The organism is Stenotrophomonas sp. SMYL41 (assembly GCF_036319965.1).
In the GTDB taxonomy this organism is placed as follows: domain Bacteria; phylum Pseudomonadota; class Gammaproteobacteria; order Xanthomonadales; family Xanthomonadaceae; genus Stenotrophomonas; species Stenotrophomonas maltophilia_R.
This window is the reverse complement of the sequence record NZ_JAWIRX010000004.1, coordinates 107939-164649: the sequence shown is the minus strand read 5'-3', so window position 1 is coordinate 164649 and position 56711 is coordinate 107939. Positions and strand designations below refer to the sequence as shown.

51 protein-coding genes (2 of these 51 running past the window's edge) are annotated in these 56711 nt (G+C 66.9%); 18 read left to right on the top strand and 33 right to left on the bottom strand.

The genetic code is table 11. The annotated features are described in order from the left end of the window. Window positions 1-305, bottom strand: partial view of an efflux RND transporter periplasmic adaptor subunit gene (locus V3B30_RS06630; protein WP_262084488.1) — the 5' portion only. It extends 937 nt beyond the left edge of the window; 305 of the gene's 1242 nt are visible here — the first part of the coding sequence; the start codon lies at window positions 303-305; the stop codon falls past the left edge of the window. Window positions 306-509: 204 nt separating this feature from the next. Between V3B30_RS06630 and V3B30_RS06625 the strand changes: the two genes are divergently transcribed. The 3 genes from V3B30_RS06625 (at window position 510) to V3B30_RS06615 (ending at window position 5857) form a co-directional block, all read left to right on the top strand. Then, window positions 510-1238 carry a response regulator gene (locus tag V3B30_RS06625; protein WP_057498358.1) on the top strand — a complete coding sequence of 243 codons (729 nt, stop codon included), beginning with the start codon at window positions 510-512 and terminating at the stop codon, window positions 1236-1238. Window positions 1239-1244: 6 nt separating this feature from the next. Next, complete coding sequence (locus tag V3B30_RS06620; RefSeq protein WP_049446197.1) at window positions 1245-2654, top strand: ATP-binding protein; 1410 nt, start codon at window positions 1245-1247, stop codon at window positions 2652-2654. 176 nt (window positions 2655-2830) lie between these two features. After that, the gene (locus V3B30_RS06615) at window positions 2831-5857 is read left to right on the top strand and encodes a ligand-binding sensor domain-containing diguanylate cyclase (protein ID WP_262084674.1); all 3027 of its coding nucleotides are present in this window, start codon (window positions 2831-2833) and stop codon (window positions 5855-5857) included. 319 nt (window positions 5858-6176) lie between these two features. Here the strand turns inward: V3B30_RS06615 and rnt are convergent, their stop codons facing one another. The 15 genes from rnt to V3B30_RS06540 form a co-directional block, all read right to left on the bottom strand. Next, window positions 6177-6761 carry a ribonuclease T gene (gene rnt / locus V3B30_RS06610; RefSeq protein ID WP_005408782.1) on the bottom strand — a complete coding sequence of 195 codons (585 nt, stop codon included), beginning with the start codon at window positions 6759-6761 and terminating at the stop codon, window positions 6177-6179. A gap of 235 nt (window positions 6762-6996) precedes the next feature. Continuing rightward, on the bottom strand, window positions 6997-7518 hold the full coding sequence (locus V3B30_RS06605; protein WP_262084487.1) for a DoxX family protein: 522 nt from the start codon (window positions 7516-7518) through the stop codon (window positions 6997-6999). A 24-nt stretch (window positions 7519-7542) separates the two neighbouring features. Then, window positions 7543-8298 (bottom strand): putative DNA-binding domain-containing protein, encoded by a 756-nt coding sequence (locus tag V3B30_RS06600; protein WP_262084486.1) that lies wholly within the window; start codon window positions 8296-8298, stop codon window positions 7543-7545. Continuing rightward, window positions 8291-9166 carry a DUF692 domain-containing protein gene (locus V3B30_RS06595; protein WP_100471786.1) on the bottom strand — a complete coding sequence of 292 codons (876 nt, stop codon included), beginning with the start codon at window positions 9164-9166 and terminating at the stop codon, window positions 8291-8293. The genes V3B30_RS06600 and V3B30_RS06595 overlap by 8 nt, the downstream gene beginning before the upstream one ends. Then, entirely contained in the window at window positions 9153-9518 is a 366-nt protein-coding gene (locus tag V3B30_RS06590; protein WP_262084485.1) for a hypothetical protein, read from the bottom strand. Before V3B30_RS06590 ends, V3B30_RS06595 begins: the two co-directional genes overlap by 14 nt. Before the next feature lie 238 nt (window positions 9519-9756). After that, the gene (phoU, locus tag V3B30_RS06585) at window positions 9757-10464 is read right to left on the bottom strand and encodes a phosphate signaling complex protein PhoU (protein ID WP_262084484.1); all 708 of its coding nucleotides are present in this window, start codon (window positions 10462-10464) and stop codon (window positions 9757-9759) included. A 65-nt stretch (window positions 10465-10529) separates the two neighbouring features. Continuing rightward, window positions 10530-11360 (bottom strand): phosphate ABC transporter ATP-binding protein PstB, encoded by an 831-nt coding sequence (gene pstB, locus V3B30_RS06580; protein WP_005408788.1) that lies wholly within the window; start codon window positions 11358-11360, stop codon window positions 10530-10532. 19 nt (window positions 11361-11379) lie between these two features. Further along, window positions 11380-12243, bottom strand: coding sequence for a phosphate ABC transporter permease PstA (gene pstA, locus V3B30_RS06575; RefSeq protein ID WP_006428262.1), 864 nt, complete (start codon window positions 12241-12243; stop codon window positions 11380-11382). Beyond that, entirely contained in the window at window positions 12243-13211 is a 969-nt protein-coding gene (gene pstC, locus V3B30_RS06570; protein WP_100471788.1) for a phosphate ABC transporter permease subunit PstC, read from the bottom strand. The genes pstA and pstC overlap by 1 nt, the downstream gene beginning before the upstream one ends. 82 nt (window positions 13212-13293) lie before the next feature. After that, window positions 13294-14382 (bottom strand): phosphate ABC transporter substrate-binding protein PstS, encoded by a 1089-nt coding sequence (pstS, locus tag V3B30_RS06565; protein WP_262084483.1) that lies wholly within the window; start codon window positions 14380-14382, stop codon window positions 13294-13296. Window positions 14383-14767: 385 nt separating this feature from the next. Beyond that, entirely contained in the window at window positions 14768-15784 is a 1017-nt protein-coding gene (pstS, locus tag V3B30_RS06560) for a phosphate ABC transporter substrate-binding protein PstS (protein WP_100471790.1), read from the bottom strand. Window positions 15785-16016: 232 nt separating this feature from the next. Beyond that, window positions 16017-17228 (bottom strand): OprO/OprP family phosphate-selective porin, encoded by a 1212-nt coding sequence (locus V3B30_RS06555; protein WP_100471791.1) that lies wholly within the window; start codon window positions 17226-17228, stop codon window positions 16017-16019. A 215-nt stretch (window positions 17229-17443) separates the two neighbouring features. Continuing rightward, window positions 17444-18130 (bottom strand): endonuclease III, encoded by a 687-nt coding sequence (nth, locus tag V3B30_RS06550; protein ID WP_100471792.1) that lies wholly within the window; start codon window positions 18128-18130, stop codon window positions 17444-17446. Beyond that, a complete protein-coding gene (locus V3B30_RS06545; RefSeq protein ID WP_100471793.1) occupies window positions 18130-18483 on the bottom strand; it encodes a hypothetical protein in 354 nt (117 codons plus the stop codon). The genes nth and V3B30_RS06545 overlap by 1 nt, the downstream gene beginning before the upstream one ends. A gap of 4 nt (window positions 18484-18487) precedes the next feature. Then, window positions 18488-19270 carry an enoyl-CoA hydratase-related protein gene (locus V3B30_RS06540; protein ID WP_262084482.1) on the bottom strand — a complete coding sequence of 261 codons (783 nt, stop codon included), beginning with the start codon at window positions 19268-19270 and terminating at the stop codon, window positions 18488-18490. A gap of 167 nt (window positions 19271-19437) precedes the next feature. On the opposite strand from V3B30_RS06540, the gene V3B30_RS06535 reads away from it, so the two are divergent. The 3 genes from V3B30_RS06535 to V3B30_RS06525 all read left to right on the top strand — a co-directional run bounded on the left by V3B30_RS06535 (window position 19438) and on the right by V3B30_RS06525 (window position 21967). After that, a complete protein-coding gene (locus V3B30_RS06535) occupies window positions 19438-20139 on the top strand; it encodes an FKBP-type peptidyl-prolyl cis-trans isomerase N-terminal domain-containing protein (RefSeq protein WP_005408797.1) in 702 nt (233 codons plus the stop codon). A 125-nt stretch (window positions 20140-20264) separates the two neighbouring features. Continuing rightward, complete coding sequence (locus tag V3B30_RS06530) at window positions 20265-21068, top strand: CoA pyrophosphatase (protein WP_100471795.1); 804 nt, start codon at window positions 20265-20267, stop codon at window positions 21066-21068. Further along, window positions 21065-21967, top strand: a complete 903-nt coding sequence (locus tag V3B30_RS06525; protein WP_100471796.1) for a sulfurtransferase — start codon at window positions 21065-21067, stop codon at window positions 21965-21967. Before V3B30_RS06530 ends, V3B30_RS06525 begins: the two co-directional genes overlap by 4 nt. Before the next feature lie 349 nt (window positions 21968-22316). Here the strand turns inward: V3B30_RS06525 and V3B30_RS06520 are convergent, their stop codons facing one another. After that, entirely contained in the window at window positions 22317-22883 is a 567-nt protein-coding gene (locus V3B30_RS06520; RefSeq protein WP_262084481.1) for an N-acetylmuramoyl-L-alanine amidase, read from the bottom strand. Window positions 22884-22955: 72 nt separating this feature from the next. Here V3B30_RS06520 and V3B30_RS06515 point away from each other — a divergent pair, with 72 nt between their 5' ends. After that, window positions 22956-23483 (top strand): alpha/beta hydrolase, encoded by a 528-nt coding sequence (locus V3B30_RS06515; protein WP_049431244.1) that lies wholly within the window; start codon window positions 22956-22958, stop codon window positions 23481-23483. A gap of 145 nt (window positions 23484-23628) precedes the next feature. After that, on the top strand, window positions 23629-25767 hold the full coding sequence (gene rlmKL / locus V3B30_RS06510) for a bifunctional 23S rRNA (guanine(2069)-N(7))-methyltransferase RlmK/23S rRNA (guanine(2445)-N(2))-methyltransferase RlmL (RefSeq protein ID WP_262084480.1): 2139 nt from the start codon (window positions 23629-23631) through the stop codon (window positions 25765-25767). Between the two features lie 120 nt (window positions 25768-25887). Here rlmKL and V3B30_RS06505 read toward each other — a convergent pair whose 3' ends face one another. The 7 genes from V3B30_RS06505 to V3B30_RS06475 form a co-directional block, all read right to left on the bottom strand. Next, window positions 25888-26217, bottom strand: coding sequence for a DUF3325 domain-containing protein (locus V3B30_RS06505; RefSeq protein ID WP_100471800.1), 330 nt, complete (start codon window positions 26215-26217; stop codon window positions 25888-25890). Next, complete coding sequence (locus V3B30_RS06500; RefSeq protein ID WP_262084479.1) at window positions 26214-27851, bottom strand: PepSY-associated TM helix domain-containing protein; 1638 nt, start codon at window positions 27849-27851, stop codon at window positions 26214-26216. Before V3B30_RS06500 ends, V3B30_RS06505 begins: the two co-directional genes overlap by 4 nt. After that, window positions 27848-28162: a DUF3649 domain-containing protein gene (locus tag V3B30_RS06495; protein ID WP_262084478.1), complete on the bottom strand. Its 315-nt coding sequence runs from the start codon at window positions 28160-28162 to the stop codon at window positions 27848-27850. Before V3B30_RS06495 ends, V3B30_RS06500 begins: the two co-directional genes overlap by 4 nt. A gap of 107 nt (window positions 28163-28269) precedes the next feature. Continuing rightward, entirely contained in the window at window positions 28270-30495 is a 2226-nt protein-coding gene (locus tag V3B30_RS06490) for a TonB-dependent siderophore receptor (RefSeq protein ID WP_262084477.1), read from the bottom strand. Window positions 30496-30784: 289 nt separating this feature from the next. Then, the gene (locus V3B30_RS06485; RefSeq protein WP_262084476.1) at window positions 30785-32071 is read right to left on the bottom strand and encodes a DUF445 family protein; all 1287 of its coding nucleotides are present in this window, start codon (window positions 32069-32071) and stop codon (window positions 30785-30787) included. 117 nt (window positions 32072-32188) lie between these two features. Further along, window positions 32189-33067 carry a plasmid replication/partition related protein gene (locus V3B30_RS06480; protein ID WP_262084475.1) on the bottom strand — a complete coding sequence of 293 codons (879 nt, stop codon included), beginning with the start codon at window positions 33065-33067 and terminating at the stop codon, window positions 32189-32191. A gap of 63 nt (window positions 33068-33130) precedes the next feature. Further along, complete coding sequence (locus V3B30_RS06475; RefSeq protein ID WP_262084474.1) at window positions 33131-34483, bottom strand: aspartate aminotransferase family protein; 1353 nt, start codon at window positions 34481-34483, stop codon at window positions 33131-33133. 104 nt (window positions 34484-34587) lie between these two features. On the opposite strand from V3B30_RS06475, the gene V3B30_RS06470 reads away from it, so the two are divergent. Both V3B30_RS06470 and V3B30_RS06465 read left to right on the top strand, forming a co-directional pair. Beyond that, complete coding sequence (locus V3B30_RS06470) at window positions 34588-36084, top strand: aldehyde dehydrogenase (protein ID WP_262084473.1); 1497 nt, start codon at window positions 34588-34590, stop codon at window positions 36082-36084. A gap of 134 nt (window positions 36085-36218) precedes the next feature. Next, window positions 36219-37520 carry an MFS transporter gene (locus V3B30_RS06465; protein WP_100471808.1) on the top strand — a complete coding sequence of 434 codons (1302 nt, stop codon included), beginning with the start codon at window positions 36219-36221 and terminating at the stop codon, window positions 37518-37520. Here the strand turns inward: V3B30_RS06465 and V3B30_RS06460 are convergent. The 4 genes from V3B30_RS06460 to V3B30_RS06445 form a co-directional block, all read right to left on the bottom strand. Next, window positions 37501-37962 carry a bacteriohemerythrin gene (locus V3B30_RS06460; protein ID WP_100471809.1) on the bottom strand — a complete coding sequence of 154 codons (462 nt, stop codon included), beginning with the start codon at window positions 37960-37962 and terminating at the stop codon, window positions 37501-37503. The genes V3B30_RS06465 and V3B30_RS06460 overlap by 20 nt on opposite strands. Window positions 37963-38047: 85 nt before the next feature. Continuing rightward, on the bottom strand, window positions 38048-39391 hold the full coding sequence (locus V3B30_RS06455; RefSeq protein ID WP_100471810.1) for a diguanylate cyclase: 1344 nt from the start codon (window positions 39389-39391) through the stop codon (window positions 38048-38050). Window positions 39392-39485: 94 nt separating this feature from the next. Further along, complete coding sequence (locus V3B30_RS06450) at window positions 39486-41048, bottom strand: MASE1 domain-containing protein (protein ID WP_262084472.1); 1563 nt, start codon at window positions 41046-41048, stop codon at window positions 39486-39488. Window positions 41049-41175: 127 nt separating this feature from the next. Continuing rightward, window positions 41176-41349, bottom strand: a complete 174-nt coding sequence (locus tag V3B30_RS06445; protein ID WP_157804594.1) for a hypothetical protein — start codon at window positions 41347-41349, stop codon at window positions 41176-41178. A 157-nt stretch (window positions 41350-41506) separates the two neighbouring features. Here V3B30_RS06445 and V3B30_RS06440 point away from each other — a divergent pair, with 157 nt between their 5' ends. Next, window positions 41507-41995: a hypothetical protein gene (locus V3B30_RS06440; RefSeq protein ID WP_087922044.1), complete on the top strand. Its 489-nt coding sequence runs from the start codon at window positions 41507-41509 to the stop codon at window positions 41993-41995. Between the two features lie 159 nt (window positions 41996-42154). On the opposite strand, the gene V3B30_RS06435 is transcribed toward V3B30_RS06440, so the two are convergent. Further along, a complete protein-coding gene (locus V3B30_RS06435) occupies window positions 42155-43747 on the bottom strand; it encodes an MASE1 domain-containing protein (protein ID WP_262084471.1) in 1593 nt (530 codons plus the stop codon). Window positions 43748-43972: 225 nt separating this feature from the next. Next, complete coding sequence (locus V3B30_RS06430) at window positions 43973-45250, bottom strand: FAD-binding oxidoreductase (RefSeq protein ID WP_315973644.1); 1278 nt, start codon at window positions 45248-45250, stop codon at window positions 43973-43975. A 161-nt stretch (window positions 45251-45411) separates the two neighbouring features. On the opposite strand from V3B30_RS06430, the gene V3B30_RS06425 reads away from it, so the two are divergent. The 3 genes from V3B30_RS06425 to V3B30_RS06415 all read left to right on the top strand — a co-directional run bounded on the left by V3B30_RS06425 (window position 45412) and on the right by V3B30_RS06415 (window position 48768). After that, a complete protein-coding gene (locus V3B30_RS06425) occupies window positions 45412-46173 on the top strand; it encodes a gamma-glutamyl-gamma-aminobutyrate hydrolase family protein (RefSeq protein WP_262084470.1) in 762 nt (253 codons plus the stop codon). Continuing rightward, a complete protein-coding gene (locus V3B30_RS06420; protein ID WP_014036577.1) occupies window positions 46170-47567 on the top strand; it encodes a glutamine synthetase family protein in 1398 nt (465 codons plus the stop codon). The genes V3B30_RS06425 and V3B30_RS06420 overlap by 4 nt, the downstream gene beginning before the upstream one ends. A 91-nt stretch (window positions 47568-47658) precedes the next feature. After that, entirely contained in the window at window positions 47659-48768 is a 1110-nt protein-coding gene (locus tag V3B30_RS06415) for a polyamine ABC transporter substrate-binding protein (protein WP_014646565.1), read from the top strand. Window positions 48769-48807: 39 nt separating this feature from the next. Here V3B30_RS06415 and V3B30_RS06410 read toward each other — a convergent pair whose 3' ends face one another. Then, window positions 48808-50208: an NAD(P)-binding domain-containing protein gene (locus V3B30_RS06410; protein WP_262084469.1), complete on the bottom strand. Its 1401-nt coding sequence runs from the start codon at window positions 50206-50208 to the stop codon at window positions 48808-48810. Between the two features lie 272 nt (window positions 50209-50480). On the opposite strand from V3B30_RS06410, the gene potA reads away from it, so the two are divergent. The 4 genes from potA (at window position 50481) to V3B30_RS06390 (ending at window position 54833) form a co-directional block, all read left to right on the top strand. Further along, a complete protein-coding gene (gene potA, locus V3B30_RS06405) occupies window positions 50481-51617 on the top strand; it encodes a polyamine ABC transporter ATP-binding protein (RefSeq protein WP_057500238.1) in 1137 nt (378 codons plus the stop codon). Beyond that, entirely contained in the window at window positions 51614-52546 is a 933-nt protein-coding gene (locus V3B30_RS06400; protein WP_100471817.1) for an ABC transporter permease subunit, read from the top strand. The genes potA and V3B30_RS06400 overlap by 4 nt, the downstream gene beginning before the upstream one ends. Continuing rightward, window positions 52543-53385: an ABC transporter permease subunit gene (locus V3B30_RS06395; RefSeq protein WP_100471818.1), complete on the top strand. Its 843-nt coding sequence runs from the start codon at window positions 52543-52545 to the stop codon at window positions 53383-53385. Before V3B30_RS06400 ends, V3B30_RS06395 begins: the two co-directional genes overlap by 4 nt. 83 nt (window positions 53386-53468) lie before the next feature. Next, window positions 53469-54833 carry an NAD-dependent succinate-semialdehyde dehydrogenase gene (locus tag V3B30_RS06390; protein ID WP_262084468.1) on the top strand — a complete coding sequence of 455 codons (1365 nt, stop codon included), beginning with the start codon at window positions 53469-53471 and terminating at the stop codon, window positions 54831-54833. An 81-nt stretch (window positions 54834-54914) separates the two neighbouring features. Here V3B30_RS06390 and V3B30_RS06385 read toward each other — a convergent pair whose 3' ends face one another. Both V3B30_RS06385 and V3B30_RS06380 read right to left on the bottom strand, forming a co-directional pair. After that, window positions 54915-55937 carry a magnesium and cobalt transport protein CorA gene (locus tag V3B30_RS06385; protein ID WP_087922051.1) on the bottom strand — a complete coding sequence of 341 codons (1023 nt, stop codon included), beginning with the start codon at window positions 55935-55937 and terminating at the stop codon, window positions 54915-54917. 6 nt (window positions 55938-55943) lie between these two features. Then, on the bottom strand, window positions 55944-56711 hold the 3' portion of the coding sequence (locus V3B30_RS06380) for a DUF4105 domain-containing protein (RefSeq protein WP_262084467.1). The gene runs 474 nt beyond the window's last position; 768 of the gene's 1242 nt are visible here — the last part of the coding sequence; the start codon falls outside the window, past its right edge; its stop codon occupies window positions 55944-55946.

Sequence of the window (56711 nt, the reverse complement as noted above, 5' to 3'; positions counted from 1 at the left end):
TGCTGGGTGGTGGCGTCGATCTCGGCGATCAGATCGCCTTCCTTCACGGTGTCGCCCAGCTGCACCTTCAGCGATTTGATCTGGCCCGAGGCCTGCGCACCGACGCTGACCAGCTTGTAGGCGTCGATCACGCCGGTGGCCTCCACCGTCTGCTCGATGTCGCCGCGGCTGACCGGGGTGGTCGCCACCGCGGGGGCGGCGGGCTTGCGCAGCAGCCACCAGGCGGCAACGGCGACGGCAAGGGCAAGCAGGCCGATCAGTATCAGGCGACCCCGGCGGGTCGCGGGCAGCAGGCGGAACGTCACGTCGTGGCTTCACTCTGGGGGCCGCACGGGCGGCGTTGGTGGGCATTGTGAAGACCGGGCGATGGACGGCTCAATCCTCGGGGCATGTCTGTATGTAACACTGTCGGTGAATACGCGTAACCACAGGTATCCCGCCCGTGGGTGGATACACTGGTACGCATTGCCCCGGATGCGGTTCAGCTGCCGACACGGGATGATCGCGACATGGAGACTGAAAACCCGATGCATCGACTGCTGATCGTCGACGACGACAACGACATCCGCACCCTGCTGGCCGAACAGCTCGGCCGTGCCGGCTACCAGGTGAGCACGGCCGCCGATGGCACCGCCATGCGCCAGCTGCTGGACCGTGAGCACGTGGACCTGATCGTGCTCGACCTCAACCTGCCGCGCGAGGATGGCCTGACCCTGTGCCGCGACCTGCGCGCGCGCTCGAACACGCCGGTGATCATGCTGACCGCACGTGCCGAGCCGATCGACCGCGTGCTGGGCCTGGAAATGGGTGCCGACGACTACCTGGCCAAGCCGTTCGAACCGCGCGAGCTGCTGGCGCGCATCCGCAACGTGCTGCGCCGGACCGAGGCGCTGCCGGCCAACCTGGAGCCGCTGGCGGTGCGCCGTGCGCGCTTCTCGCGCTGGGTGTTCGACCTGGAGCATCGCCACCTGGTCGATCCGGACGACCGCGTGGTGGTGCTGTCCGGCGCCGAATTCCGCCTGCTGCGGGTGTTCATCGCCCACGCCAACAAGGTGCTGTCGCGCGAGCAGCTGGTCGCGCTCAGCAGCGGCCGCAACTACGAGGCGCAGGACCGCGCCATCGATCTGCAGGTCAGCCGCCTGCGCAACAAGCTGGGCGACGACGGTGGTCCGGACGGACTGATCAAGACCGTGCGCAACGAAGGCTACGTGCTGGCCTCCTCGGTGAACCTGGAATAAGCCGCGATGAAGCGCCTGCGCCATTTCCTGTCCTCGATGGTCGGGCGGTTGTTCGTGATCCTGCTGCTGGGCATGGCGGTGGCTGCGATCGGCGCGACCATGCTGGCCACCTCCAAGCGCCAGCAGGAGTTCGAGCGGCAGAACCTGAACCGCATTGCCGACCGCCTGCAGGGCTACGTCAACCTGCTGGATGGCAATCCGGAGCTGCGCGAGCGCCTGCTGGCGATCGGTGGGCCGAGCGTCCGCGCACTGCAACCCGGCGCCCGCCTCGGGCGGGCCGATACGGCGTTGATGGAAGTGCTGGAAGACCGCCCCGGGCCGGTGTCGCGCGCGCATGTGCATTTCGCTTCGTTCCGTTCCTGCATTCCCAAGCTGCAGGACCTGTTGCCGCCTCCGCCACCGGGCCACCGGCGGCCGCCGCGCGAACGCGACCCGGCGTTCATCCCGCCCAAATGCCGCGCGGTGGACGTGACCCTCAACGACGGCACGCTGCTGAAGCTGGCGCTGGACTCGCCAGCGGTGGCGCACAACGGCATCCTCGCCGTGGACCCGTGGTTCCTGACCCTGCTGGTGCTGGCCATCGCGGTGCTGGCCTACATCGTTGCACGCATGGCCAGCGCGCCGCTGCAGGAGCTGGCCGCCGCCGCCGAAGACCTCGGCGATGATCTGCAGCGCGACCCGTTGCCGTTGCGCGGCCCGCGCGAAGTGCAGCGCGCCGCCGAAGCGTTCAATGCCATGCAGCACCGCCTGCAGCGGCACTTGGCCGAACGCACGCAGATGCTGGCGGCGATCACCCATGACCTGCAGACGCCACTGACCCGGCTGCGCCTGCGCCTGGAGAATGTCAGCGACGAGGCCCTGCGCGAGCGCCTGATCGGCGACCTGGCGGCGATGCAGGCGCTGGTGCGCGAGGGCCTGGAACTGGCCCGCAGTGCCGAAAGTGCCGAGCAGCGCGCCGCACTCGACCTCGATTCGCTGCTGGAGAGCATTGTCGAGGACACCGCCGAAGGCGGCGCCGATGTGGTCTTCGAAGGCGGCAGTGGTTCGGTGCTGATGCTGCGGCCGCTGGCCATGCATCGGCTGTTCTCGAACCTGGTGGACAACGCGGTGATGTATGCGCAGCGGGCGCGGGTACGGGTCGAGCGCAGCGGCGGTGCGATCACCGTGGTGGTGGCCGATGACGGGCCGGGCCTGGCCGAGGAGCAGCTGGAGGCGGTGTTCGATCCCTTCGTGCGGGTGGAAACCTCGCGTTCGCGCGAGACCGGCGGGGCGGGCCTTGGCCTGACCATTGCCCGCGCTCTGGCCGAGAAGGACGGAGCCCGGCTGTGGCTGCGCAACCGGGCCGAAGGTGGGCTGGAGGCGGTGGTGCAGTGGCCGGCCAGTGCCCAGGTGGTGGCGCCCGGCCGCGCCGGCTGAGCCGGAGGGCTGCGCACGGTGACGCCGGGGCCGGGGTTTGGCCTATCATCTGCGCATCTCCCCAGTCTCCCCCCGATGAGCCAGCCCGTTCCCGCCGGCATGCCGTTCCGCGCTGCCTGGCAGTTCCCGCATGCTGCCGCGCCTTGCAGCCGCACCTGGCCGCCGCCGTTGCGGTGATGGGCGGGCAGGGGGACGAGGGGCGCTGGGTGGAGCGCCGCACATCAGGATTCAGGCGGGCGCTGCGGCAGGGCCTGCTGTGGCTGCTGCTGGCCCTTGCGCTGCCGCTGGCGGCACAGGATGGTGCGCCGCCGCTGCGCGATTACGCCATCGATGTATGGACCTCGCGCAACGGGCTGCCGCACAACTCGCTGCGCGACATCGCGCAGACGCCGGAGGGCCATCTGTGGTTCGCCACCTGGGAAGGGCTGGTGCGCTACAACGGCCTGGATTTCACCGTGTTCGACCGCAGCACGCGCCCGGGCCTGCGCGACAACGGCATCGGCGCACTGTTCGTCGACCGCCAAGGCGGGCTGTGGATCAGCGATTCGCGCGGCAATGTCAGCCATCGCGGCAGCGACGGCCAGTGGCGGGTATGGGAGCACCAGGCCGGTACACCGCAGGTGCTGATCCAGTCCATGCAGATGGACAGCCAGGGCCGGCTGTGGCTGCTGTTCGAAGGCAAGGGCGTTGGCTATCTGACGCCGGACACCGGCATCGTCTACCAGGCACCGGCGGCGGACCTGCCGATGGCGATGAGCTTCACCAAGCTGGTGGTCGATGCACAGGACCGGGTCTGGGTCGGCACGCTCGATGGGCTGGTGCTGCGCGACAACGATGGGGTACTCAAGCGCGCGCCCGCCGCATGGGGGCTGGGCGCCGGCAGTGGCCTGTCGTGGCCGTACCGGGCGCCGGATGGCGCACTGTGGATCGTCGCCGGCGAGCGCCTGTACCGGGTGGAGGACGACCAGCTGGTGCTGGTGCACCGCCTGCCGGGCCAGCTGCACATGACCTCGATGCTGCAGGACCGGCATGGTGACCTGTGGCTGGGCACCGAGAACCAGGGCCTGCTGCGCATCTCCGCGCATGGCCTGGAGCGCCTGCCGGCGGGCCTGAACCTGCCGGGTGGGCGCGTGGTCAGCCTGCGCGAGGATGCCGAGGGCAGCATCTGGGTGGGTGCCAACGGTGGCCTGTACCGCCTGCGCGAAACACTGTTCAGCAGCTACACCGAGCGCGATGGCCTCAGTGGCGACTATGTGCGCACCGTGTTCGAGGACCGCGAACGCCAGCTGTGGGTCGGCAGTGCCAGCGGCCTCGACCTGCAGACTGCTGATGGCCGCTTCCGCGCGATGCCGCTGCACAACCGCGGCGGCAAGGCACCTTCGGTGCTCAGCCTGGCGCAGGGCCCGGACGGTGACCTGTGGGTCGGAACGTTCGGTGATGGCGTCTACCGTCTTGGCCCCGATGGCCGGCTGCGGCACAACTATGCCGCCGCCGATGGCATGCCGGGCGGCAACATCCGCGCGATCAGCGTGGACCCGCAGGGTGTGGTCTGGGCCGGCACCCAGAAGGGCGTGGTCCGCATCGACGGCGACCGCGTGCAGGTATCAAGCGTTGCGGGCATGCCCAGCGGCCTGATCACCGCGCTTGAGCACGATCACCAGGGCAACCTGTGGATCGGCACCATCGAGGGCATCCGCGTACTGCGCGGCGACCATGTGCAGTCGATCGACCTGGCCCCGCTGGGGGGAGGCCGCAGCGTGTTCGGTTTCCACCAGCTGGGCGATGCGATGTGGATCAGCAGCGATCGCGGCCTGTACCGCTGGCGCAACGGTGCGCTGGCGCGGGTCGGCCTGGAGCAGGGCATGCCGGTGGATGCGGTGTTCCAGCTGGTGCCGGACCGCCTCGGCAACGTGTGGATCAGCAGCAACCGTGGTGTGCTGCGCACGGACATGGCGACCCTCAATGCAGTGGCCGATGGCCGCACGCCACGGGTAGAGGTGGAGCGCTACAACGAGATCGACGGCATGGCCAATGCACAGGCCAACGGCAGCTCAAGCCCATCGGCGATCCTGCGCCAGGACGGCACGTTCTGGGTGGTCACCGCCGGTGGCCTGAGCACGGTCGACCCGCAGCGGCTGCAGCGCTTCCGCGAGCGGCCATCACCGCCGGCCGCGATCGAGAGCGTGCAGGTGGATGGTGCGCCGGTGCATTGGGAGGGGCCGGATCGCAACTCCATTCCCGGTGGCCGCCGGCTGGCGGTGAGCTATGTCGGCCTGAGCTACCTGATGTCCGACCGGATCCGCTACCGCACGCGGCTGGATGGCCTCGATGCTGGCTGGGTGGAGCGTGGGCCGCAGCGCAGCGTCGAGTTCGTCGGCCTGCCTCCGGGCGACTACACCCTGCACGTGGCCGCTGCCCATCCGGGTGGCAGCTGGGGCCAGCAGGAAGCCGTATGGAGCTTCACCGTGGAGCCGTTCTGGTGGCAGCGACGCAGCGTGCAGGTGCTGGGTGGACTGTTGCTGCTGGCCGGGCTGGTGGTGCTGTACCGCCTGCTGCTGCAGCAGCTGAAGGCCAGCAACCTGCGCCTGGCGCGGCGGGTGGACGAAGCGACCTTCGACCTGCAGGCCAAGACCGTGCACCTGCAGGCGCTGAACCAGGAAAAGACCGAACTGGCCGAGCGCCTGGCTCGCCAGGCCGAGGCGTTCGAGCGCCAGGCCCGCGAAGACGCCCTGACCGGCCTGGCCAACCGCCGCGCCTTTGATGAAACCCTGGCCCGCGACTTCGCGCGTTCGCAGCGCAGTGGTCACCCGTTGTGCCTGGTGGTGCTGGATATCGACCACTTCAAGGACGTCAACGACCGCCACAGCCACAGCACCGGTGATGCGGTGCTGGTGCAGGTGGCGACGTTGATCGCGGCGGCCTGCCGCGACTCCGACCTGCCGGCGCGCACCGGCGGCGAAGAGTTCGCGCTGCTGCTCAATGACACCCGACTGGAGGAAGCCGCGCAGCTGTGCGCACGCCTGCGCGGGCTGTTCCACGACCATCCCGACTGGGCCGGTGTGGAAGGCCTGCGCGTGACCTTCAGCGCGGGCCTGGTGGAGCTCGATGCCGACGACCGCACCCCGGCGCTGCTGTACCAGCGTGCCGACCGTGCGCTGTACCGCGCCAAGAGCGATGGCCGGGATCGCACGAGCATCGGTTGATCGCATCCACGCATGGCGTGGATCTACGGGTGTTGCCGCACCAACGGTCGGCATCCACAAGAGAAGTGACCCACCAAAGCGGTGATCGGCAGCCCGCAACGAGCGCAGCGACCCGCTGTTGCTTCCGCTTTTCTGATCTTTCCGTGCCGGCCAGCAACCTGTCGAAGGCCGGGCAGGGTGGGGTCGCGGGGGTATCCGCGCCATGGATGGCGCGGCTAAGCCCCCAGGGACGGGTTCACGGCGTCCCCCGCGACCCCACCTTGCCCGGCCCAACCGATGATTCGCTTCCCGCCACGAGGGGCTCCGCCGTTGGCTGCCTTTACCGCGGCCAGGCGTTGGCGATCGTGCAGAACAGGCGCGCGGTCTGCTCGGTGTCATACACCGCGCTGTGCGCTTCATTCGCATCCCAACCCAACCCGGCGGCGGTGGCCGCACGCGCCAGCACGGTCTGTCCGTACGCGATACCGGCCAGGGTGACCGTGTCGAACACGCTGAACGGATGGAACGGGTTGCGCTTGTGGCCGGTCCGCGCCACTGCGGCGTTGACGAAGCCCAGGTCGAAATGGGCGTTGTGGCCGACCAGGATCGCGCGCTGGCAGCCGTATTTCTTCATCGCCGCACGCACCGGAGTGAAGATGTGGTCCAGCGCCGCCTTTTCTTCCTTGGCCAACCGGAACGGGTGGTCGAGGATGATGCCGGTCACTTCCAGCGACTTCGGGTCGATTTCCAGGCCTTCGGCCGGGACCACGTGGGCACTGGCGGTCTGGCCGGGGTAAAGCAGGCCGTTCTCGTCCATCTCGATCGGCACCGCAGCGATTTCCAGCAGCGCATTGCGCTGGCTGTCGAAGCCGCCGGTTTCCACATCCACCACCACCGGCAGGAAGCCGCGGAAGCGTTGTGACATCGCGCGCTGCGCCTGGGGGACTGCGGAATCGGGAGCGGCGGCAGGTGCGGGGGTGGGGTCAGTCATGCGTGAATTCTAGCAGAGCGCCCCCGAGCGCCTGGCTGGCCTGTGATGCACCGGTTCGCTGCGTAGGAGCGTGTCGACCAAGGTCGACACCCACCGGTGCACCGTGCGCTCAGGATGCCGGTAGGTGGCAACCATGGTTGGCACGGCGCGTGCCGGCCAAGGTCGGCATCTACCGGACTGCGCGCGGTGCCGTGGTGGTGGATGGCTGCCATCGGGCCAACCATGCGTCCACGCTCAGCTTGCCGGCACCGGTGAAGATCAGCGGCAGCAGCATGGCCATGAACAGCACCGGCAGCTTGAAGTTGCCGAAGCCCTGGTCGCTGATCGCATAGCCCATCGCCAGCTCGGCCAGCGAGTTCCACTCCATCGGCCAATGCACCGCATAGGTGGCCACCACGGTCAGTACCAGCAGGCTGGCGGCGGCGAAACGGGTACCGAAGCCAAACAGCAGGCAGGCCGCCCCGACCAGTTCGAACCAGGTCGCCAGTTGCCAGTTCAGGGCGGCCGGCAACTGGTCGAACGGGAATGGAAAGGCGTCCTGCAGGTCAGCGAACCAGTTCTGGCCGCGCAGCTTCTCGCGGCCGGATTCGAAGAATTCCAAGGCCAGCAGCAGGCGCAGGCCGAGCGGGGCCAGCCAGGGGGCGAGACGGTCCAGCTGGCCGCGCGCGGTGGCCAGGGTCGGAAGGTTCATCAGGGGATCTCCGCGAAAGAGGTGTCAGGGAGGGGCTGTGAGCGGCCCGATCACGCCGGCCTGCAGGAATTGCCGCAGCAGCGCGGCACCGGGTCCGGCCAGCGCATCGACGGCCAGGCCATACGTGGTGGCGAGTCGTTGCAGGTAGGCATGACCTTCCAGCCCAGGCTGTTCGCCGATGCTGGACAGCAGGTACACCGCCAACGGGCTGAGCGTAGCGAAGCGCACTTCGCCATCGGCTTCGCGGCGGACCAGCAGGCCGGTCGGTTCGGTGGGCGGCTGCGTCGGCGCATCCTCGGCACCCAGCCGATGCACCGGCCACTGATACAGCAGCGGCCACGCCAACGGCGAGCGCTGCAGTCGTACGCGCAGCGGATCGACATCACCCGGCGCAGGCAGCCGCTCGGCCTGCAACTGATACAGCGCGGTTTCCACCCACTCGTAGTGGGCCAGTTCGGCCAGCGCCGGGTGCGGCAGCTGCGGCTGTACCTGCAGCCATTGCACGAACTCGGCGGCCAGCTCGGTGAACAGGGGAGTCTGGCAGTGATGGGTGGCGAAGTAGTGGCGCACGAGCGCGCTCCATGCCGGTTCGCCGAGAAGGCGAACGCAGACCGGAAAACCGTTGCTCAGGAGCCCCAGCAGGTTGTTGAACAGCAGGTGCTGGTACACCGCCAGCCGGCGTGGATCCAGGCCGGCTGGTGCCGGCACCGCTTGCGGATCGCGCAGGTGCGCGGTGAATGCGTGCTGCTGCGCGCGCAGGGTATCGGCGGCATCAGCCATGCGCAGCTCCGGCATGCGTGGCCTGCAGGCGGCGGATGGTCTGCAGCTCGCCCTGCAGTTCTGCATAGGGCGGAAAATTGAAGTCACGTTCGAGCAGGGTCGGGCGTGGGCCGATGCGTGCATAGGTTCGCGCCAGCAGCTCCCAGACCGGATCGATCACCGCGCTGCCATGGGTATCGATCTTCAGGTCCGGAGCTTCGTCCAGGTGCCCAGCCACGTGCAGGCAGACGATGCGCTGTGCAGGCAGGCCGGCGATGAAGCTGTCGGCATCGTAGCCGTGGTTGCAGGCGTTGACGTAGACGTTGTTGACGTCCAGCAGCAGGTCGCAGTCGGCCTCGGCGAGCACCGCATTGGTGAACGCCAGCTCGTCCATCGCCGGATCCGGCGCCAGGTAATAGGACACGTTTTCCACCGCGATACGGCGGCCGAGCAGGTCCTGCACGCGGGCGATGCGTGCCGCGGTGTGGCGCACCGCTTCGTCGGTGAACGGAATCGGCAGCAGGTCGTACAGGTGGCCGTCGTCGCTGCAGTAGCTCAGGTGTTCACTGTACAGCGGCACGCGGTGCTTCTCGAGGAACTGGCCGACCTGCTCAAGCAGCTGGGTATCCAGTGGTGCGCTGCCGCCCAGCGACAGCGACAGGCCGTGGCAGTTCAACGGATGACGCTGCGCCAGTTCGGCCAGCGCGTCACCGGCGGGACCACCGACGTGGATCCAGTTCTCCGGTGCACATTCGAGGAAATCGAAGTCGCCTGCCGGAGCGTCACGCAGATCCTGCAGCAGCGCCCTGCGCAGGCCCAACCCGGCGGCCGCCGCGCGAAGCGGCGGCCGCGGGTGGACGGCGCTGGCGCGGACGTCAGTGCTTGCCACCGCACTTGCCTTCGCCGCACTTGCCTTCGGCCGACTTCTTGTCGCCGGCCTTGGCACCGGCGGCAGCGCCCGTCGCAGCCTTGCCCTTGTCGGCGCCACACTTGCCTTCGCCACACTTGCCCTCGGCAGCCTTGCCCTTGTCACCACCGCACTTGCCCTCGGCGCTCTTGCCGTCGGCACCACACTTGCCTTCGGCGTGCTTGGCATCGGCAGCTTTTGCCGCCTGGCCGGCGACCAGATAGCCCTGGGCGAGGTCGCTCATGCTGAAGGCCGAGGCACTGGCGGTCATGCCCAGGCCGGCGGCCAGGGCGGTAGCGGTCAGCAGGGACAGCGTCTTGTTGGAACTGCTCATCGGTATTGCTCCTGGGTGGTGGGCAGGTGCCCGGGGTGAATCGATGGTGCAGCGATCCTACTCAACGAATCCTCGCCAAGTACTCAAATTTTCGTGAGATTTGTTACAGAAGCATCCGGCAGGTTCGCACCGGGCAAGCCCGGCGCCCACAATCCGGGTGGCATACCCCAAAAAAAGAAGGCCGCTGTCACCAGGACAGCGGCCACCTTGGAGTCGTCTCCGGTGTTGCAGTGCAGCGTCAGACCTGGCCGGTGCTGGAGGTCTCGTCGCGCTTTTCACGCGGCGGCAGCGGCTGCTCTCCGTGCACCAGGAACCACACGTTCTCGGCGATGTTGGTGGCATGGTCGCCCACGCGCTCCAGGTTCTTGGCCATGAACAGCAGGTGCGTGCACGGAGTGATGTTGCGCGGGTCTTCCATCATGTAGGTCAGCAGCTCGCGGAACAGCGCGGTGTACTGCGCGTCCAGGCGGGCGTCGTCCTCACGCAGTTCCAGTGCGGCGTCGGCGTCGTTGTCGCGGTAGGCGGCAATGGCACGGCGGACCTGCTGCGCGGCCAGGCGGCCCAGTGCACGCAGGCCCTGGATCTGCGGCAGTGGCGGCACCTTGCCCAGCGCGATCGAGCGCTTGGCGACGTTGGCGGCATAGTCACCGATACGCTCGATGTCGGCCGGAATGCGCAGGCCGGCCAGGATTTCGCGCAGGTCGCGCGCCATCGGGCCACGCAGCGCCAGCCGCATCACGTCGTGGCTGATCTGCTGTTCCAGCGCATCGATCGCTTCGTCGTTGGCGATGATGCGATGGGCAGCGTTCTCGTCGCGCTTCTCGATCACGTCCATCGCCGCTTCGAGCTGGGCGACGGCCATTTCGCCCATGCGCACGATTTCGGCCACCAGGCGCTGCTGCTCTTCGTCGTAGCTCTTGACGATGTGGTCGTTGGGAAGATTCATGGTCTGCAATCCGGGTAGAGCCAGGCCATGCCTGGCTGGGACATGTGGCGAAGGGACGGCGTCGATCAGCCGAAGCGGCCGGTGATGTAGTCCTCGGTCTGCCGCTGCGACGGCTGCGAGAAGATCACTTCGGTGCGGTCGTGCTCGATCAGGTCGCCCAGGTACATGAAGGCGGTGTAGTCGGACACGCGGGCGGCCTGCTGCATGTTGTGGGTGACGATCACGATGGTGTACTCGTGCTTGAGCTCTTCCACCAGCTGCTCGATGCGGCTGGTCGAGATCGGGTCCAGCGCCGAGGTCGGTTCGTCCAGCAGCAGCACCGACGGGCGCAGGGCCACGGCACGGGCGATGCACAGGCGCTGCTGCTGGCCGCCGGACAGGCCCAGTGCGCTCTGCCCCAGCTTGTCCTTCACTTCGTCCCACAGCGCGCCCTGGCGCAGCGCCTGCTCGACGCGGTCGGCCATGTCGGCCTTGCTCAGCTTCTCGTGGTGGCGGATGCCGTAGGCCACGTTCTCGAAGATGGTCATCGGGAACGGCACCGGCTTCTGGAACACCATGCCGACCTTGCTGCGCAGGCGGTTCATCGGGTACTTCGGCGACAGGATGTTCTCGCCGTCCAGCAGCACCTCACCGCGCGCTTCCAGCTTCGGGTACAGCGCGTAGATGCGGTTGAAGATGCGCAGCAGGGTCGACTTGCCGCAACCGGAGGGACCGATCAGCGCGGTCACGCGCTTTTCCGGGATTTCCAGGTTGATGCCCTTCAGGGCATGGAACTTGTCGTAGTAGAAGTCCAGTCCACGCGCAGCCAGCTTCACCGGCGACGGCGTGTGCAGGCTCTCGTGCGAGGACGGCACGGCGATGCGCTGCATCGGCACGGCGTTGGAAAGGTCGTTCATGGCGTTATCCACGGAAAGGTCAGTCATGGGAGATACGGTTGCGCAGCAGGATGCCGCGGGCGGCAAGGCTGACCAGCAACACGAAGACAGTCAGCACCAGGGCACCGGCCCAGGCCAGCACCTGCCAGGATTCGTACGGGCTTCCGGCGAACTGGTTCATCACCACCGGCACCGAAGCCATCGGCTGGAAGATGTTGTTGTTCCAGTACTGGTTGCCGAAGGCAGTGAACAGCAACGGTGCGGTCTCGCCGGAGATGCGCGCCAGGGCCAGCAGGATGCCGGTGATGATGCCGGCCGACGCACTGCGGTACAGCACCTGCACGATCACCTTCCACTGCGGGATGCCCAGCGACAGCGCCGCTTCGCGCATCTGCGAAGGCACCAGGCGCAGCATCTCGTCGGTGGTGCGCACCACCACCGGCAGTACGATGAAGGCCAGCGACAGGGCACCGGCGAACGCCGAGAAGTTGCCGCCGGTCTGCATCACGTACAGGGTGTAGACGAACAGCCCGAGCACGATCGACGGGGCCGACAGCAGGATGTCGTTGACGAAGCGGACCACGGTGCCGGCTTTGCGGGCGTTGCCATACTCGGCCAGCCAGGTGCCGGCCAGCACGCCCAGCGGCGTGCCGATGCCGATCGCCAGCGCGCACATCACCGCGCTACCGAAGAAGGCGTTGGCCAGGCCGCCTTCCTGCATCGGCGGCGGTGTCATCTTGGTGAACAGGTCCAGGTTGATGCCGGCCAGGCCCTTGGAGGCCAGGGTGAACAGGATCCAGCCGAGGAAGAACAGGCCGAACAAGGCGGTGGCACAGGAGGCGGTGATCGCAACGACGTTGCCGATGCGACGGCGCAGGTACAGCGAATCAGCGGTGGTGGACATCAGTTGCCCTCCTTGCGGGACAGGCGCATCAGCATCAGGCGGGCGATGGCCAGCACCACGAAGGTGACGATGAAGAGGACGAAGCCGAGCAGCAGCAGGGCCGAGCGGTAGGTTTCAGTGGCTTCGCCGAAATCGTTGGCGATCAGCGCGGCGATGGTGGTGCCCGGTTCCAGCAGCGACGGCGACAGGCGCACGCTGTTGCCGATCACGAAGGCCACCGCCATCGTCTCGCCCAGGGCGCGGCCAAGGCCGAGGAAGATGCCGCCGATCACCGCAGAACGGGTGTAGGGCAGGACGATGTCCCAACTCACTTCCCACTTGGTGGAGCCGAGCGCGTAGGCCGATTCCTTCAGGCGGGTCGGTACGGTCAGGAACACTTCGCGCATCACCGAAGAGATGAACGGAATGACCATGATGGCCAGCACGAAACCGGCGGTAAGCATGCCGATGCCCAGCGGCGGGCCCTGGAACAGCGGGCCGATGACCGGCCATTCGCCCAGCGTCTCGTTGAGGAACGGGGTGACGTACTCGGTCATCACCGGCACCAGCACGAACAGGCCCCACATGCCGTAGATGATCGAGGGGATGCCGGCCAGCAGTTCGATGGCGGTACCGATCGGGCCACGCAGCCAGCGCGGCGCGACTTCGGTGAGGAAGAAGGCGATGCCGAAGCTGACCGGCACGGCGATGACCATCGCGATGATCGCAGTGACCAGGGTGCCGTAGATCGGGGCGAGGGCACCGAACTTGTTTTCGACCGGATTCCAGTCGGCGGAGAAGAAGAAGCTCAGGCCCTGCATCTGCAGGGCATGGCGGCCGCCCCACAGCATCGACAGCGCGGCGCAGGCCAGGGCGATCAGGACGAAGATGACGGTGCCGACCAGCACCCATCGGAACAGTTTGTCGTTGCGGGCATCACGCGCATCACGCGTGGACGAGGCGGCTACAGGCTGGGCGATGGCATTCATGGGGACGGCGGGGCCAGGAAGGGGCGGGGCGGTACGGCGTGGAAGAGGCGGTGCCCGCGCGGGGCGGGCACCGTCGTATCCATCACTTCAGGTCGGTCGCCCAGTAGGCCTCGATCTGCTTGACCAGTTCGGCCGGCAGCGGCACGTAGTGCAGCTCGTTGGCCTGGGCCTGGCCGTTCTCGAAGGCCCACTTGAAGAAGGCCAGGGTGTCCTGGTTGCGCTTGGCGTCCTTCGGCTGCTTCTGCATCAGCATGAAGTTGGTGGCGGTGATCGGCCACGCCTGCTCGCCCGGGGCGTTGGTGATGACCAGGTTGAAGTCCTTGGCGCTGGCCCAGTCGGCGCTGGCAGCTGCAGCGGCGAAGGTTTCCGCGCTCGGCTCGACCCAGTTGCCGGCCGCGTTCTGCATGGCGGTGTACGGCATGCCGTTCTGCAGTGCGTAGGCCAGTTCGACGTAGCCGATCGAGCCCTTGATCTGCTTCACGTACGAAGCAACGCCTTCATTGCCCTTGCCACCGACGCCGTCCGGCCACTGCACCGAGGTGCCTTCGCCGACCTTGCTCTTCCATTCCGGGCTGACCTTGGACAGGTAGTTGGAGAAGTTGAAGGTGGTGCCCGAACCGTCCGAACGGTGGACCAGGGTGATCTTGCCGTCCGGCAGCTTCACGCCCGGGTTGGCAGCGACGATGGCCGGATCGTTCCAGGTCTTGACCTTGCCCAGGAAGATGTCGGCCAGCAGGGCGCCGCTCAGGCGCAGCTTGCCGGCTTCCAGGCCTTCAATGTTGACCACCGGCACCACGCCGCCGATGGCCGACGGGAACTGGGCCAGGCCGGCCTGGACCAGCTCTTCGCTGCTCAGCGGCTTGTCGGAGGAACCGAAGTCGACGGTGCCGGCCTTGATCTGGGCGATGCCGCCGCCGGAGCCGATCGACTGGTAGTTGATCTTGGCGCCGGTGCTGGCGTTGTAGTCAGCCGACCACTTGGACACCAGCGGGAAGATGAAGGAAGCGCCGGCGCCGGACACTTCGGCGGTCACCTTGGCACCGGCAGCGGCCGGGGCGGCGGCACCGTCGGCAGCCGGCTGCTGCGCGGCCTGCTTGTCGCCACCGCAGGCCGACAGGCCCAGGGCGATGGCCAGGGAAAGGGCGGCAAGGCCGGCCGAGTGCAGTTTCATGGTCACTCCATAGCGGGGTAGAGCCGACGTCGTCGGCGGATGCGGCTATGAAATGATGTTTTTGTTACAGCCGTATTACGCCCATGACAGAGGTGTACTGGATCACGTTCTGACAAGGGTTTCACGGGGTTGGCCGGGATCCGGGAGACCCCCGGAGGCCCCGGATCTGCGCACCGATATGACGGCCGGGGCTCTACAAACGCTCTTGCCTTTGCGCATGCCTTTCATGACCCCACCGACTCCCCCACGGATCAGCGAAGGCGCAGCGCTCTTCACGACCAACCCCCAAAAACAAGAAGAGCGCGAGATCTCGAGGATCTCGCGCCCGGGTGGGATCGGCGGGGGAGAGAGGACCCGCCGATCCCGTTCCTGCGGGGGAACGCGCTTACTTCAGGTTCTGGGTCCAGTACGTTTCGATCTGGCGCACCAGGCTGTCCGGCAGCGGCACGTAGTCCAGCTGGCGGGCCTGCGCGTCACCGTTCTTGTAGACCCAGCGGAAGAACTCCTGGGTCGCCTTGCCGTTGGCGGCGTTCTTCGGGGCCTTCTGCACCAGGATGAAGTTGGTGGCGGTGATCGGCCAGGATTCAGCGCCCGGGGCGTTGGTCATCACCAGGTAGAAATCCTTGGCGTTGGCCCAGTCGGCGCTGGCGGCCGCGGCGGCGAACGAAGTGTCGCTCGGCTGCACGAACTTGCCGGCGGCATTCTTCATCGCGGTGTACGAGAGCTTGTTCTGCAGCGCGTAGGACAGTTCAACGTAGCCGATGCCGCCCTTGATCTGCTTCACGTACGCGGCAACGCCTTCATTGCCCTTGCCGCCGATGCCGGCCGGCCACTGCACCGAGGTGCCTTCACCGACCGAGCTCTTCCACTCCGGGCTGACCTTGGACAGGTAGTTGACGAAGTTGAAGGTGGTGCCCGAACCGTCCGAACGGTGCACGACGGTGACCTTGGCGTTCGGCAGGGTCAGGCCGGGGTTCAGCGCGGCGATGGCCGGGTCGTTCCAGGTCTTGATCTTGCCCAGGAAGATATTGGCCAGCACGGCGCCATCGAGCTTCAGCGCGCCCGGGGCGATGCCGGCCACGTTGACCACCGGCACCACGCCACCGATCACCGACGGGAACTGTGCCAGGCCCGAGGCGGCCAGGTCTTCCGGCTTCAACGGCGCGTCGGAGGAGCCGAAATCAACCGTCTTGGCCTTGATCTGCGCAATGCCACCGCCGGAACCGATCGACTGGTAGTTGACCTTCTTGCCGGTCGCGGTGCTGTAGTCGGCCGACCACTTGGACATGACCGGATAGATGAACGAGGCGCCCGCGCCGGTGATATCGGCGGCATTGGCGGCGAACACGGACGATGCGGCCAGGATGGCGACAGCGGCGCGCGACTTGAAGGCGTGGATCACGGGAGAGACTCCTGGGGTGGTGGTCGAGGGGCGGTTGCCCGACGTTTCGGTGCACATTCCATAACGGTTGCGTGACACGCCCGCGTCTGTCATATGACGCGGATGTGACACGCGTCATGAAGGGCGCTGCGGGCTGTATGCCGTGCTGCAGCCCGCGGCGGCGCGGGCAACGTTGCGACGAAGAAGGCACGGCCGGAGCCGTGCCTTCGCGGTCGAACGCAGGCGGCTGGTCTTACCAGAAGAACTGCGCGCGGGCTTCCAGGATGTTCGGGTCGTCGTTGACGAAGCCGCGGGCCGAGGAGCTGTACTTCTTGCTGTCGACCATCACGTAGTTGAGCATCAGCTTGAAGTTCGAGCGCCAGTACCAGTTGGCACCGACGGTCCAGATGTCCATCTTGCCGCCCAGCACGCCATCGACGATCGGCGGACGACCGGCCACCGGGTTGGCGGCGAGGTTGCCGTCGTTCAGATCCATGTGGTCGTAGCGCACGCCCAGCTGCCACTGGCCGCCGGCCGGGTTGTTCGGTAGGCCGGTGCCCGGGGTGCCGCCCTTGTAGCTCCAGGTTTCGCCGGTGACATTCCACACGCCGCTGACGTAATAACCGTCGCTGGTGTAGTTGTCATGGGCGTAACGCTTGGCCTTGCTGGTGTAGTACTCGGCCTGGGCCTTGAACGGGCCCTGGAAGTACATCGCTTCGGCGCCGATGGTGCTGACGCGGTCGGTGTCGGTCATGTTGCCGCCATCGACCAGGCGCGCGGTGGCCAGGTCGGCGTTCGGGCGGGCGCGCACGCGCAGGGTGTCCGCGTCGGTGTCGTAGTCGACGTAGCTCAGGCCGAAGTGCAGGACCTGGCCCTTCTCGTTGATCGGGGCGAAGGTGCCACGCGCGCCGTAGCCGCTGCCATGGGCCAGGTTGCGGGTCAGTTCGCGGCCGAAGGCGCTGGCCGTGATCGACCAGTTGTCCTGGCCATAACTGTAGGCGCCGCCGAGGCGGCGGGCCACGGCGTAGGTGTTGGTGACAGCGGCCTTGGAAATGAAGTCGTTGTTCTTGGTGCTGGACAGCTCTTCCAGGCTGTTGGGCTGCTTGAACTGGCCGACCTGGATGAAGTGGTTGGCGTTGCCCAGCAGCTTGTACTTCACGTTGGTGTCGAGGAACTTGTCGGCCTTGGCGTCATAGCCGACCACCCATTCCACGTTGCCCGGGCCCTTGCCCTTCAGCACCAGCTCGGCGCGACGCAGTTCGAATTCGCTGTTCTTGCCGTTGCCGGCGTCGCCACCGTTGAGGTCGGTCAGGTCGTTGTCGAACCAGTTACCGTCGGCCTGGACCAGGCCTTCGAAGGTGATTTCCGAACCGCCGATCACGTCGATGGCGACTTCGGCGTGTGCAGCCGGCACATACAGCGCAGCAGCCACGGCGACCGTCAGGAGTTGGTGATGCAGTTTCATGGAGAGGAGCCTTGCAGGCAGGTGGGAAGATGCGCGCAGGCTAGATCGTGAAGATTGCGTAAATGTGACAGTTCGCGCACGAGCGCACTCCGCCGCAGGCCCCGTCACGGCAGGGCCCGCTGATGTAAACGCTTGCATGTGACGCTGCCGTTGCGCACGGATTGCAGTACATCCGCGCCATCCGTGGATGTTTTCTCCGATCCTCGACCGGCGGGCTACGCCACGGTTTTTTCCTTGAACCGGCACAGATCGGCAATCACGCATCCCGGGCAATCGGGCTTGCGGGCCTTGCACACGTAGCGCCCGTGCAGGATCAGCCAGTGGTGCGCATCGAGAAGGAATTCGGCCGGAATCGCCTTGACCAGCCGATCCTCGACCTCGCGCACGTTCTTTCCAGGGGCCAGCCCGGTGCGGTTGGCGACGCGGAAGATGTGCGTGTCCACCGCCATCACCGGCTCGCCGAACGCGGTGTTGAGCACCACGTTGGCGGTCTTGCGGCCCACGCCCGGCAGCGCTTCCAGCTCATCGCGATCCCGCGGTACTTCGCCGCCATGCTTTTCCAGCAGGATCGCGCAGGTGGCGATCACGTTCTTTGCCTTGGCGTTGAACAGGCCGATGGTGGAGATGTACTGCTTCAGCCCTTCTTCGCCGAGTGCAAGGATCGTTGCCGGCGTGTTGGCCACCGGGAAGAGGCGGCGGGTGGCCTTGTTGACGCCGACGTCGGTGGCCTGCGCCGACAGTGCCACCGCCACCAGCAGTTCGAACGGCGAACTGTATTCCAGTTCGGTCTTCGGGTGCGGGTTGAGTTCGCGCAGGCGGGTGAACATCTCCACCACGTCGGCACGCGGCATCGCGCCGGCACGCCGCGCCGGGGCGCGTGCGGTCTTCTTCGTGGTGGCCATTACGACTCCTTGCCGCTGGCGCGGGCCTTGGCCCGGGCGAGGATCGCGGCCGCTGCGGCGGGCAGGGCGGGTTTCACGTCGGGTGCCGGAGCCGGGGTGCGCCGCGCATCGCGCTCGGCCTCGCGGCGGGCCAGGCGCACCGCACGGGCGCGGTAGCGTTCGCGTGCAGCCCAGGCGGCATGCAGCTGCTGCTGCGCCTGCTGCAGGCGTTGCGGAAGGTCCGGGTGGCCGGGCAGCAGCTGTTCGTCGCCGGCACGGACGACGTAGTCCATCAGCCCGGCCTGCAGGGCGCCATCGAGATCGTCTGCCTGGACCCGGGCGAAGAGCTGCGCGGGGTTGGGTCGGGATGCCATGGCGTCAGCGGTTCTGGAACGCCGGCGGGCGGCGCTGCAGGAAGGCGCTGGTGCCTTCGCGCATGTCCTCGGTGGCGAACAGCAGGCCGAACTGCGCACTTTCGTATTCCAGCCCGGCCTCGAGGCTGCATTCGCCGCCCACGTGCACCGCATCGAGCAGGCCCCGCAGGGCCAAGGGGGCCGAGCGAGCCAGCTGGCGGGCGAGGTCCTGGACGCGCGCGTCCAGTGCGTCGGCCGGCACCACTTCGTTGACGATGCCCAGTTCCAGTGCGCGCGCGGCGTCGATCGGCGCACCCAGCAGGCACAGCTCAAGGGTCGCGGCGCGACCGCACAGGCGCAGCAGCCGCTGGCTGCCGCCGAAGCCGGGAATCAGCCCCAGGTTGATCTCCGGCTGACCGACCCTGGCGGTATCGGCGGCAATGCGCAGGTGGCAGGCCATCGCCAGTTCCAGGCCGCCGCCCAGCGCGAATCCGTTCACGCGGGCGATGACCGGCTTGGGCATGCGTTCGATCTGGCGCATCAGGGCCTGCCCCAGCAGCGAGAAATCACGTCCCTGAACCGCGCTGAGTGTGTTCATTTCGGCGATGTCGGCACCGGCCACGAAGGCCTTGGGGCCGGCGCCGGTCAACACCACCACGCGCACCTCCGGGTCGGTGGCAGCCGCGCTGAACGCCTCGGCCAGGGCCTGCAGGGTCGCGGCGTTGAGGGCATTGAGCTTGTCCGGGCGCTGGACGGTCACGGTGCGGATGGCGCCGTCGTCGGCGACAGCGATCAGGGCATCGGCCACGGGAAAACTCCTGGAACGTTAAAAAAAAGTGATATTGAACTCTGCAAACGCAGACGGGTCATAGCCTGCATCGTGAGTAGCGGTTACACGTTGCGCCCGTTATCCTAACCCGTCGCCTCAGGGCGGCGCAGAACGTCCCTGAGTTACCACCCCTGGAGAACTGTTTGATGAAGTTGCGTTCTATCGCGGTCGCCGTCGCGGCCCTGGCCCTGACGGGCAATGCCTTCGCCCAGGACGTTTCGTCCGAAAAGGGCAAGCTGAGCTACTACTTCGGTTACGACTACGGTAACAACCTGGCGGAGCTGACCGGTCGTGGTGAGCAGCTGGACATCAACTCGGTGGTGAAGGGCCTGCAGGATGCCTACGCCAAGAAGCAGCCGGCGATCACCGCCGAGCAGCTGAAGCCGGCTGTTGAAGCCTTCCAGAAGCGCGAGCAGGGCCGTGCCCAGGCTGCCAAGGCCGAGTACGAAAAGGCTGCTGCCGAAAACAAGACCAAGAGCGATCAGTTCATCGCGGCGAACAAGGCCAAGGCCGGCGTGCAGTCCCTGCCGAGCGGCGTCCAGTACCGCGTGATCGAAGCCGGCAAGGGTGCCAAGCCGACCCAGGCCAGCACCGTGCAGCTGGAAGTGGCCGGTCCGTTCCCGTACGGCCAGCGCCCGACCGAAGCCCGCCCGGCCCAGCAGATCCCGTCGATCAAGGTCAGCGAAGTCGAAATGAAGGCCATGCGCGAGACCCTGCTGCAGATGCCGGCAGGCTCGAAGTGGGAAGTCACCCTGCCGCCGGACCAGGCCTACGGTGCCGACCCGCGCACCCCGTTCCCGCCGAACGTGGCTGTGCAGTTCGAGATCAAGCTGGTCAGCGTCAAGTAAATCGAAGCAGCAGACGAAACGCGCCGGTGACCCCACCGGCGCGTTTTTGTTTGCGCGGTGCGCTGCGCGCCACCTCATCGCGCGCAGATTCAGTCCGATCGCGCTACTGTTGCCGGGTGCAAACAATGGAAGAAACGGCGCGTGTTGTCGCAAGTCCCTGCATCGGAGTGTGCACGCTGGATCCGCACCGGCAATGCACAGGCTGCGGGCGGCATATCGATGAGATCGCGCGGTGGTCGTCGATGAGCAACGAGGAACGCAGCCGCATCCTGCATCGCGCGCAGCCCCTGCGCGAACAACTGCAGCAATCACTGCGTGGCTCACTGGCCGACCACCAGCGACTGATGCGTGCACTGCACCCACTGGCCCAACCGCCGGCCGGCGACGGCTGGAACCGCAGTGAGCTGATCGACCTGCTGCCGCCCGGTCCCCCCGTGGAAGCTGCGGTGCTGGCCGGCATCGTGCCGCGCGCCAACGGCGCACAGGTGATCCTCACCCGTCGCACGGAAACCCTGCGCACCCATGGTGGGCAGGTGGGATTCCCCGGCGGCCGTACCGAACCCGATGACCGCGATGCACTGGCGGCCGCACTGCGCGAGAGCCAGGAAGAAATCGCGTTGGCGCCCGGCCAGGTGCAGCCGCTGGGGTATCTCGATCCCTTCGTGACGATCACCGGCTACCGGGTCACGCCGGTGGTGGCGGTGGTCGATCCGGATTTCATACCGGTGCCGCAGCCCAGCGAAGTGGCCGAAGTGTTCGAGGTGCCGTTGGCGTACCTGATGGCGGCCGACAACCTGCACCAGGTCGAAATCAATCATCGCGGCCGCGTCCGCCACGTCCTCGAATATGGCTGGCCAGGCCAGCGTATCTGGGGCGCAACTGCCGCCATCCTCTACAACCTGCGTCGCCGCCTGGAGCAAGTGCAATGAAGCCGATCGATCCGCCGTGGACCACTCTGGTCGATGTCGCCAGCCTGGCTGCTGCATTGGGTGAAGGCGTACGTGTCGTCGACGCACGTGCTACCGCCAGCACCGCCCTGCGCGTGGTCGATGCCCGTGCTTCGCTGGCCGATCCGCAGGCTGCCGGTGGCCAGTATCTGGCAGGGCATGTTCCGGGCGCGGTGCATGCCGATCTCAACCGCGACCTGTCCGATCTGGGCCGCGTCGGACATGGCCGGCACCCGCTGCCGGACAGCGATGCGTTCGCCGCCAAGCTCGGCACGTGGGGCATCGGTCCCGACACCCAGGTTGTGGTCTACGACGGCAGTGACGGCAGCATGGCCGCCTCGCGCCTGTGGTGGCTGCTGCGCCTGATCGGGCATGCCAAGGTGGCTGTGCTCGATGGTGGCATCGCCGCCTGGCAGGCCGCCGGTCACACCCTGGCCACCGGCCAGGGCGAAGTGACCGCACTGCCGGCTTACCCGGGCCGTTTCGATACTACCCAGATCGCCAATGCCGATGAAATCACCGCCCGGCTGAAGCACGCGCCGGGTTGGCTGGTCGATGCACGTGCGGGCGAACGCTTCCGCGGCGACGTCGAGCCGCTGGATCCGGTCGCCGGCCACGTACCGGGCGCGGTCAACCGCCCGTTCGCATTGAACGTGCTCGACGGCCACCTGCGCGACCCACAGGAGCTGCGCGCCGAACTGCAGGGCGTGATCGGCAATCGTGATCCGCAGCAGGTGGTGCTGATGTGTGGTTCGGGCGTGACCGCCTGCCACCTGCTGCTGGCGATGGAAACGGCGGGCCTGTCCGGCGCGCGCATCTACGCCGATTCGTGGAGCGGCTGGGTGAGCGACAGCAGCCGCCCGGTCGCCACTGGCACCTGAGCCGCGTGGGGTCGGACCCGTTTCCCAGTGGGAAACGGCTCTGACCCCCTTGTGCCCGATTCGCACGCAAAGAGCAGTCGAGCGCGGCTCGACTCTACAAAAGCCCATTCTGATCGATTCGATCCCGTGCCGACCAACGGTCGGCACCCACCAACAGCAGCGGGAATCTGTCGAAGGCGGGGTGGGTCCGGTTGCGGGGGCGTGAGCCGCATGGATGCGGCGACCGAGCTTACATGGACGTACTTGCAGCGTCCCCCGCAACCGGATCCACCCCGCCTCCCCTCAGGAGGTCAGCGTCTGCTGTTGCTCTGGCTTCGGCTTCTGCAGGTGCAGGGCGCCGCCCTGCCGCTTACTCCAACCCCTGCAGCGGCACCCTCGCCAGGATCCGCGCCCACGGGAACAGCGGCCCCGGATCGCGCTTGCGCGCCACCCTCAGTGCCGCGTCGTCGCTGGCTGGCACCTGCTCCAGGTCCAGCTGGTCGTGCCCGGCAATCCGCCGCAGCGACGGGTAGCGCGCTACCAGCGCCAGCAACAGCTGCTCCAGCGCCTGCAGCTGTGCTTCGGTATAGGGCTCGTCCATCGCCTGCTGGCGGCTGTCGAACCAGTGCGGGTAGCGCCCGGTGTTGACCAGCTCGATTCCCAGCGTATGTGCGTTCATGCCGCGCACGTGGTGGGCCACGCGTTCCGGTGCCACGTACTGCACTACGCTGCCATCGCGGTCGATGTAGAAGTGGCCGCTGTTGCCGGCACCGCTGTCGTACAGCACGCGCTCGCCGTAATCGCGGGCCATCGCCAGATCGGGCAGCTCGGTGCAGTGGATCACCACCATCTCCAGCGTGGCCGGGTCGCGCAGCGGCAGGCGGTCTTCGTAAGGCAGGGGCTGCAGCTGCAGGCCGGGCAGGAGCGGGTTGGGCATCCGGCGATGCTAGCATTGCGGCATGAACCTGCCTCCCTTTTCCTCGTTGGCCCGCTCGCACGGAGCACGTGCATGAGCCGCGGCCACTGCATCCTGTCGCATGGCTTCGAGAGCGGCCCGGAAGCGACCAAGGTCACCGCACTGGCGGATGTGGCGCAACGGCTGGGCTGGACCCACGAGCGCCCGGACTACACCGACCTGGACGCGATGAGCGAGGTCAGCCGCGTAGGCGACGTACCGACCCGCCTGCGCCGCCTGGTCGAGCGCACCGCCATCGCGGCACAGCAGGGCCCGGTGGTGCTGGCGGGCTCCAGCCTGGGCGCCTACATCTCGGCCATCGCCTCGCTGCAGGTGCCGGTGGCCGGCCTGTTCCTGATGGTGCCGCCGACCACCATGGGACCGATGCCGGCGCTGGATGCCGCCGCGGTGCCGACCACGGTGGTGCAGGCCTGGCATGACGACGTAGTGCCGGCCGCCGGGGTGATCGCCTGGGCGCAGGCGCGTTCGGCACAGCTGCTGCTGGTCGACGATGGCCACCGCCTGGAGCGCCACGTGGAGGCCTCCGCGCAGGCCTTCGAGCGCCTGCTGCGCCAGCTGTGAAGCCCGGGCGCACGGCGCGCCCGCCCGCATTGACTACAATGGCAGCCCCGCCGCCCCCGGCGCGGGCCTGCCGGCCGTGACTACGGCCCTCCTTTCCGACTGGCCCGGCCCCTGTGCCGCGCCCGACCACCTGCGAACCGATCCCGTGAAATTCTTCGTCTCCTGCGCCAAGGGCCTGGAATACCTGCTTGCCGATGAACTGTCGGCCCTGGGCCTTGGCAAGGCCACTGCCACCATTGCCGGCGTCAACGCCGAGGGCGAACTGGAGCAGGCGCTGCGGATCGTGATGTGGTCGCGCCTGGCCAGCCGCGTGCTGTGGCCGATCGACGAGTTCGAATGCCCGGACGAGCAGGCCCTGTATGACGGCGTGCGTGCGCTGCCGTGGCACGAGCACATCAAGCCGGAGATGACCCTGGCGGTGGACGCGCACGTGTCCGGCGACAAGATCACCCACGCCCGCTTCGCCGCGCAGCGGATCAAGGACGCCATCGTCGACCGCATGCGCGACGAGGGCCTGGAGCGGCCGTCGGTCAACACCGACCTGCCGGATGTGCGCGTCAACCTGTCGCTGCGCAAGGGTCGTGCCTCGCTGTCGATCGACCTCGGCGGCGGCCCGCTGCATCGCCGTGGCTGGCGCGGGGCCGCCCACGAGGCACCGCTGAAGGAAAACCTGGCCGCCGCGTTGCTGCTGCGCGCTCAGTGGCCGCGCCTGCACGCCGCCGGTGGTGGCCTGCTGGACCCGATGTGCGGCAGCGGCACGCTGCTGATCGAAGGCGCGCTGATGGCCGCCGACGTTGCTCCCGGCCTGATGCGCCATGGCAGCCTGCCGCCGAGCCGCTGGCTGGGCTTCGACAGGGCCGCCTGGAAGACCATCCAGAGCGAAGCGCGTGACCGTGAGGCCGCGGGCCTGGCCGCGCTGAAGCCGGTCATCCACGGCAGCGACATCGACCCGACCGCGATCCAGGCGGCGCGCGAGAACGCTGAGGTCGCGGGCGTCGCCCATGCGATCCGCTTCACCCGCGCCGATGTGGCCGATCTGGCCGCGCCGGAGCAGGGGATCGGTGCGGTGGTCTGCAACCCACCGTACGACGAGCGCCTGGCCGCCGACCCGGCGCTGTACCGTGCGCTGGGCAACGCCCTGCAGAAGGCCGTGCCGCAGTGGCGTGCCAGCCTGCTGTGCGGCAACGACGAGCTGGCCTTCGCCACCGGCCTGCGCGCGGGCAAGAAGTACCAGATGTTCAACGGCGCGCTGGAATGCGCGCTGATCGTCTGCGATCCGATCGCCGTGCCGGGGCGTGATCCGGCACAGCCGCGGGAGCTGAGCGAAGGCGCGCAGATGGTGGCCAACCGCCTGCGCAAGAACCTGAAGAAGTTCAAGAGCTGGCGTGCCCGCGAGGACATCACCTGCTTCCGCGCCTACGACGCCGATCTGCCGGAGTACGCGGCGGCCATCGATGTCTACGAGGAAGACGGTGGCAAGCGCCGTACCTTCCTGCACGTGCAGGAATACGCCGCACCGGCGGCGATTCCCGAGAACGACGTGCGCCGCCGCCGCAACGAGCTGCTGGCGGCAGCGCGCGAAGTGTTCGGCGTGCCGCCGGAGCAGGTCTCGATGAAGTCGCGCGAGCGCGGCAAGGGTGGCAGCAAGTACGGCCGCTTTGAACAGCGTGACGAATTCATCGTGGTGCGTGAGAACAACGCGCTGCTGCAGGTGAATCTGTTCGACTACCTGGACACCGGCCTGTTCCTCGACCACCGCCCGCTGCGCCGGATGATGGCCGAGCAGGTGCGTGGCAAGCGCTTCCTCAACCTGTTCTGCTATACCGGCGTGGCCAGCGTGCAGGCCGCGGTGGCCGGAGCCGCCAGCACCACCAGCGTCGACCTGTCGGCGACCTACCTGCAGTGGTGCTACGACAACCTGGCGCTGAACGGGCAGGGCGGAAGCCAGCACCTGCTGGTACAGGCCGATGCGATGGCGTGGCTGGAAGGCGACCGTGGCCAGTACGACGTGATCTTCTGTGACCCGCCGACCTTCTCCAACTCCGCACGCGCCGATGACTTCGACGTGCAGCGCGAGCAGCTGAAGCTGCTGCGTGCGGCGGTGGCGCGCCTGGCGCCGGGCGGCGTGCTGTACTTCTCCAACAACTTCCGCCGCTTCAAGCTGGAAGAAAACGCCATTGCCGAGTTCGCCCAGTGCCGCGAGATCACCGCGCGCACGATTGGTCCGGACTTCGAGCGCAATGCGCGTATCCACCGCGCGTGGGAACTGAAGCGGTTGGGTTGAGCCGATGCCCGGGGTCGGATCCCTTGCGCGAAGCGCAGGGGCTCTGACCCCATCCGGATCTACGTACCAGGGGGCAGAGCCCTTGCGCTGTGCGCAAGGGATCCGACCCCGATGGCTCTGCTACACCAACGCCGCCAGCAGCCCGGCCACGGGCAGCGCGATCGCCAGCGATGCGATCCACTTTGGCCGGTACGGGTACAACCCGAACGACAGCACCACGCCACCCAGCGTCATCGTGCCCAGCCACAGCACCGGGCCCATCGCCCAGCCGTGGTCGACCACGCATAGTGCGAACGCCACCGTCAGCAAGGCCCAGCCCAGTACCCGCCACTGCATGCGTCGTGCCGACGAGGCTGCAGCCTTGCCGTGCAGGTCGTGCTGGTGCTTTTCCATCGCCAGCGACAACGCGGTGAACGCAGAGAACGAAAGGGTCAATGCCAGCAGCATCATGCGCTGGCCTCCGCTTCGGCGGTTTCCGCAGCGTCCACCGGGGCCTTGGGTGCAGTCGCTGCGGCGGCACGCTTCTTCTTCTCGGCCGCAGACAGCGGTGGCGTCCAGCGCTGCATGCGCCAACCGCACAGCGCCAGCATCGCACCGAACGCGATCATCGACAGATCGACGCCGGCCAGCACCCAGTCGCCGTTGCGCAGGGTGACGCCAAGGTGGGCCTGCGTGGTCAGCGCATTGACCACCGGCACCAGCGCGAACGCGGCCGCGCCCAGGTACAGCTGCCAGGCCCACATCATCCGCTTCGGCCAGATGAAGGCGGCCAGCAGCGCACCGCCCCAAGCGTAGAAGAACACGTTGGCTTCCGCACTCGAGCGCTCGGCAATGTCCAGCGGCAGCAGGCGGTTGCCCCAGAAGTAGGCGGCAAAGGCAATCGGCAGGCCAGCCACGGTGCCGATGTTCAGCGCGTCGACCAGCCGCAGGCCGAAGCCGATGCGGCCGCTCTTGGCATGCTTGGGCCGTTCCTTCACTGCCCACAGCACCACGCCGCTGGCCACCATCAGGCAGCCGACCAGGCCGGACAGGAAGAACAGTGCGCGCAGGCCCCAGTCGGCGAAGCGCGCCAGGTGCAGGCCGTACAGCACGCCACGGGTGGCGGTGGCGCCGCCGGACGGGGGCGTTTCCCCCAGCAACGTGCCGTTGACCATGTCGTAGCGCAGCGCCGGGGTGTCGGTGGACAGGCGCTTGCCGTCGCGCTGGCGGATGTCGATCACCGCATTGGCCGCGCCCGGGTTGGACACGGTGAAGCCGGCCACTTCCACGCCGTGCCAGTGGGCGCGGGCGCTGTCCAGCAATTGCGCGATCGGCAGCGGCGTGGCGCGGCCTTCGGCCGGCGCGGTCACTTCCGGCATGCCGCCGAAGGCTTCGCTGAAGAACTTGTCCTCGTCCTGCGGATAGGCGACCTTCACGCCCCACGGCAGGTACATGATCATCAGGGTGACGATGCCGGTATAGGTGATCATCGCGTGGTAGGGCAGGGCCATCACCGCACTGACGTTGTGGAAGTCGAGCCAGGACCGCAGGCCCTTGTCCTTGCGGAAGGTGAAGAAGTCCTTGAAGATTTTCTTGTGGGTGATGACGCCGGTGATGATCGCCACCAGCATGAACATCGCGCAGAACCCCACCAGGTAGCGTGCCCACAGCACCGGGATGTAGTGCAGGTCGAAGTGCAGGCGGTAGAAGAAATCACCGCCACGCGTTTCGCGTGCCTTCAGTGCCTGGCCGGTGTTGGGGTCCAGCGTGGCATCACCAAAACCACCGCGGCGGCCACGGCTGGGGTCGGCCAGCTCCGGTGGCAGCCGCCAGAACATCTGCATGGCCGGGTTGCGCGGCTGCGGCAGGGTGACGAACCAGTTCTCGGCCTGCGCGGCGTTGGCCTGCAGGTAGTCCACCGCGCGCTGCGCGGCGACATCGATGCTGACGTTGCTGGAGGGCAGCTCCGGGCGCATCCAGCGGCTGATTTCCTCGCGGTAGTAGCTGGCCGTGCCAGCCATGAAGATCAGCAGCAGCAGCCAGCCGACCAGCAGGCCGGTCCAGGTGTGCAGCCAGGCCATCGACTGGCGGAATCCGTTCTTCATGCCCAGGCCCCCAGCATGCGCGCGACGACTGCCATCAGCAGGGTGGGCGCGAGGATGCCGACCCACGCACGCAGCGCACTGCGGGTGGCGAACGCCCACAGCGGCGCGCAGGCGGCCACCAGGATCGCCAGCAGCATCCCGGTCAGCACGGTCTGCCCGCGCGCACCGGGCAGGGCCACTGCGCAGAACACGCTGGTTACCGAGGCCAGCGCGTAGCCGCCGAAGATCGCCGCCAGCGAGCGTGACAGCACGCTCCAGCGCGGGTTGGAGAAGAAGGTGCGGGGGCTGGCGGTTGCGGGCGAGCGGTCCACGGCATTCCTGCAGGTTTCAGTGAAAAGGAACCGGCGCACCGCAGCGCGCCGGGGTTGGCCCTCCGTGGCCGGGCGCCGGTCGCAGAACCGGTGCCATCCATCGAGGATCAGAGCTTCCAGCGCAGTGTCATCGTCACATTGCGCGGTTCGCCCCAGAACACGCCGTCATAGAAACCGACGCGGTTGTAATACTTCTTGTCCAGCAGGTTGTTCACGTTCACCTGCGCGGTGAAGTTCTCGTTGAAGCGATAGCCCGCCGACAGGTTGAGCAGGTAGATGTCGCCTTGTTCGATTGCCACCCGGTCGCGCTTGCCGCTGGTCAGGAAATCCGCACGCGGCTTGTTGCTCAGGCTCCAGATACCGCTCTGCCAGGTGGCGCCACCGCCCAGCCAGAAGCGGCCTTCAGCGCCGCCCGGTCGCCAGCTGGCGTTGAGGCGGAACAGATCGACCGGGATGACGGTGTTCTGGCGCACGCCCTGCGCATTGCGGCTGACGGTGTGGGTAAAGCCGGCCGCCAGGTTCCAGTTCTCGCCAAGGCTGCCTTGTGCTTCGATCTCCCAGCCCTTGACCTTGTTGCCCTTGCCGGTGGAGCGGTAGGCACTGGCCCCTCCCGGCAGCGAGTTTTCCGGCACCGAGTCATCGAGCTCGGCAACGTTGTCCTTCTGGCCCTTGAACACGGCCGCGGAAGCATTCAGCAGACCGTCGAAGAACTCGGCCTTGACGCCGGCTTCCCACATGTCACCGACCACCGGTTCAAGATAGTTGTTGTCCCGGTCACGGTAGTTCTGCGGCTGGAAGATGTCGGTGTAGCTGACGTAGCCGCTGAAGTAGCGGTTGAAGTCGTAGATGAAGCCGGCATACGGAGTGAGCGAGTCGTCCGGCTTGTAGCCGCCGCGCCGCGTATCGGTCAGGCGACCGGCGGCGTCATGGGTGTAGTTCCAGGTGCGCGTTTCCCAGCTGCCGTAGCGCGCGCCGAGCACCGCGGTCAACGGATCGGCCAGCTGCAGGCGCGTCGCCAGATAGGCCGCGCGCTGGCGCAATTCGTCTTCAGAAGCCAGATAGCCCAGGCGGGTGACCTGCAGCGGCGCGACGTCGCCGTTCCAGCGGTGCCAATCCGGTACACGGGTGTAGCTGTCCGGGTAGGCAGCGGTGTCGGTGGCAGGCACTTCACCCTTGCGCACCGATTGGCCGAAACCGAGCACCAGCTCGTGTTCCCGGCCGAACAGCCGGAACGGACCACCGACGTTGAAGTCGAACACCTGCATGTCGCCGTTCTCGCCGAAGCTGCCGACGAAGGCGCTGATGCCGCTGCCATCGGCATTCGGGTAGCCGGAGGCCCCGTACCACACCGCACCGTCGGTTTCGCGCTTGGAGCGGGTATAGGCGGCCTTCGCGGTCCAGCCGTTGCCCAGCTGCTGTTCAAGGCGTGCGAATGCGCTCTTTTCGATGATTGGCCAACTGCTCCAGCGTGCGGACAGGTTGGTCGAGCGCGGCAGGTTGGCGGGCTGGCCATCGGACCCCCAGTACGGCACCACGCCCCAGGTCACGCCCGTGGTGCGCGGCGACTGGTACTCGTAGCCGGCCTCGAGCAGGGTCGTGTCGGTAATGTCGGCCTGGACGATGCCGTAGAACACGTCCTTGTCCAGTTTGTAGACATCGCGGAACGAGTCGCTCTGCTGTTTGGCCGCCACCACGCGCGCGCGGATGCGGCCGTCGAGCGCAACCGGGCCACCGAGGTCGGCCTCCAGGCGCTGGTTGCCCCAACGCCCGAGGGTCAGGTTGGCGCTCATCTGGAAGCTGTCGGTAGGACGCTTGCGCACGAAGTTGATGGTGCCGGAGGGATCGCCGGCACCGGTGGTCAGGCCGGTTGCGCCGCGCACCACTTCGATGCGGTCGTAGATCACGCTGTCGGTGTTGGTCTTGATGTAGCCACCGAAGGTATTGAGCATCCCATCGACCTGGAAATTGGTGATGTTGTAGCCGCGCGAGACGTAGTTGATGCGCTCGCTGTCGGTGACCGATACCGCCACGCCGGTGACCTGGCCCATCACATCGGACAGCGAGAACAGGCCCATGTCGTCCAGGCGCTGGCGGGTGACCACGGTCATCGACTGCGGCGTCTGGCGCAGCGACAGGCCAAGCTTGGTGGCCGTGCTGGCACGCTTGACCGTATAGCTGTCGACGATATCGCCGTCAGCGGTGACCTGGACCGTATCCAGCGTGCGCGCGGAAGGATCGGCAGTGCCGTCGGCGTGGGCCAGCGGGGCGATCATCAGTGCGGTCACGGCCAGGGCCAGCAGAGTGGGACGAGGGAGGTTCAGCGGCGTTGCCATCGGTGCGATTCCATGCAGGACGAAACAGGCGATGGAATGCGCAGACGCAGCCGCCGCGTGCTTCGCGCACGCCGCCCCGCGAGTCCCATCGACGGTGCGCCGCCCGCTTGGTGCGGGCGACCCGGTAGTCGGGGGATGTACACGGGCGAAGGGGCGGGTGGGTGCGTGCTTCCGTGCCCCGCTTGGCTAAGCGTACAACCGATCAGCAAATGATAGGCATTCGCATTTCGTTAATCAAGCGTGACGGATTCTCCCCACGCAGGGCGTGCATCGACAGCCGGATGGGTTCCTAGAACCTGAACACCACCGTCGCCGCATGCAGCAACAGGCCGATCAGCCCGCCTACCAGTGTGCCGTTGAAGCGGATGAACTGCAGGTCGCGGCCCACGCTCAGTTCCAGCTGCTCGACCAGGTGCCGCTCGTCCCAGCTCTTCACGGTCTGCGCGATATGCGTGGTCACGCCCTCGCGCAGGCGGCCGGTCAGGCGCTGCGCACCCTCCAGCAGGTGCTGGTTGATGGCCTCGCGCAGGGCCGGGTCGGCCTGCAGGCTGCTGCCCAGCGAGGCCAGGCTGCGCTGCAGGTGGCCGACCAGCGCCGAGTCCTCGCGCTGCAGGTCCGCGCGCAGGCCGGCGTGGATGCGCGCCCACAGCCCCTGCACGTACTCCTGCAGGGCCGGGTGGTCGATCATTTCCTGCTTGAGCTGTTCGATGCGCTCGGCCAGGGCCGGGTCCTCGCGCAGGCGCTGCACGTAGTTCTGCAGCCAGCTTTCGTAATCCTGGCGCAGCGGGTGCTGCGGCTCGGCCAATACCTGCTGCAGCTCTTCCAGCACTGCCCGCGCCAGGCGCTCGGCCAGGCTGTCGCCAATCTCGTCGATCGGCTTGACCCAGTTCACCGTGCTCGACAGCGTCGGCCATTCGCGCTGGATGTAGCGCACGATCAGCTGCGAGGCGCGTTCCTTCACCTCTGGCTGCTCCAGCCAGCGCCCCAGGCGCTGCAGGCCCTCGTCCAGCACGCGCTGGTGGCGCCCGTCGGCGGTCAGCAGGGCCAGCAGCTCACCGGCGGTGGCGGCGGCATTCCACTGCCGCAACTGCTGCACCACGAAGGCATGCAGCTGCCGGCGCACCGCCGTTTCGTCGAAGAAGTTCAGTGCCTGCAGGGCCCAACCACGGGCCATGTCGGCCAGCATCCGCGAGCGCGCCGGGTCGGCCAGCCAACTGCCGAGACGGCTGGCCGGATCGAACACCTGCAGCTTGGCCAGCAGCACCTGCGGTTCCAGGAACTGGTCGCGCACGAACAGGGCGAGGCTGTCGCCGATGCGTTCCTTGCTGCGCGGGATGATCGCGGTGTGCGGAATCGGCAGGCCCATCGGCCGCCGGAACAGGGCAACGACGGCGAACCAGTCGGCCAGTGCGCCCACGGCTGCGGCCTCGCAGAACGCCGAGACCCAGGCCCAGACACCGCGTTCGCCTTGCCAGTGGCTGACCGCGAAACCGGCCAGCATCAACAGCAGCAGGCCCAGCGCGAGGGCTTTCAGGCGCCGCAGCTGAGCGCGGCGCGGATCGTGGGCAGGCGTCATGCCTGAAGTCTACCTGCCAGCGGATGAGCAACGGGTAGTGCCAGCCGCTGGCCGGCATCGGCAACGCACCCGGAACGTTCATGGGGTTGCCGGCCAGCGCCGGCACTACCCGCTGGTTCAGAGTGCTTCGAGCTGCTTGCGCAGCGCGGCCAGCTGCGCGCGCAGGGTGTCGTTCTCGCGGGTCAGCGCGACCACGCGGCGGCGCAGTGCCGGTGCATCCTCGCCCAGCTGCTCCAGCGCCGACAGAACCTCCGCGTCGCGGCTGGCGATCTGCTCCTCGTCCGCTTCCTCGAAGTCCATCTCGGCCGGTTCAGGCTTTGGCGCGCGCGGCTTGCGCTTGGACTCGCGCACGCGCTTGGCGGCCTGCTTCAGCTCGTCCTTGCCACCGGCGGCGGCGGCACGCTGCTCGTCTTCCGGCAGGTCGGCCACGGCGGCGGCAGCGCTAATCGAGATCACGCCGGCCTTCACCGCTTCCACCACCTCGGCCGCGGCCTGGGCATGGATGCGTTCGATCATGCCGACCTGGCTGGTGCTCAGCTTGGCCTCGCGGGCCAGCTCGGCGCGGCTGATCTTCGGTGCCGGTTCCCACGGCGGGTTGTCCTCACCCGCGTCTTCAACGACGTCGGCGGTGCCGTCGCTCTCGCGCTGCAGCTGCGCCTGCTCGACCTGCTTGCGGGCGGCCAGGATGTCGCGCTTGCGCAGCGCCAGCACGCCGCGCTGGAAGTCGGACACGCTGCGCCGGCCCAGGTGCTGTTCGATCATCCACAGGTGCACGTCTTCCATGCTCTGGAAGCGGGTGTTCTGCACGGTGTTGAAGGGCAGGCCGTGCTTCTGGCAGATGCCGAAGCGGTTGTGGCCGTCGACCAGCACATCGCCCCACAGCACCAGTGCATCGCGGCAGCCTTCGGCCAGGATGCTGCGCTCCAGCGCGTCATGTTCGTCCGCGGTCAGCGGGTCGATGTAGGCCTTCAGTTCTTCTTTGACGACGATATCCATGGGCACGGCAGCGAGCAGGAGCGGAACCGCCCATTGTACCCGCTCGCTACCCCGGGCCAGGGCTCAGGCGGTGGCCCGGATCATCTCGCCCAGGGTGCCGGTGATCTGGTCGATCTGCGCCTTGTCCACGATCAGGGGCGGCGACAGCGCGATGATGTCGCCGGTACAGCGCACCAGCAGGCGGCCATCGTGGAAGCAGCGCCGGAACACCTCGTAGCCACGGCTGCCGGGGGCATCGCGGCGCGGCGCCAGTTCGACCGCGCCGACCAGCCCGAAGTTGCGGATGTCGATCACGTTGGGCAGGCCCTGCAGGGCATGCAGGCGTTCCTGCCAGTATTCGCCCAGTTCGATGGCACGCTCGAACAGGCGTTCCTCGGCATAGACCTCCAGCGTGGCCAGCGCTGCGGCGCACGCCAGCGGATGGCCCGAATAGGTATAGCCATGGAACAGCTCGATGGCCTGTGGCGGCGCCTGCATCAGGGCTGCATGCACGGCGTCGCTGGCCAGCACGCCGCCCAGCGGTACTGCACCGTTGCTGACCGCCTTGGCGAAGGTCAGCAGGTCCGGGGTGACCCCGAAGCGCTGCGCAGCGAACGGCATGCCGACCCGGCCGAAGCCGGTGATGACTTCGTCGAACACCAGCAGGATGCCGTGGTGATCGCACAGTTCGCGCAGGCGCTGCAGGTAGCCCGGCGCGGGCAGGATCACCCCGGCCGACCCGGCGATGGGTTCGACGAATACGGCGGCAATCGTCGAGGCATCATGCAGCGCGATCAGTCGTTCCAGGTCGTCGGCCAGCTCCGCGCCCTGGCGTGGCAGGCCCCTGCTGAACGCATTGCGTTGCAGGTCAAGGGTATGCCGCAGGTAGTCGACGCCGCCCAATTGCAGGCCGAACGCTTTGCGGTTGTTGGGCAGTCCGCCCAGCGCCATGCCGCCGAAACCGACCCCGTGGTAGGCCTTCTCGCGGCTGATGAAGCGGGTGCGCTGGCCCTCGCCACGCTGGCGGTGATAGGCCAGCGCGATCTTCATCGCGGTATCCACCGCCTCGGACCCGGAGCTGGTGAAGAACACATGGTTGAGCGGGGCAGGTGCCAGCGCGGCCAGCCGCTGCGCCAGCGCGAAGGCCGGCGGCGAGCCCATCTGGAAGGCCGGCGAGTAGTCGAGGGTGCGTGCCTGCTCGACGATGGCCTCGACGATGCGCGGTCGTGCGTGGCCAGCATTGCAGCACCACAGGCCGGCGGTGCCGTCGAGGATCTGGCGGCCGTCGACATCTTCGTAGTGCATGCCTTCGGCGCGTACCAGCATGCGCGGGGCGGCCTTGTACTGGCGGTTGGCGGTGAACGGCATCCAGTACGCGTCCAGTGACTCAGGGCGCTGGGTGGCCAGGTCGTGCAGGTCGCTTTCGGGACGCTTCATGCCAGCTCCATCGGGTCCGATGCGACGAATGTAGCGCAGCCGCGTCACGATGGAGTCGCGGCGGTCCCGGTATAACCAAGGCTCGTTGAATGTTGGAGCTTCCCATGGCCGATTTCCCCGACCGCAGCCACTGGCAGGCGTTGGCGCTTCAGCTGTCGATACCCGGCCAGGCCTTCATCGACGGCCGTTATGTCGATGCGGCCAGCGGTGCCCGTTTCGACTGCATCAGCCCGATCGACGGACGTGTGCTGGGGGCGGTTGCCGACTGCGACGCGCAGGACGTGGAACGTGCGGTACTGGCCGCGCGGCGCAGCTTCGAGGCGGGGCACTGGTCACAGGCCAGTCCGGCCCACCGCAAGCGCGTACTGCAGGCACTGGCCGCACTGGTTGAAACGCACGCCGATGAACTGGCGCTGCTGGAAACCCTGGACATGGGCAAGCCCGTGCGTGACGCCCGCCGTATCGACCTGCCCGGCGTGGTGCGCTGCCTGACCTGGACTGCCGAGGCCGTGGACAAGCTGTATGGCGAGATCGCGCCCACCGGTCCGCACGAACTGGGACTGGTCACCCGCGAGGCGGCGGGCGTGGTGGCGGCCATCGTGCCGTGGAATTTCCCATTGCTGATGGCCTGCTGGAAGATCGCGCCGGCGCTGGCGATGGGCAACTCGGTGGTGCTCAAGCCTTCGGAGCGGTCGCCGCTGAGTGCGCTGCGGCTGGCGGCGCTGGCCGTCGAGGCCGGGCTGCCGGAGGGCGTGCTGAACGTGCTGCCCGGCCACGGTGCGCGCGTCGGTGAACCGCTGGCCCTGCACATGGACGTGGATGTGCTGGCGTTCACCGGTTCCACCGCCACCGGCGCAAAGCTGCTGGAGTATTCCGGCCGGTCCAACCTCAAGCGGGTCTGGCTGGAGTGTGGCGGCAAGAGCCCGCACGTGGTGTTCGCCGACGCTCCCGATCTGGACGCGGCGGCCAAGGCCGTGGCACAGGGTATCTTCTTCAACCAGGGCGAGGTCTGTACCGCCGGTTCGCGGTTGCTGGTACAGCGCTCGATCCGCGAGGATTTCGTGCACCAGGTGGTTGCCTACGGCCAGCACATGCAGCCGCGCCACCCGCTGGACGCCGACGCACCGATGGGCGCGCTGGTGGATGCCGCGCATCTGCACAAGGTGATGGGGGATATCGCGCGTGCCGAAAGCGAGGGCGCCCGCTTGCTGCTGGGCGGTCATCGCGCCGAGGTCGAGGCAGGTGGTTGCTATGTGCAGCCCACCGTGTTCGACCAGGTGAGCCCGGACCAGGCACTGGCGCGCGAGGAAGTGTTCGGGCCGGTGCTGGCGGTGCTGGGCTTCGATGACGAAGCCGAAGCGGTGCGCCTGGCCAACGACAGCCGCTACGGCCTCGCCGCCGGGCTGTGGACCCGCGATCTGGGCCGTGCCCATCGCGTGGCGCGCCAGCTGCGTGCCGGCAGCGTCTGGGTGAATGGCTGGGATGGCGGCGACATGACCGCACCGTTTGGAGGCTACAAGCAGTCCGGCAACGGGCGGGACAAATCGCTGCATGCGTTCGACAAGTACAGCGAGATCAAGGCCACCTGGATCCAGCTGTAACGACGCGGCTGCTCGACGCTGCAGAAGAATGGCGCCTGCCATCCTGGTTGGCATCGGTGTCGGCTGAAACCATCGCCCCGTGCGGCCATCGGCCCGTGGCAGAATCGGGCGATCCGCCGTTACCCGTGTTGCCGATGTCGACGATCACCGCTGCCGCGCCGCCCGTGAATTCTCCCCGCCGTGTCCTGCTGGCCAGCCTGATCGGCACCACCATCGAGTTCTTCGATTTCTACATCTACGCCACGGCCGCAGTGCTGGTGTTCCCGCACCTGTTCTTCCCGGACAGCAGCGAACAGGCTGCCCTGCTGCAGTCACTGGCAACCTTCGCGGTGGCGTTCATCGCACGCCCGGTGGGCTCGGCGGTGTTCGGCCATTTCGGCGACCGCATCGGCCGCAAGGCTACCCTGGTCGCTGCGCTGCTGACCATGGGCCTGTCGACGGTGCTGATCGGCCTGCTGCCCACCCATGCGCAGATCGGGCTGTGGGCACCGGCGCTGCTGGCGCTGTGCCGTTTCGGCCAGGGCCTGGGGCTGGGCGGCGAGTGGGGTGGGGCGGTGCTGCTGGCCACCGAGAACGCACCACCGGGCAAGCGCGCCTGGTACGGCATGTTCCCGCAGCTGGGCGCACCGCTCGGCTTCCTGTTGTCGGCCGGCATCTTCCTGGTGCTCGGCCGCTGCCTGAGCCAGGCCGATTTCCTGCAGTGGGGCTGGCGCATTCCGTTCGTGGCCAGCGCGTTGCTGGTCGGCCTTGGCCTGTGGGTGCGCCTGAATATCCACGAGACACCGGATTTCAAGAAGGCGCTCGAACGCAAGGCGCCGGTACGGCTGCCGATGTGGACGGTACTGCGTGACCATCCGGTGCCGATGCTGCTGGGCACGCTGGGCGCGTTCGCCACCTTCGTGCTGTTCTACCTGATGACCGTATTCAGTCTCGGCCATGGCACGGCGGTACTGGGCTACAGCCGTGAGCAGTTCCTGCTGATGCAGATGGCCGGCATGCTGTTCTTCGCGCTGGGCATCCCGTTGTCGGCGCGCTATGGCGACCGCTGGGGCACGCGCCGCACGATGATCGTGGCCAGCGTGCTGATCATCGGTTTCGGCGTGCTGTTCGCACCGCTGTTCCAGCCGCACAGCCCCGGGCTGGTCACGGCGTTCCTGTGCCTGGGCCTGTTCCTGATGGGGTTGACCTACGGCCCCTGCGGTACCTTCCTGGCCGAGATCTACCCGGTGGAAGTGCGCTACACCGGCGCCTCGCTGTCATTCAACCTGGCCGGCATTCTGGGTGCGGCACCGGCGCCGTACCTGGCCACCTGGCTGGCCGAACGCTTCGGCCTGGTTGCGGTCGGTTACTACCTGTGCCTGACTGCGGCAGCGACCCTGTGCGCGCTGGTGGCACTGCACCGGCGCGCGCTGCGGCTCAGCCAAAGAAGCGCTTGAGCGTGCGCCCCAGCCAACCGCCGCCCTGGTGTTCGCGGGCGAACTGGTTCAGGTGCGCCTTGACCTGTTCGGCGTAGGCCTGGTCATCGCCGCGGATGTGGTTGAACAGCCAGCGCGAGAGCATGGTGCGCAGTTCGTCGCTGATGTCTTCGCCGGCCTGGAAACGCATGCGGTATTCCGACACCCGCTTGATGAAGACCTCATGCACACGCTTGTGCGCGGCACAGAACGGATAGCCCGCTTCCTCCATCAGCTCTTCCTCGAACGCGAAGTGCGACATGGTGTAGTCGACCACCTCGTCGATCACTTCGCCCACCGCCGCGCGCTGCAGGCTGGCCTGCGCCACGTGCAGGTGGTTGAGCATCTCGATGATGCGGCGGTGTTGTTGGTCGATCACATCGATGCCGATGTTCAGATCGTCCTGCCAGACCAGTAGTGCCATCCCCGGCTCCCCTTCATGCCTATGTCGGGGCCGACTGTAGGGCTGCCGTGCGGGAACGGCGTTGATCTGGATCAAAGCGGGCCGGTCAGGGCAGGGCAGGCTCGCGCGGGCGCAGCGGGCTGGCCACCGTGGTGCAGCTGACCCGGTTGCGGCCACCGGCCTTGGCCAGGTACAGCTGGCGGTCGGCTTCGGAGATCAGCCGGTGCAGTGCATCACGCTGCGGGCGCAGGCAGCACAGGCCGATGCTGACGGTCATGCGCAGGGTGGCGGCGCCGATGTCCACTTCCAGCGCAGCAATACGCTGGCGCAGTTCTTCGAAGTACTGCAGTGCCTCATCCTGTTCCATGTCCGGCACCAGCAGGCAGAACTCTTCGCCACCGAAGCGTGCGATCAGGTCCTGGCTACGGGCGTGCGCGGCCACCGCACCGGCCACCGCGCGCAGCGCGTCGTCGCCGGCCTCGTGGCCGTGGGTATCGTTGATGTGCTTGAAGTGGTCGATGTCGATCATCGCCACCGCTACGCACTGGCCGTGCAGCTGCAGCTGCGGCAGCTGGCGTTGGCTCTGTTCCAGGAAACAGCGACGGTTGGGCAGGCCGGTGAGGAAATCGCGGGTGGCCAGGTCCTGCAGGGTGCCGATCAGTTCCAGCTGGTCGACGTTCTGCGAGACGCGGCAGAAGAATTCCTCGCGCGAGAACGGCTTGCGCAGGAAATCGTTGGCGCCGTTCTTCAGGAAGCGCGGGATCAGCGAGGCGTCGGTGTTGCCGGAAATGCCGATCACCGCCACCTTGTCGCGCGAGCGCAGGGTGCGCAGGCGGCGGGTGAATTCCACGCCCTGCATGCCGGGCATCTCCTGGTCGACCACCGCCAGGCGGATCGCAGGATGCGCCTCGATCGCGGCGAGGCCCTCGTTGCCGTCAGCGGCCTCGTGCACCTCATGGCCATACATGCGCAGCAGGGCGGCGGCATAGCCGCGCGCGGACGGCGAATCGTCGACCACCAGCGCGGCAATGCGGCGGTTGCGTTCCAGCCGCTGCACCAGCCACACCAGGTAGTCGATGCTGCCCGGGGTATTCTTCAGCACGTAGTCGATGATCTGCTGCTGCAGCACGCGCTTGCGCAGGTCCTCGTCGTAGACGCTGCTGACCACCACGGTGGGCAGGCCGCGCTTGAGGAAGAACTCAACCACCGCATCGCGGTCGCCGTCGGCCAGCACCAACCCGGTCAGCACCAGGAACCAGCCGCCATCCTCGCTCAGCAGGCGATCGGCCTCGGCCAGGGTGGAGGCGATCACCACCGGCAGTTCCAGGCGCTGCTCGATGGCTTCTCGCAGCATGCCGGTGAAGGCACGGGAGTTTTCGACCAGCAGGATCCGCTGCGGCAGCGGATCGGCCAGGTCGCCATCGACGGCGGCCTGCGGCAGGACGGGCATGATGCGGTGGCTCACGGAGGAGGGCTCGGCACGGATAGCGGCGGTTTCGGGCGCAACTTTAGCGGAGCAGCATGCCCTGCGCGTCGTTCCCCGATCAGGCAGGCGATGCGGATGCCGCCGATGTACCCGCAATCGATTCATGCAGGACGAGCCGGAGCCGGTTGCCACGGCAATGCACCGTGCCGCCGTAGGCCATTATCCGGCCGGCCAGGCGCTCGGTGGCCTGCCGAACGGTCCGGTTCGACAGTGTGCAACCGCGATCAAGCAGGCCCACGACCACCAAGATGCCGCGGCGATCGCCTGTCTGGCCGCTCCGGGCGCGCACGCTGACCTGTCCCGATTCCAACTCCAGCAGCAGCGACACCGCCTCGATCAGCGAGCGATAGATGGCGAGCTGCAGATCCACAGTCAGCAGGCAGGGGTTGCCCTCCAGCCGTGGCGGAATCACGCGATGGGTGTTGCTCCAGTTTTCGCATGCGCCGCCAACCCGCAGCGTGATGTACAGCCCAACCTGCTCCAGCCCCGTCGGGTACACCAGACTGGCCTGTTCACGGAACAGCCGCGAGTGCACGGATGAGGCGTGCTGCAGGCTGTTGGCCACCGCATGATGCCCCTGTTCCTTCAGCCAGCTGACCATCTCGCCGAGCGAGCTGTCCATCCCTTCGCCCAGCTGCTTGAGATGGGAGGCACGTTCGCGCAGCTCGCGCTCGCTGGTCTGGTGCGAGCTGCGTGCGAGGCGCAACGTGGTTTCCTCTGCCAGGCTTCGTGACTGCGCGCGTTGATGGTGATAGCTGATGCTGGATCCCAATGCGAGCAGCGCGACGCTCATCACGGCCATGTTCTGCTGGGTGGCAAACGTGCCCAGGTCGAACGAGGACGGTAGGCCGGTGCTGGGGGTGGCAAAATGGAGTGGAAGGTTCAACAGCGGAATCGCGATGGCCGCGCCACGCCAGCCATGCATGAAGGTCAGGGCGATGGCGGGCAGGGCGGCCAGCAGCACCATATGCGTCCGCGTGGTGTGGGCGCTGACGCTTGTCAGCTGCATGCACAGCCCCAGCACCAGCATCACCAGGATCGCCGAGACGGTGGGTGTGACAAAACGATGGGCCCAACCTGGGTCGGCGTGCCGTCGCGACCAGAGGAATGCCAATGGCACCAGGGTGATGATGGCGGCGAAGTGACCAAAGATCGTCCGATCGACCGCGTCCAGCAGGTTGCTCGGCGGCGGATTCGACCAGAGAACATATGAAATGCTCAGATTGAGAGCAGGGACGAACATGGCGGTGCAGATCGACAACGAAAGCAGCCAGAGGCCCGTGGCTGCCTCGGACGGCATTTTTTTCCGGTGCAGGTAAACCACCAGCATCGCCATCGGCATCAGCAGCGTCGACGCCAGGATGACCCAGTCCAGCCCGTAGCTGTCGATCATGGGGATGCGCAGGGTTGCGAAGTACGCATACTCGCCAAGTAGCAGGTAGGGCCACAGGCGGGTCGGGATGATCAGCAGTGCCGCTGCCCGGATGCCCGCGGGCAGGAAGAACTGATCCAGCGAGAACTGACGCGAGACAAGGCAGCTCAGGGCGTAGGCGGCCGCGAGCGCGATTCCGACGGGTCGGATCCGGAAGCTCAGTTCAATTGCTTCTTTGAATCGGTCCAAGCCCCCGCCTCTTGTCTCCCGGCCAATGATGGCTGGTCATTTCTGCAGACACTAGCGACAGTTGGAGACGGGCGCAATCGACGTGCCTGGCCTCCCTTATGCGCTGCAATCGGCGGCTTCCCACGCTTCATGGCGACACGCTCAGCAGTGCGGCGGCATGGCCACCTGCGGACGGTGAATCATCCACAATCAGCGCGTCCACGTGTCGATCGCGTTCCAGCCGCTGCACCAGCCACACTCGGCGGTTGATGCTGTCCGCTGTGTTCGCCATCACACAAACGACGATATCCTGCTGTTGCACGCGCTTGTCCAGGTCTTTGTCGCAGATGCCCCTGGCCCGCACCGTCGGCGGATTTCACTGCGGGTATTGGCGATTTCGGACGCAGCTTCGGCATGACATGGGTTTGCATCGATCCAGTCGATTATGTCCGATAGGCACTATGGAGTGCGCCCGGTATATGCTGATGCGATTGGCGGTAGCATCCTTCTTGATCCGTATTGCATCCAACCTGGAGGTTAGTGTGAGAAGTTTCCGAATTCATGCATTTGCTGGTGCATTGATGTTGGTGCCTGTATCCGTTTTTGCATTTGCCCCGAGTGACGACCATGGAATCAAGATGGCCGGCCAAGGGCTCGGCCAGTCGATTCCGCAGGCACAAGACCTGAGCGTGGATCCCGGCTGGTTGGTCTATGGGTTCGAGCGCGATGGCATGGATTATTTCCAGGTAAACGATCTCGCGGGGCACGTGCACATCGTGATCGGCAATGCTGCCGGCACGTTCTGGGTGCTGCCGGCAGGTGACCCATCTGCGAAGGTGTCGTTGCCGGAGCAGCGCCTGCCTGTTCCCGCCAAAGCCACCAGAACGGTTGTCTATCGGGCCTCCGCATTCACGCTGGTCAGGTATGCAAGCGGAGCTGATGTGTTGTGGGCGGTCGAGGCACCCTGATACTGCCTGTTGCCGGGATATCGGCGAGCTTCAGTATCAGACCGCGTGGGTACCCGGTGTTCGCCGGGTGCCCATGACGCACGGGACCAGGGGGATGTGCGAGATGCTTATGCCATTCTGTTGCGCTGGCTCGATCCGGTCGCGTGAATGTGAAAGGTACTACTGCAGCGCAGAGGGTGCGGGGCAGCTGTACCGCGATGGAGCACTGGGCGCTGTCTCAAGTTTGGTCTCGCGGTCGAGGAACAGAATCCTGACCCGGTTGCGATAGCAGTCAACGGTCCCGTCATAGGGAAGGGTTCGCCCGGTCAGTCGCTCGAACGCTGCCATGGTTGTCTGCTGGGAAAGGTGCCTACGCTGTTCCAGCAGTGACACGACCATGAGGATTCCGCGCCTGGAGCCCATTCCGCCGCATCTTGCACGAATGCGAATCTGACCGCCTTCATGCTTGAGAAGAATGGAGACCGCATCAATCAGTGTCCGGTAGGCGGCCAACTGCAGTTCCACGCTCAGGTTGCAGGGGTCGCCTTTCAGGTCCGGGCGGAGAACGCGTTCCGTCAGCTTCCATGACTCACGGATGCCACCAGCCTGCAAGGCCACGTAAAGCCCAAGATGCTCCAGGCCCGAGGGGTAGACCATGCTTGTCTGTTCGCGAAAGAGCCGCGAATGTACGTTCGAGGTATGCAGAAGGCTGCTGGCCACTGCGTGATGTCCCTGGGCCTTGAGCCAGTCGGCCAGCTCAACCAGCGACGTATCAATGCCGTCGCCGAGCCTGCGAAGGTGCAGGGCACGTTCACGCAGCTCCATCTCGTTGGCCAATTGCGAGCTCCTCGCAAGATGGATGGCGTCCCTTTCGCCCATCTCGCGCAGCCTGTAACGATGGTAGAAGTGGGTGATGCGTGATCCGAGCAGCAGCAATACGATGCCGCTGATCGCCATGATCTGCTGGGTGATGAAGGCTGCCGGATCGAATGCGGTTGGATGGGTGTTGGGCGTGGTCAGGCCGATGACCATGTTGAGCACCGGCACTGCAAGGGCAGCACCTCTCCAGCCATACAGGCAGGTAAGTGCGGCCGCTGGGAGTGCCAACAGCAGCAGGAAGGTTGCCTTCAATGCAATCCAGTCTGCGGGCAGTTGAGCCGCTGCTATCCCGATCAGCAGCATCGATGAAAGTGCTGCCAGCATCGGCGTCTTTCGTCGAGCGTTCCACTCCTGTGCCACGTCCTGTCGCGCCCACAGCATGGCGATGGGGGCCACCGTCAGAATGCCGATGAAATCACCCACGCTGAAGCGCGCGGCATTGGTCAGGAAGGGCGTGGAAGGGGGTGTTGGCCAGAGCAGATGGGAAAAGCTGAGGTTGAGCAGAGTAACAACGACGCTGGAAGCGGCGGCAATCAACAGGAGGCCGATCGTCTGCGACTCCGCCATCAGTCGCCGTTGCAGCTTCACAATCAGCATCACCGCTGGCATGAGGAACGCGGAGGCAACAATGACCCATGTCAGGCCGTACTTCTCGATCATCGGCACGCGGGACTGTGCAAAGTACGCATATTCGCCCAACAGCAGGTAGGGCCACAGGCGCGGCGGGCACAACAGCACGGCTGCCACCCGGATGCCGGCTGGCAAATAGAACTGATCCAGCGACAGCTGTCGGGTTGCCCAGTAGGCAACTGCATAAAGCAAGGCAAGCATCAGGCCAGCCGGACGAATGCGCACCTTCAGCAACAATCCTTCTTTCCACCAGTCCAATCGCACGTCCCCTTCTCCTACGTGTCCCCTGTCAGCATCCATTCGCCGCGGGGCCCGGTTTCTCAGGACGGTATCGGTCTGCGAACGATTATGCAATTGCACAGCTGCGCATTTAGGAAATTGTCCAGCCATCCATCACAGATGTTGCGTGAAATTCTGTGACGTGTGCAGCACGATCAGCGCTGCGGTACGTTTGTCAGAACGTTCAATACAGGTGGAGATGCAGAATCTTCACCACAACGCATCCCGCAGCTTGTACCACGACATCGCTGTCACCAGCAGCGGCATCCGCAGCAGCCGGCCGCCGGGGAAGGGCGCATGCCGCAGGCGCTGGAACACGTCCAGGCGCTCGCTCTGGCCGGCAATGGCGGCGGCGATCACCTCGCCGGCCAGCCCGGCGGCGGCCACCCCATGGCCGGAGAACCCCTGCGCGAAGTACAGATTGCCGTCCAGCCGGCCCCAATGCGGCGCGCGGTTGCGGGTAATGTCCACATAACCACCCCAGACCTGGTCCAGTGCCACGTCGGCCAACTGTGGGAACACCTGGTGCATGCGCCGCTGCATCACCCCGCGCAGGCCGGGTGGGGGCAGCGCCGAGTAGCTGGCGCGGCCGCCGAACAGCAGGCGGTGGTCGTGGCTGAGGCGGAAGTAATCCAGTGCCCAGGCGGTGTCGGCCACGGCCATGTTGTTGCCGATCAGGGCGCGGGCACGCTCGGCGCCGAGCGGCTCGCTGGCGCCGATATAGGTGCCGACCGGCATGATCCGCCGTTCCAGCTCGGGTAGCAGGCCCTGCAGCCAGGCGTTGCCGGCCACGACCAGATGCGCAGCGCGCACACTGCCCTGGGCGGTATGCAGGGACGGCTGTGGTCCGCGCTGCACGCGGGTCACTGCGGAGTTCTCGTGGATCACCACGCCGGCCGCGCGCGCCGCATCGGCCAGGCCGCGTGCATACGCCAGCGGTTGCAGGTGCGCGCTGAGCGGATCGAACATCGCGGCGCGGTAGCGCGGGCTTTCCAGCTGCGCGCGCAGGGCATCACGGTCCCACCATTGCATCGGGTAGTCGTAGTGGCGCTGCAGGTGCTCGCAGTTGGCACGCAGGTCGCGCTCATGCCGTTCGCGGATGGCGACGCTGGCATGGCCCTCCACCCAGTGGCAGTCGATGCCATGGCGGTCGATGCGCGTACGCATGGCCTGCACCGCATCGCGCGACCAGTCGAACAGGTGGCGCGCGTCATCACGGCCGAGCTGGCGCTCCAGTTCGTCCACCTCGCAGCCATAGCCCACCAGCGCCTGGCCACCGTTGCGACCGGACGCGCCCCAACCGATCCGCTGTGCTTCCAACAGCACCACGCGCTGGCCACGGGCGGCCAGTTCCAGCGCGGCGGTCAGGCCGGTGTAGCCGGCGCCGAGCACCGCCACATCGGCCTGCACATCACCCTGCAAAGGGGGCAGCGCGGCCGGCTCGGGCAGGCTGGCGGCGTACCAGCTGGGCGGGAAGACGGCGCTCACTGCAGGCCTCGCGGGCGCGGTGCGGGCGGGGAGAGCGGGGGAGGACGATCAGCATTCACCCGCCTAGTTTCGCCGATGCGCGACGGCCATGGTGTGACGGCGACGACTTGCCGCGTTCGCCGGGCGACGGGTAACGTGTGGGCACGCCAAGGAGTTTTCCCATGCGCCCCCTGCCCTGGGTGGGCCTGCCCACCGACAGTACCGTGCTCGGCCATCACCGTTTCGCGATGGCCGGCGAGAAGTACGTTCGCGCGCTGGCCGAGGCGGCCGAGGTGACCCCGGTGGTGTTGCCCAGCCTGCAGCCACCGCTGCCGGCCGGCAACTGGCTGCAGGGGCTGGATGGCCTGTTGTTGACCGGCGCGGTCAGCAATATCGAACCGCAGCACTACGAGGGTGGCCGTAGCTGGCCAGGCAATCCGCACGACCCCGCTCGGGATGCCAATGCCTTTGCGCTGCTGCGCGAGGCGCTGGCGCTGGACCTGCCGGTGCTGGCGATCTGCCGCGGCTTCCAGGAATTGAATGTGGTGCTCGGTGGCAACCTGCATCCGCAGGTGCATGCGGTGCCCGGCCTGGCCGACCACCGCGAAGACCCGCAGGCGCCGGTGGACGTGCAGTATGGGCCGGCCCATGGTGTGGCCCTGGCCGCCGATGGCTGGCTGGCGCAGTGGCACGGCACTGACCGCGCGCAGGTCAATTCGGTGCACGGGCAGGGTGTCGCCTGCCTGGCGCAGGGGCTGCAGGTGGAAGCCGTGGCCGACGATGGGCTGGTCGAAGCGGCACGCAGCCTGCACCATCGTTTCGTGCTCGGCGTACAGTGGCACCCGGAGTGGCGTGTCATGCAGGCGCCGTTCTATCACGCTATTTTCCGTGCATTCGGCCAAGCTTGCCGGCAGCACCAACAGAACCGACTGGATTCCCGATGAGTTCCCGAACGCGCCCGCGCAAGACGGCCACGCCCCCCGCACCGCAGGAAAGCACGCTGCTGCGCTGGCTGAAGGAGCGGCGCATCACCGAGGTGGAATGCCTGGTGCCGGACATCACCGGCAACGCGCGCGGCAAGATCATTCCCGCCGACAAGTTCTCGCACGACTACGGTACGCGCCTGCCCGAAGGCATCTTCGCCACCACCGTCACCGGCGAGTTTCCCGACGACTACTACGAGCTGACGTCACCGTCGGACTCGGACATGATGCTGCGCCCCGATCCGGACACGGTCCGGATGGTGCCGTGGGCGGCCGATGCCACCGCGCAGGTCATCCACGATTGCTACACCAAGAACGGCGAGCCGCACGAGCTGGCGCCGCGCAACGTGCTGCGTCGCGTGCTGGCAGCCTATGCCGAGCTGGGCCTGCGCCCGGTGGTGGCGCCGGAACTGGAGTTCTTCCTGGTGCAGAAGAACACCGACCCGGACTTCCCGCTGCTGCCGCCGGCTGGCCGTTCCGGGCGCCCGGAAACCGCGCGGCAGTCGTACTCGATCGATGCGGTCAACGAGTTCGACCCGATCCTCGACCTGATGTACGACTACGCTGATGCGATGAAGCTGGACGTGGACACGCTGATCCACGAATCCGGAGCGGCGCAGCTGGAAGTCAACTTCACCCATGCCGATGCGATGGACCTGGCCGACCAGGTGTTCCTGTTCAAGCGCACCATGCGCGAGGCAGCGATGCGCCACGGTGTCTATGCCACGTTCCTGGCCAAGCCGATGGAGAACGAACCGGGCAGTGCCATGCACATCCACCAGAGCCTGGTGCGGGTGAGCGACGGCAGCAATGTGTTCGCCGGCGAGACCGATGCCGAGGGCGAGTTCAGCCCGGTGTTCGGCCACTACCTGGGCGGCCTGCAGAAGTACGCGCCGCAGGCCATGGCGTTCTTCGCGCCGAACGTGAACTCCTACCGCAGGCTGGTGTTCGGCGAAGTCTCGCCGAGCAACGTCCATTGGGGCTTCGACAACCGCACCTGCGGCCTGCGCGTGCCGCTGGATACGCCGGAAAACATGCGTGTGGAGAGCCGTTTCGCCGGGTCCGATGCCAATCCCTACCTGGCGATGGCCGCGACCCTGGCCTGCGGCCTGCTCGGCATCCGCGAGCGGCTGGCACCCGATGCGCCGGTGACTGGCAGCGCCAAGGAACTGGGGTACAACCTGCCGCGCTCGTTGGGCGAGGCGCTGGACGGGCTGGAGCAGTGCAGCGAGCTGCAGGCGCTGCTGGGCGAGCGCTTCTGCCGGGCCTACATCTCGGTCAAGCGCAAGGAATACGAGACCTTTTTCCGCGTGATCAGCTCGTGGGAGCGCGAGTTCCTGCTGCTGAACGTCTGAGCATCCGGAATAGAAAAATCCGCCGCCGGGGGGTAGGCTGGCACCCGTCGCCGGCCCCGCCGGCCCCCCTTCCCGCATTCTGGAGCACCCGATGAAGCTGCGTATCCTCACGCTCGGCCTGGCCTCCGCCATGCTTGCCGCCTGTGGCGGTGGCAACGGCGGCGCGCAGGACAGCCAGGTCCTGAACGTCTACAACTACAGCGATTACATCGCCGAGGACACCATTCCGACCTTCGAGAAGGAGAGCGGGATCAAGGTGACCTACGATGTGTTCGACAGCGATGAGATGGTCGAGACCAAGCTGCTGGCCGGCAACAGCGGCTACGACGTGGTGGTGCCGACCCTGAACTTCTTCGGTCGCCAGATCCAGGCCGGCGTGTTCCTGCCGCTGGACAAGAGCAAGATCCCGAACCTGGCCAATCTCGATCCGGCGGTGATGAAGCGCATCGCCACCCAGGATCCGGGCAACCAGTACGGCGTGCCGTACATGATCGGCACCACCGGCATCGGCTACAACGTGGACATGCTGAAGCAGCGCTTCGGCGGCAGCGCCGACATCGCCAACAGCTGGGACCTGGTGTTCAAGCCGGAGAACATCAGCAAGATGAAGGACTGCGGCGTGACCATCCTGGACACGCCGGCGGACATGATCCCGATCGCGCTGCATTACCTGGGCCTGGACCCGCACAGCGGCGACCCGGCCGAGCTGCAGAAGGCCGCCGACCTGCTGAAGTCGATCCGCCCGTACGTGCAGAACTTCCACTCCTCCCAGTACGTGGGTTCGCTGGCCAACGGCGGTACCTGCCTGGTGGTCGGCTGGTCGGGTGACATCATCCAGGCCCGCGACCGCGCCGAGGAAGCCAGCAATGGCGTGCACGTGGCCTATTCGATCCCGAAGGAAGGTGCACCGCAGTGGTTCGACATGCTGGCAATCCCGAAGGATGCCAAGCACCCGGAAGCCGCCTACGCCTTCATCAACTACCTGCTGCAACCGAAGGTTGCTGCGGCCAACACCAACTTCATCCACTACGCCAACCCGGTGCCGACCGCGACGCCGCTGGTGGACGAGGCGATCCGCACCGACCCGACGATCTACCCGCCGGCCGACGTGGCCGAGAAGATGTTCACCTACTCGATCAACACGCCGGAGACCGACAAGCTCTACACCCGGCTGTGGACCGAGGTGAAGACCGGCCGATAAGCCGGTCGGGCGCCGCCGGGCCATGCCTGGCGGAACGCTTCACCCCTGGCCGGGAGCGGTACCGCCGCCCCGGCCAAGATGCCGCAGGATGGCGGGCAGCAGGTCGCGCGCATCGCGGCCGCCGTTGCACAGGAACGACGAACTCATCCGCTGCAGGTTGTGCATGCCGATGAAGAACAACCCCGGCTGCGGGGAAACACCGAACTCGCCGAGCGGATAGCCGTACGTATCCAGCACACCTTCCACGTCGAGCCAGGGCCATTCGGCGGCGAAGCCGGTGGCCAGCACCACCGAGCGGATGCCTTCCGCCTGCAGGTCCAGTTCACGTGGGGCGGCGTCCGGTTCCCAGTGCAGATAGACCTCTTCTGGAATGTAGCGGGCATCGTCCGTGCGCGGCTCGGGCCGCGTGGCGTAGTACGCACTGGCCAGCGAATCGAGGTAGTCGTACTCGGCCCGCGTGGCCTCGATTGCGGCCTGCAGCTGCGGGCGAACGTCGGCGAAGCGGGCGATGATCCCCTCAAGGCCCTGCAGCCGGCCCAACAGCGTGATGCCTTCCCGATGCATTGCCATCAGGCTGATCGAGCTGCCCCGCCCGTTGCGTCCCTTGCCGGAAATCAACGGAAATTCGGCGGTCCGCGCCTTGCGCAGCGCATCCGGCTCGCCGGCCAGTACGCCGGCCGTTTCGCCCACGTGCTGGTGGATGCGCCCGGCCATGTCCCACCACGTCATCGAGTCCTTGCCGCGCAGCCGGCGGGTATGCGAATGACGCTGGGCCAGAGACCAGTAAACCCTGCGCCCGCTGTCGCGCAGGTCCTGGGCGATCTGCGCACCGGACTGCCCACCGCCAATGACCAGCACGCCGCCATCGGGCAACTGATCGGCACTGCGGTAGTCCCCCGAGTGCAGCACCGCCAGGCCCGGCCCGGGCGCGAACGGGGCCCGTGGCATCCGGGCGCGGCGGTATTCACCGGTAGCGACCACCACCGCGCGGGCGTGGATCCACCCCTGGCTGCTGTCGATCACATAGCCATCATGCTCACGCGTGACCCGCTGTACTTCACAACCTTCGCTGATCGGCAGCGAGCGCTCGTCGGCATACTCGCGCAACCGGCGGATCACCTCCGCGGCGCCCATGAAGCCTTCCGGGTCTGCGCCTGCGTAGGCGTGGCCGTGCAGGGCCATCGTTGCGTTGGCGGTGTTGGTCTGGAACGAGTGCCAACGCCGTTGCCAGCTGGCACCCACGCTTTCGGCCTCCAGCACGCGATGCTCGACGCCGGCCTCCTGCAGCAGCGCACTGAGGGACAACCCGGCCTGGCCGGCACCGATGATGGCCAGCGGCAGCCTCGCAGGCAGGGAGCCCGGCGGGTGGGGCGGGAGAGGGCAGGGTCTGTGCGGGGAAATCACCAGGGCGGGTCCATGCAAGGCTTTGATCCGGGGCATTGCGCGGGGAATGCCCCGGGCCTTCAACAGATCCCGCTCTGAAAAACGTTGCATATCGGACCGTCGCCCGTGGTGTCTGCCGGGGCGGCTGCCTGGACAACCGGGGCAGCCCCGGCCTTTGAGCGGACAGGCCACGCTGGCGGGGGAAAACCGACACGCCTCGGGGTCCCCGGGCGGGCCTGCGGACGCTTCCGCCCGCCGCCGTCATATCCCCTTCGGCCCCCGGCCGTTAGAATGGCCGCCGCTGTCCACCGCCCGCTCCCGGAGCCCCCATGCCCGTTGAAGCCCAGCCGGTAGCCGCCGTCGTCGACACGACCGGTGCGCCCGGCTATCTCTCCATTCGTGATTTGCGCAAGGAATTCGACGGTTTCGTCGCCGTCGACGACGTCAACCTGGACGTGCGCAAGGGCGAGATCTTTGCCCTGCTCGGTGGCTCCGGCAGTGGCAAATCGACCCTGCTGCGCTGCCTGGGCGGCTTCGAGACGCCCACCAAGGGCAGCATCACCCTTGATGGCCAGCGCCTGGACGCACTGCCGCCGTACCAGCGGCCGGTCAACATGATGTTCCAGTCCTATGCGCTGTTCCCGCACATGACGGTCGAGCAGAACATTGCCTTCGGCCTGAAGCAGGATGGCCTGGGCAAGGACGCGATCAGCAAGCGCGTCGGCGAGATGCTGGACCTGGTGCAGATGGGGCATCTGGGCAAGCGCAAGCCGCACCAGCTGTCCGGCGGCCAGCAGCAGCGCGTGGCGCTGGCGCGGTCGCTGGCCAAGGGGCCGAAGCTGCTGCTGCTGGATGAGCCGATGGGCGCGCTGGACAAGAAGCTGCGCTCGCAGATGCAGCTGGAACTGGTCAGCATCATCGAATCCTCCGGCGTGACCTGTGTGATGGTCACCCACGACCAGGAAGAAGCGATGACCATGGCTACCCGCATCGCGGTGATGGATGCTGGCTGGATCCAGCAGGTGGGCAAGCCGGACGAGGTCTACGAGCAGCCGGCCAACCGCTTCGTCGCCGAGTTCATCGGTTCGGTCAACCTGTTCGACGGGGTGATCGACGAGGACCTGCCCGAGTACGTGACCGTGCGCTCACCGCTGTTCCCGGCACCGATCTACATCGCCCATGGCATCACCTGCTATGAAGGGCAGCCGGTCGCGTTCGCGCTGCGCCCGGAGAAGGTGATGATCGGCAAGGACGAACCGGAAGGGCACACCAACAAGGCGCAGGGCGTGATCGAGGACATCGCCTACTTCGGCAGCCATTCGGTCTACCACGTGCGCCTGCCCAGCGGCGCCAAGGTGCTGGCCAACTTCGCCAACTCGCAGCGCTGGGCCAGTGATGGCCTCACCTGGGGCGATGAAGTGTGGGTGCATTGGCGCGACAACGACGGCGTGGTGCTGACCTCATGAGCGTCGCCGGCCTGAAGCGCTGGCTGCCGGGGCTGCGTGCCACGGTGATCGGCATTCCGTACCTGTGGCTGCTGCTGTTCTTCGCAGTGCCGTTCCTGATCGTGCTGATGATCAGCTTCTCGCTCAGCCGGGTCGGCTCGCCGCCGTATACCTGGTTGCTGCAATATGCCGACGGCGGCTTCTCGCTGAAGCTGAACCTGGAAAACTACCTGGCGCTGTTCCGCGATTCGATCTATGCGCAGGCTTTCCTGAGCTCGATCAAGATCGCAGCCATCTCCACGTTCCTCACCCTGTTGATCGGCTATCCGATGGCCTACGCCATCGCCCGCCTGTCGCCGGCCGCGCGCAACGTGGCGATGATGCTGGTGGTGCTGCCATCGTGGACCTCGTTCCTGATCCGCGTGTATGCGTGGAAGGCGATCCTGGACCGCAACGGCCTGCTCGACCAGTTCCTGCAGTTCACCGGCCTGCAGGCGCTGATGACGTCGATGGGGCTGCCGAAACTGCAGTTGATCGATACGCCGACCGCCGCCTACATCGGCATCGTCTACTGCTACCTGCCGTTCATGGTGCTGCCGCTGTACGCCAACCTGGTCAAGCACGACCACCGCCTTCTGGAAGCGGCCTACGACCTCGGTGCCAAGCCGTGGCAGGCGTTCCTGCGCATTACCCTGCCGTTGTCGAAGGCGGGCATCATCGCCGGCTGCATGCTGGTGATGATCCCGGCGGTGGGCGAATTCGTGATCCCGGAAATGCTGGGTGGCTCGGAGACACTGATGGTGGGCCGCCAGCTGTGGAACGAGTTCTTCAACAACCGCAACTGGCCGGGAGCTTCGGCGATGGCGGTGGCGATGATCCTGTTGCTGCTGGTGCCGATCCTGCTGTTCAACCGTTCCCAGCAGCGCCTGCTGGAAGGGAAGCAGGCATGAGCCCGCGTAGCGCAAAGGGCCTCGGGCTGGGCGTGCTGCTGCTCGGCTTCGCCTTCCTGTACCTGCCGATCCTGCTGCTGATGTTCTATTCGTTCAACAGCTCGCGGCTGGCGATGGTCTGGGCCGGGTTCTCCACCCGCGCCTACAGCGACCTGTTCGCCGACCGCGCGCTGATGGATGCAATGTGGACCAGCCTGGTGGTGGCGTTCTGGACCGCCTGTACCGCCACCGTGCTGGGCACGTTGGCGGCGATGGTGATGACCCGCTTCAAACGCTTCCGCGGCAAGCCGCTGTTCGGTGCGCTGGTCACCGCGCCGCTGGTGATGCCGGATGTGATCCTCGGTTTCTCACTGATGGCGCTGCTGGCCTCGATGGGGGCGATTCCCGGCTTCCCCGCACGTGGCCTGGCCACCATCTGGATCGCGCACGTCACCTTCACCCTGTGCTTCGTCACCGTGGTGGTGTCTTCGCGCCTGCAGGAAATGGACCTGTCGCTGGAAGAAGCGGCGATGGACCTGGGTGCCAGCCGGCTGACCGTGTTCACCCGCATCACCTTGCCGATCATCGCGCCGGCGCTGGTGGCGGGCTGGTTGCTCGCCTTTACCCTGTCGCTGGATGACGTGGTGGTGGCCAGCTTCGTGGCCACGCCGGGCTCGACCACGCTGCCGATGAAGGTGTTCGCCTCGGTGCGCATGGGTATCAGCCCGAAGATCAACGCGCTGGCCACACTGCTGGTGTCGGCGGTGTCGATTGCCGCAGTGATCGGCTGGTACATCAACGCCCGCGCCGAGAAACGGCGCCAGCGTGACCTGCAGCTGGCACGGCAGGACAACGGCTGAGGCCGCGGTCTGTCGGCTGATCCGGCAACATCCGGCTCACGGGCAACGGCGCACAATGGGGGTCTTCCAGATGGAGATCCCCCATGACCGTCGAGATCATCGACCCGGCCACCGGCCAGGTGACCTACCGCCATGAACTGATGGGTGCAGCCGACATCGAGCAGCGCCTGCAGTCTGCTGCCGAGGCGTTCCCTGGCTGGGCCGATCGCTCGCTGCAGGAACGCGGCGCGATCCTGCGCCAGGTTGCCGCGCAGCTGCGCGCGCGCCGTGACGATCTGCAGCAGGCGATGACCCACGAGATGGGCAAGCTCAAGGCCGAAGCGCTGGCCGAGGTCGACAAGTGCGCCGCGGCCTGCGAGTACTACGCCGATCACGCGGCCGACTACCTCAAGCCGCAGCTGATCGACACCGAGGCCCAACGCAGCTATGTGCGCTACGAGCCGATCGGCTGCGTGTTCGCGGTGATGCCGTGGAATTTTCCGATCTGGCAGGTATTCCGCTTCCTCGCGCCGGCGTTCATGGCCGGCAACGTGGCCCTGCTCAAGCACGCCAGCAACGTGCCGCAGTGTGCCGACCTGATCCTGGCGGTGTGCCGTGACGGCGGCCTGCCGGACGGCGTGTTCGACGTGCTGCATATCGACAACGACCAGGCCGCCGACGTGCTGCGCGACGCACGGGTGAAGGCGGTGACGCTGACCGGCAGCGAACGGGCAGGGCGATCGATCGCCTCCAATGCCGGCAGCCAGCTGAAGAAATCGGTGATGGAACTCGGTGGCAGCGATGCCTTTGTGGTGCTCGACGATGCCGACCTCGACAAGACCATTGCGGCGGCCGTGAAGTCGCGCTTCGACAACAGCGGGCAGACCTGCATCGCAGCCAAGCGCTTCATCGTGGTCGATGCGGTGGCCGATGAGTTCACCCGGCGCTTTGTTGAAGCCGCAGGCGAGCGCCAGTACGGCGATCCCGGCGAACGCAGCACGACGCTGGCGCCAATGGCGCGCGCGGACCTGCGCGATGAACTGCACAAGCAGGTGCAGGCCAGCGTGGCCAAGGGCGCCCGCATTCTGGTCGGCGGCGAGCCCATTGCCGGCACGCATGCGGGCTACCCGGCCACCGTGCTCGACCAGGTCGGTCCGGGCATGCCGGCCTATGACGAGGAACTGTTCGGTCCCGTCGCTGCGGTGATCCGGGTCAAGGACGAGGCCGATGCGCTGCGCGTGGCCAATGACACCCGCTTCGGCCTGGGTGGCAGCGTGTGGACGCAGGATCCAGTACGTGGTGAGCGTTTCGCCCAGCGCATGGAGTGCGGCGCGGCATTCGTCAATGCCATCGTCAAGAGCGACGCGCGGTTGCCGTTCGGTGGAAGCAAGCAGTCTGGTTTCGGTCGGGAGCTGGCTGACCACGGCATCCACGAGTTCATGAACATCAAGACTGTCTACGTGGCTTGATTCCGAACGCGGGCCATGCGCCACGACCAATGGTCGTGGCCTGGCGGTCTGGTGGGTATCGACTCTTGGTCGATACTCTCCCTATAACCACTTCGCGCGCTTGAACAACCGGTACAGGCCCACGCAGACGCCGCCCACGCCGACAATCATCAGCGGGTACGACCACGGTTCGCTCAGCTCGGGCATGTGGCTGAAATTCATGCCGTACCAGCTGGTGATCAGCGTCGGCGCTGCCAGCAGTGCGGCCCACGCGCCAAGTCGCTTGACCGTCTCGCCCTGCGCCAGGGTCACCAGCGACAGGTTCACGCTCAGCGCGGTGCCCAGCATCTCGCGCAGGGTGTCGATCACATCGCTGATGCGTACCGCATGGTCGTGCACGTCGCGCACGTAGAGCTTCACTTCATCGGGGATCAGCTCGCCCTGGTAGCGGCGCAGCTGCGCCAGCACATCCTGCAGCGGTGCCACCGCCATCCGCATCTTGTTCAGTTCGCGCTTGAGCTCGTACAGCCGCACCACCGTGCTGCGCTTGTAGTTGTCGGCAAAGATGTCCTTTTCCAGCAGGTCCAGGGTGTCGCGGAAGCGGTGCACGATGGGCAGGTAGTTGTCGACCACGAAGTCGGTCACCGCATACAGGCAGTACGACGGGCCCATCTTCAGCAGCTGCGGCTCGCGTTCCACCCGTGCACGCACCGGGGCGTAGGACAGCGAGGCACCGTGGCGCACCGTCACCAGGAAGCGCGGGCCGAGGAAGGCGTGGGTTTCGCCATACTGGATGCGTTCGTCCACCATCTGCGCGGTGGTCACCACCACGAACAGCGAATTGCCGTAGGTCTCGACCTTGGGCCGCTGGTGCGCGTTGCGCGCGTCCTCGATGGCCAGGTCGTGCAGGCAGAATTCCTCCTGCAGTTTCAGCAGCACATCGTCGTTGGGATCGTACAGGCCCACCCAGACGAAGCCGTTGCCACTGGCAATGACATCGCTGATGGCATCCAGGCTGATGTCGTGGCGTTTGCCCTCGTCATCGTAATGGACGCAGTTGATGACGCAGGCAGGGTTGGCCGAAGCAGGGGCGGAAGCGGAGGCGGGCAATGACATGCCCGCCATCGTGCGTCAGTGCCGTGTTTCGGACAAGTGAGGACGGCGCCCCAGCACCCAGGCCAGCGCTGCGTGCACGGGCAGCAGCAGCACGATCCACTGCACGTTGTACTGCGCCTGCAGGGTCAGCCAGTGCAGCACCAGCGCCGCCACGGCCTGCACCGCCAGCAACCACAGCACGACCCTGAACATGCGGCCCGGCAGGCGCCGGCGCAGCAGCGCGATCGCGCCCGGCAGAAGGAGCAGGGCCAGCGGCGAAAGCAGCAGCAGGTTGCGGTTGGCCCACGCAGCGTAGTGGATGCTGAAGCCCCACAGGAACACCAGCACGCCACCGAGCAGGGCGCACAGCAGCCAGAATGGCAGGGCCAGCCCGGCCAGCAGGCGCGGCCGGTTGCGCAGCGCCAGCACGCCAGCGGCGACCAGCAGGCCGCACAGCAGCCAGGGCCACCAGCGGCGTGCCGATTCCTTCGGCTCCGGGGCGATGCGGTGCGGCAGCAGTTCCTGTTCGGACTGCACCAGCGGCCGACCGTCGCTGTTGCGTGCCTGGCGCAGCGCGTCGGCCAGGCGCATCGGCACGAAGGCCTCCTGCCAGCGTGACAGCGGCTGGTCGGCGAACGGCCCCAGACCGACGTCGAAGCCCAGCCACATCCACGGTGCCGGCGAGGCCAGGCGCACCGATTCACTGCGGTAGGTATTACCGCGCGAGCGCCCCGACAGCTGCGACTGCAGTCCGCCACCCAGTGCCTTGTCCACGGTGTCGCGCACCATCGTGGCGCAGTTTGC

Excerpts from the sequence above, each read along its gene's own strand:
- V3B30_RS06625 (WP_057498358.1), top strand. The coding sequence starts at position 510 with ATGGAGACTGAAAACCCGATGCATCGACTGCTGATCGTCGACGACGAC.
- V3B30_RS06620 (WP_049446197.1), top strand. The coding sequence starts at position 1,245 with ATGAAGCGCCTGCGCCATTTCCTGTCCTCGATGGTCGGGCGGTTGTTC.
- V3B30_RS06615 (WP_262084674.1), top strand. The coding sequence starts at position 2,831 with ATGGGCGGGCAGGGGGACGAGGGGCGCTGGGTGGAGCGCCGCACATCA.
- rnt (WP_005408782.1), bottom strand. The coding sequence starts at position 6,761 with ATGTCACAACGCTTCCGCGGCTTCCTGCCGGTGGTGGTGGATGTGGAA.
- V3B30_RS06605 (WP_262084487.1), bottom strand. The coding sequence starts at position 7,518 with ATGAACCTTCCGACCCTGGCCACCGCGCGCGGCCAGCTGGACCGTCTC.
- V3B30_RS06600 (WP_262084486.1), bottom strand. The coding sequence starts at position 8,298 with ATGGCTGATGCCGCCGATACCCTGCGCGCGCAGCAGCACGCATTCACC.
- V3B30_RS06590 (WP_262084485.1), bottom strand. The coding sequence starts at position 9,518 with ATGAGCAGTTCCAACAAGACGCTGTCCCTGCTGACCGCTACCGCCCTG.
- phoU (WP_262084484.1), bottom strand. The coding sequence starts at position 10,464 with ATGAATCTTCCCAACGACCACATCGTCAAGAGCTACGACGAAGAGCAG.
- pstB (WP_005408788.1), bottom strand. The coding sequence starts at position 11,360 with ATGAACGACCTTTCCAACGCCGTGCCGATGCAGCGCATCGCCGTGCCG.
- pstA (WP_006428262.1), bottom strand. The coding sequence starts at position 12,243 with ATGTCCACCACCGCTGATTCGCTGTACCTGCGCCGTCGCATCGGCAAC.
- pstC (WP_100471788.1), bottom strand. The coding sequence starts at position 13,211 with ATGAATGCCATCGCCCAGCCTGTAGCCGCCTCGTCCACGCGTGATGCG.
- pstS (WP_262084483.1), bottom strand. The coding sequence starts at position 14,382 with ATGAAACTGCACTCGGCCGGCCTTGCCGCCCTTTCCCTGGCCATCGCC.
- V3B30_RS06555 (WP_100471791.1), bottom strand. The coding sequence starts at position 17,228 with ATGAAACTGCATCACCAACTCCTGACGGTCGCCGTGGCTGCTGCGCTG.
- nth (WP_100471792.1), bottom strand. The coding sequence starts at position 18,130 with ATGGCCACCACGAAGAAGACCGCACGCGCCCCGGCGCGGCGTGCCGGC.
- V3B30_RS06545 (WP_100471793.1), bottom strand. The coding sequence starts at position 18,483 with ATGGCATCCCGACCCAACCCCGCGCAGCTCTTCGCCCGGGTCCAGGCA.
- V3B30_RS06535 (WP_005408797.1), top strand. The coding sequence starts at position 19,438 with ATGAAGTTGCGTTCTATCGCGGTCGCCGTCGCGGCCCTGGCCCTGACG.
- V3B30_RS06530 (WP_100471795.1), top strand. The coding sequence starts at position 20,265 with ATGGAAGAAACGGCGCGTGTTGTCGCAAGTCCCTGCATCGGAGTGTGC.
- V3B30_RS06525 (WP_100471796.1), top strand. The coding sequence starts at position 21,065 with ATGAAGCCGATCGATCCGCCGTGGACCACTCTGGTCGATGTCGCCAGC.
- V3B30_RS06520 (WP_262084481.1), bottom strand. The coding sequence starts at position 22,883 with ATGCCCAACCCGCTCCTGCCCGGCCTGCAGCTGCAGCCCCTGCCTTAC.
- V3B30_RS06515 (WP_049431244.1), top strand. The coding sequence starts at position 22,956 with ATGAGCCGCGGCCACTGCATCCTGTCGCATGGCTTCGAGAGCGGCCCG.
- V3B30_RS06505 (WP_100471800.1), bottom strand. The coding sequence starts at position 26,217 with ATGATGCTGCTGGCATTGACCCTTTCGTTCTCTGCGTTCACCGCGTTG.
- V3B30_RS06500 (WP_262084479.1), bottom strand. The coding sequence starts at position 27,851 with ATGAAGAACGGATTCCGCCAGTCGATGGCCTGGCTGCACACCTGGACC.
- V3B30_RS06490 (WP_262084477.1), bottom strand. The coding sequence starts at position 30,495 with ATGGCAACGCCGCTGAACCTCCCTCGTCCCACTCTGCTGGCCCTGGCC.
- V3B30_RS06485 (WP_262084476.1), bottom strand. The coding sequence starts at position 32,071 with ATGACGCCTGCCCACGATCCGCGCCGCGCTCAGCTGCGGCGCCTGAAA.
- V3B30_RS06480 (WP_262084475.1), bottom strand. The coding sequence starts at position 33,067 with ATGGATATCGTCGTCAAAGAAGAACTGAAGGCCTACATCGACCCGCTG.
- V3B30_RS06475 (WP_262084474.1), bottom strand. The coding sequence starts at position 34,483 with ATGAAGCGTCCCGAAAGCGACCTGCACGACCTGGCCACCCAGCGCCCT.
- V3B30_RS06470 (WP_262084473.1), top strand. The coding sequence starts at position 34,588 with ATGGCCGATTTCCCCGACCGCAGCCACTGGCAGGCGTTGGCGCTTCAG.
- V3B30_RS06465 (WP_100471808.1), top strand. The coding sequence starts at position 36,219 with ATGTCGACGATCACCGCTGCCGCGCCGCCCGTGAATTCTCCCCGCCGT.
- V3B30_RS06460 (WP_100471809.1), bottom strand. The coding sequence starts at position 37,962 with ATGGCACTACTGGTCTGGCAGGACGATCTGAACATCGGCATCGATGTG.
- V3B30_RS06455 (WP_100471810.1), bottom strand. The coding sequence starts at position 39,391 with ATGCCCGTCCTGCCGCAGGCCGCCGTCGATGGCGACCTGGCCGATCCG.
- V3B30_RS06440 (WP_087922044.1), top strand. The coding sequence starts at position 41,507 with ATGCTGATGCGATTGGCGGTAGCATCCTTCTTGATCCGTATTGCATCC.
- V3B30_RS06425 (WP_262084470.1), top strand. The coding sequence starts at position 45,412 with ATGCGCCCCCTGCCCTGGGTGGGCCTGCCCACCGACAGTACCGTGCTC.
- V3B30_RS06420 (WP_014036577.1), top strand. The coding sequence starts at position 46,170 with ATGAGTTCCCGAACGCGCCCGCGCAAGACGGCCACGCCCCCCGCACCG.
- V3B30_RS06415 (WP_014646565.1), top strand. The coding sequence starts at position 47,659 with ATGAAGCTGCGTATCCTCACGCTCGGCCTGGCCTCCGCCATGCTTGCC.
- V3B30_RS06410 (WP_262084469.1), bottom strand. The coding sequence starts at position 50,208 with ATGCCCCGGATCAAAGCCTTGCATGGACCCGCCCTGGTGATTTCCCCG.
- potA (WP_057500238.1), top strand. The coding sequence starts at position 50,481 with ATGCCCGTTGAAGCCCAGCCGGTAGCCGCCGTCGTCGACACGACCGGT.
- V3B30_RS06400 (WP_100471817.1), top strand. The coding sequence starts at position 51,614 with ATGAGCGTCGCCGGCCTGAAGCGCTGGCTGCCGGGGCTGCGTGCCACG.
- V3B30_RS06395 (WP_100471818.1), top strand. The coding sequence starts at position 52,543 with ATGAGCCCGCGTAGCGCAAAGGGCCTCGGGCTGGGCGTGCTGCTGCTC.
- V3B30_RS06390 (WP_262084468.1), top strand. The coding sequence starts at position 53,469 with ATGACCGTCGAGATCATCGACCCGGCCACCGGCCAGGTGACCTACCGC.
- V3B30_RS06385 (WP_087922051.1), bottom strand. The coding sequence starts at position 55,937 with ATGGCGGGCATGTCATTGCCCGCCTCCGCTTCCGCCCCTGCTTCGGCC.